Genomic DNA, 57671 nt, shown 5'->3' with positions numbered 1-57671 from the left:
GCTCACACATGCCAGCCCGAAACCACCACCGAGCACTGCGCCCTGTAAAACGGTGATCAGCACTTGTGGTGCATGCTGTGCTTCTTGCAGCAGGGCTCCAAAGGCGCGGCTCAACTCGCGGTAAGCGTCGGCCCCTTGGGCACGGGCATTGGCCATGTCCTTGATGTCGCCACCCGCACAGAAATGCCCACCGGCACCGCTGAGGACCAGGGCGCGAACCCCGCGGTCATCGCGCACTGCCGCCAATACCGCGCGCAGTTCGGCGACCATGTGCAGGCTCATCGCATTGCGGCTGTCCGGGCGATTGAGGGTGATGTGCAATACGCCGCCATGCCGCTCCAGCAGCAGTGTCTGGCAATCGGGCAGGGGGCTCATTTCTTTTTCCCCGGCAGAATGCCCATCAGTTTGCAGATGATCCCCAGCATGATTTCGTCGGCGCCACCGCCAATCGACACCAGCCGCACATCGCGATAGGCGCGGGCCACCGGGTTGTCCCACATGAAGCCCATGCCGCCCCAATATTGCAGGCAACTGTCGCTGACTTCACGACCGAGGCGCCCGGCCTTGAGCTTGGCCATCGAGGCCAGACGCGTGACGTCCTGACCCTTCACATATTGCTCGGTGGCCTGATAGACCAGCGCCCGCAGGCATTCGATTTCGGTCTGCAATTCGGCGAGGCGGAAGTGGATCACCTGATTGTCGATCAGCGCGTTGCCGAAGGTCTTGCGCTCCTTGCAGTACTCGATGGTGCTGTCGACGCAATATTCCAGACCCTTGATCATGTTGGCCGCGCCGAACAGACGTTCTTCCTGGAACTGCAGCATCTGCATCATGAACCCGGCGCCTTCGTGGCCGATGCGGTTGCGCTGCGGCACGCGCACGTTATCGAAAAACACCTGGGCGGTTTCCGAGCTGCGCATGCCGAGCTTGTCCAGGTGCGAACTGAGGCTGATGCCCGGGGTGTTCATCGGCACCATGATCAGCGACTTGTTGATATGCGGCTTGTCGTCCGAGGTGTTGGCCAGCAGGCAGATGAAATCGGCGCTGGGCGAGTTGGTGATCCACATCTTGCTGCCGTTGATCACGTAATCGTCGCCGTCCTTGCGCGCGCTGGTCTTGAGACCCGCGACATCGGAACCTGCACCGACTTCCGAAACACCGATGCAACCGACCTGCTCGCCGGTGATCGCGGGACGGAGGAATTCGTCGCGCAATTCATCGGAGCCGAAGCGGGCCAGCGCCGGAGTGCACATGTCGGTCTGCACGCCGATCGACATCGGAATGCCGCCGCAATGAATGGTGCCGAACTCTTCGGCGGCGACAATCGAATAGCTGTAGTCGAGGCCCATGCCGCCGAATTTTTCCGGTTTGGAAATCCCCAGCAGACCAAGGTCGCCGGCCTTGCGGAAAATCTCGTGGATCGGAAAGCGTCCGGCCTTTTCCCATTCATCGACGTGTGGATTGATCTCGTGTTCGACGAATTGGCGGACGGTGCGACGCAGTGCTTCGTGTTCCGGGGTGAAGATCATTTTTATTGTTCTCCTTGGGATCCGTGGCAGTCAGAAGCGGCTGACGCCGAAGCTGTTGGGTTGCAACATGCGGATGTCGGCTTCGTGGCAGATATCCAGCAGGTAACCGAGCAAGGTGCGCGTATCGCGCGGGTCTATCAGACCGTCGTCCCACAGGTTGGCGCTGCCGTAAAGCGCGGTGGACTGGCTGTCGAGTTTCTGCGCGGTGACCTGTTCGAGCATGTCGAGCATTTTCGGATCCGGCACCAGGCCTTCCTTGAGCTGTTTGGCCTCGGTGACAATGCGCAGCACCTTGCCGGCCTGCGCGCCGCCCATCACCGCGGTGCGGCTGTTGGGCCAGGCGAAGATGAAACGTGGATCGAGACCGCGCCCGCACATCGCATAGTTGCCGGCGCCGTAGGAACCACCGACGACAATCGTCAGTTTAGGCACTCGGGCATTGGCCACCGCTTGAATCAGTTTCGAACCGTGTTTGATCACGCCTTGCTGCTCGGACTCGGTGCCGACCATGAACCCGGTGGTGTTGTGGAAGAACAGCAGCGGCGTCTGGCTCTGATCGCACAGTTGAATGAACTGCGCGGCCTTGCTCGCCCCGGCGGGGGTGATCGGGCCGTTGTTGCCGATCAAGCCGCAGGCACGGCCCTGGATTTTCAACTGGCCACAGATGGTCTGCTGATCGAACTCGCCCTTGAATTCGAGAAACTCCGATTCATCGGCAATCCGCGCAACGATTTCGCGCACGTCGTAGGGCTTCTTCGGGTCTTCGGGAATCAGCCCGAGCAACTCGTCGATCGGGTATAGCGGCGCCTTGTATTGCGGCTCCGGCAGCCACGGCAATTGCTCGTTCCACGGCAGCATGCGCAAGATCTCGCGGACCAGGCGCACGCCATCGGCATCGTTCTCGGCCAGGTATTCGGCGGTGCCGGCAACCTGTGCGTGCATTTCGGCGCCACCCAGTTCTTCATCGGTGGCAACTTCTCCGGTCGCGGCTTTGAGCAGCGGCGGCCCGGCAAGAAACAGCTTGGCCTTGCCGCGCACCACCACCACGTAATCCGACAGCCCCGGTTGATAGGCGCCACCGGCCGTGGCCGAGCCATGCACTACGGTGATCTGCGGCAGACCCATGGCCGACATCCGCGCCTGATTGGCAAAACTGCGTGCTCCCTCGACGAAAATCTCCGCCGCATAGTTGAGGTTGGCGCCGCCGCTTTCGGCGAGGGTAATCACCGGCAGTTTGTTCTCTTGGGCGATCTGTTGCAGACGCAGGGATTTTTTCAGGCCGGTGGGGGAAATGGTGCCGCCCTTGATTGCGCTGTTATTGGCCACCACCAACGCACGCACGCCGGACACGTAACCGATGCCGGCAATCAAGCCTCCGCCGGCGGCGCTGCCGTCCTTGTCGTCGTGCAGCTTGTAGCCGGCCAGGCTCGCCAGTTCGAGGAACGGCGCGCCGGGGTCGAGTAGCAGATTCAGGCGTTCACGGGGCAGCAATTGCCCGCGCTGGTCGAATTTGCCCTTGGCGTCGGCAGCCTTGTTCAGCAGGTTCTGTTCCAGTTGCTGGACGTGCTCGATGGCCGCGAGCATCGCCGCGCGGTTACGGGCGAAAGCATCACTGTGCGGATCGAGTTGGGACTGGATCTGCGGCATGGCTTACTCCTTGTCCTTCAGCACGTCGGGCAGGTACGCCCGATGGAAACCATTGAACGACTCGCTGTGGCTCGCCTTGTGCAGCGGCCATGCACGGCTGCCGAGGCTGGCCGCACCATCGATTTTCAAGGTGCTGCCGCTGATGAACGCCGCCGCCGGACTGAGCAGGAAAACAATCGCCGCGCTGACCTCGGATTCGGTACCAATGCGCTTGAGCGGTACGTGTTCGCGCAAGGTCGGGATCACCGCTTTGAACGCGCCTTCATAGGTGTCCATGCCGCTGGACGCGATCCACCCCGGCGCCACTGCATTGACCCGCACCCCGGCGTAACCCCACTCGAACGCGGCGGTCTTGGTGAAGTTGTCCATCCCCGAGCGTGCCGCGCCGGAATGGCCCATGCCGGGCATACCGCCCCACATGTCGGCGAGCATGTTGACGATGCTGCCGCCGTGTTTGCTCATCGACTGGTTGAACACTTCCCGGGCCATCAGGAAGCCGCCGACCAGATTGGTGCGCAGCACGGTTTCGAAGCCTTTCTGATTGATCGCGGCCAGTGGCGACGGGTATTGGCCGCCGGCATTGTTGACCAGGCCGTGGATCGGCCCGTGTTCGGCGATCAGCTCAGTGACCAGTTGTTTTACCGCGTCTTCGTCACGGATGTCGCAAGCCTGCCAGTGCGCGCGGCCGCCGTCTTCGGTGATTTCGGCAGCGACTTTCTGCAGTTTTCCCGGCTTGCGCCCGACCAGCAGCACAGTGGCGCCGAGCGCTGCCAGTTCATGGGCGGTGCAACGGCCGATGCCACTGCCGCCACCGGTGACGATGAGGGTCTGGCCGCTGAACAGATCGGCTTTGAAAATCGATGCGTAAGCCATGAAGCCCAACCTCTAGTCGAGTTGTTCGGCGATGCTCTGCGGCACCGGGATCTGGATTTCCAGCAGTTGCTGGGCGAAGGCCTTGCCCTGTGGATCGATGCGCAGACTTGCCACACCACCGCCACCGAGGGCGTTTTCCAGCAGGAAATTCAGGCTGTGGGTGCCGGGCAGGTACCAGCGTTCGACCCGGCCATGGATCGGGTCGAGCAGGTGGCGCATCCAGTCGACGATGACCGCCGGCGTCAGCGCTTCGGCGATCCAAGGCAGGTATTCCGGCCGACGCGGCAGGACGCCGATGTTGCTGTGGTTGCCCTTGTCGCCGGAGCGCGCCACCGCCAGTTTTACCAACGGCACGCTGGCGTCGGCGCGGCCCTGGGGTTTGGGTGGCTGTTCGGGGGTTGGCAAAGCGTGGCTGTCGAGGGGTGTCTGCGCGGGCAGGGCGCAGGGATATTGCTCACCGGCCATGTCGATTTGCAGGGTGCAGGCGTTTTTGTCGATCAGGAACGAGAACAGCCGGATCAGCGGATAGACCGTCGGCCGTCCGCCGACGATGCCGGTCAGTCCCGGCGCCATGCCGGTCGCGGCCTGGGCGATTTCCCGGGAGAACAGGATCAGCGCCGGTTTCAGTGGATGGCGCACCGCGAGTTTGATCACCACCTCGCGGCTGTCACGGCGCTGACCGTGAGGGCCGTAAGTGGCTTCACTGCCGAGCAGTTCGATGTTGACTTCGCTGTAGGGCGGCCAGCCGCGCTGGCTGAACATTTCCGAGGTTTTGTCGATGATCGCCTGGCTCACGCGTTGCGCCTTGTCCACCGCATCGATGCCGGCGATCAGGCAACTGGCGGTGCAGCGAAAGCCGTCCGGGTAAGTGGCGCTGACCTTGTATTTATCGCTGGGTGGCAAGCCTTTGGCACCGTGCACATGCACGGTGTTTTTGCCCTGTTGCTGCAGTTTCACTTGAGTGAAATCGCAGACTACGTCTGGCAACAGATACGCCTGTGGATCACCGATTTCATAGAGCATCTGCTCGCCAACCGTCAATGGCGTCACTAACCCGCCGGAGCCCTCGGGTTTGCTGACGATGAACTGGCCGTCGGCGCTGACGTCGACGATGGGAAAACCGATGTGTTCGTAATCCGGCACATCGCGCCAGTCGGTAAAATTGCCCCCGGTACATTGTGCGCCGCACTCGATGATGTGCCCGGCCAGCGCCGCCTGAGCGAGTTTGTCGTAGTCGTGCCACGCCCAGCCGAACTCATGCATCAGCGCCGCGCTGACCACCGCGCTGTCGACTACGCGCCCGGTGATGACGATGTCGGCGCCCAGGCGCAGGGCTTCGACGATGCCTGGCGCGCCGAGGTAGGCGTTGGTCGATACGCACATCGGCGGCAGCGGCGCGCCGTTGAACATTTCGTGGATGCCTTGAGTGGCGAGTTGCTTGAATTGCGGCTGCAGGTCGTCGCCGAGCAGCACGGCGATTTTCAGACTGACCCCGGCCTTGTCGCAGGCGGCCTGCAGGGCGGCGGCACAGGCTTTCGGATTGATCCCGCCAGCGTTGCTGATCACGCGAATCTTCCGTTCGACCAGTTGCGGCAGCAGCGGCGCAAGCACCTCGACAAAATCCCCGGCGAACCCGGCCTGTGGGTCCTTCATGCGGGCGCCGGCCATGATCGACATCGTGATCTCGGCCAGGTAATCGAACACCAGATAATCCAGGCGCCCGCCTGCCACGAGCTGGGCGGCGGCGGTACTGGTGTCACCCCAGAATGCGCTGGCGCATCCGATGCGAACGGTCGTGGGCATGGTGATCTCCGACTCAGGAACCTGCGACAGAAGTGTCTGGAGGCTACCAAGCAAGCGCTTGGTTTGTAAACAGCTGAAATATCTTCTGCCCAAGCGCTTGCTTGGTTGCGGTCCGCGGCTTAAATTGCGCGCAACCCTGCGTGTTCAGGGGGCAACAGACTGATCGACTGTAGGAGAGAACGGGTGGACGAGCAAAAAGCCCTGAGGGTCATGCGCGAACTGGTGGACCAAGGCCAACTGACCGACCCTGACAGCGCTCGCGGCAAACTGCTGCAAGTGGCCGCCCACCTGTTCCGCAACAAAGGCTATGAACGCACCACCGTGCGCGATCTGGCCGGGGCGGTGGGGATTCAGTCCGGGAGCATTTTTCATCACTTCAAAAGCAAGGATGAAATCCTTCGTGCGGTGATGGAGGAGACCATCGTCTACAACACCGCGTTGATGCGCGCCGCGCTGGCCGAAGCCGCTAATGTACGCGAGCGGGTGCTGGCGCTGATTCGTTGCGAGTTGCAGTCGATCATGGGCGGCAGCGGCGAAGCGATGGCGGTGCTGGTCTACGAGTGGCGTTCGTTGTCCGAGGAGGGGCAGGCCCGGGTGCTGGCCCTGCGTGACGTCTATGAAGAGATCTGGTTGCAAGTGCTGGGCGAAGCCAAGGACGCCGGGTTTATCCGTGGCGATGTATTCATTACCCGTCGATTCCTCACCGGCGCACTGTCCTGGACCACCACCTGGTTCCGTGCCGGCGGTAGCCTGAGCCTTGATCAATTGGCCGATGAAGCGCTGATTCTGGTGCTCGAAGAGCGCCAGTCCACTTTCTAACAGGCCGGGAAACTGGCTAACTGGGCGAAACCGCCTAGCTTGAATGCATTGATTGCCATTTTTTCGGGGAGTGGGGTGTTTTGAAGTCTTCGCCAATTCGGACGACCGCAGGGCTTTTGCTCGTAGCGCTGGCGGTATTTTGGGTGCTACCCGCACAGGCAGCGCAACTGGTTCGGGTGGGCGCGGCGCATTTTCCGCCTTACACCGTGCGTCCGGAAAGTGGTGCCGACACTGGCCTGCTGCCGCAACTGGTCGAGGCGCTCAATGCACTGCAGGCGGACTATCAGTTCGTACTGGTACCGACTTCGATTCCTCGGCGTTTCGGTGATTTCAAGCAGGGCCGGATCGACATGGCGATCTTCGAGAACCCCGATTGGGGCTGGAAGGAGATTCCTCATACCGACGTCGATATGGGCCTGGAAGATGCCGAGATTTTCGTCGCGCAACGTGAAGACGGTCGCCAGCAGAACTATTTCGCCGACCTCAAGGGCAAGCGCCTGGCGCTGTACAGCGGTTATCACTATGAGTTCGCCAACTTCAACGCCGATCCCAAATACCTCGCCGATACCTTCAACGCGACGCTGACCTATTCCCACGACAGCAACCTGCTGATGGTGCTGCGCGGGCGCGCCGACATCGCTCTGGTTACGCGCTCGTACCTGTTCGATTATCTGCTGCGCAACGAGAAAGTGCGTGACGAATTGCTGGTGTCGCAACGCATCGATCAGGTCTACCACCATTACGCCATTCTGCGTCCGACGGCACCGATCACTGGCGAGGCGTTCGGCAAGTTGCTGCAGGGTTTGCGCAACAATGGCCAGATGCTGAAGATCTTCGATCCTTACAAGATTGCCGTGGTGCCGGTGGCTCATCCCTGACCGATTTTCATCCAGGCGGCTAAATTTCTCCTCTCGGCTCACGTCCCATCGTTGAACTGTCGACGATTATCGTGAGCCCGACCCATGTCCAATCTGAATGACCTGACTGCCCTGGCCCTGCCTTCGGGCAGCCACCTGGTAGCCGATGCCACTGAAAGCCGTCTGAGCCTGATCCTGGACGGGCAACCGCTGATTCGCCTGCGCCTCGATCGTCTGGCCAAAGGCCCGATCCAGCTCGACGAGCGTTACGCACTGCCCGTGGGGCAGGCGCTGTGGGCGGCCTGTTACTGGTTGTTCGCACGCGATCCGGACTGTCAGCAACTGCTCTGGCAACTCGATCAACCACCCACTGAAGCGTTGCTCAGCGGTTTGCTGGTCAGCACCGAAGTGGCTGGCGAATACCGCTGCGAACGCACCCTGTTCTGGCAGTTGCCGCAACCCTGGCTGGGCACGTCGCTGACCGGCAGCTACCCGCAACAAATGGTGATCAGTCACGGCAAGCGCCATCCGCTGCGCCCGGCAAAGCCGCGTGGCGAGGTCTATCGGCGTTTCGATGCGCGTCTCGGCGCGTGGATTTCCCTGCGTACGGTGGAGATCGAGCAGGATCTGGCGCGGTTCAATCGCTGGCAGAACAGCCCGCGAGTTGCCAGTTTCTGGCAGGAGGAGGGCAGTCTCGAGCAGCATCGCGAATACCTGAGCAAGCTCGATGCCGATCCGCACACGCTGACGCTGATCGGCTGTTTTGATGATCAACCGTTTGCCTATTTCGAGGCCTACTGGGCTAAGGAAGACCGTATCGCGCCGTTCTACGACGCCGACAATTACGACCGTGGTATTCACATGCTGGTGGGAGAGGAAAATCACCGTGGCCCGCACAAGGTTGCGAGCTGGCTGTCGGCGCTGGTGCATTACTTGTTTCTGGATGATCCGCGGACCCAGCGTGTGGTCGCTGAACCGCGTGCCGATAACGCGAAGATGATCGGCCACATGCAGAATCAGTGCTTTCACTGCGAGAAAGAGTTCGACTTTCCGCACAAGCGCGCGGCGTTGATGATTCTGGGGCGTGAGCGGTTTTTTGATCGGTGCAAGCTGGCGTAAAAGCAAAAGATCGCAGCCTTCGGCAGCTCCTACAGAGGAATACATCTCATGTAGGAGCTGCCGAAGGCTGCGATCTTTTTTCTGCGATGAGCCGGGCTTAACGACGACCCATCGAGGCCGCATCCCCACGGCTGCCCGACACCTTGCGGCAGTGCACCAGTGCATCGCGAATCATGAAGTTGACCAGGGTCGGCGAGACGCCGAGTTCCTTGGCGATGTCCTTTTGCGGCACGCCGTGCAGGCGGTACATCTCGAAGGCGTAACGGGTGCGGCTGGGCAGTTCGGTCAGCGCGTCGGCGATGTGCTCCAGCGTCGAGAAATTGATGTGCGAGGTTTCCGGCGAAGCGCCTTGAATGACCACATTCAACCCTTCCTCTTCGGGACCAGAGTATTTCTGTTCCAGCGCCTGTTTGCGGTAGTGATCGATGGCGAGGTTGCGCACGATCTGGAACAGGTAACTCAATTGCGCCTTGATCGATGAGGTGATCGGCGGCGCCGATTGCAAGCGGAAGAACGCATCCTGCACCACGTCTTCGGCGCGCGAACGGCAACCGGTAATGCGCGCTGCGATCTTGACCAGAATCAGTCGATTGTCGACGAAGGCCTGAAGTAGCGGTGAATCGCACCTGCTTGTGGATACTTGTTCCGTCATGGAAATCACCTTGCTGCCAATAGGTTAGTGGGACGCCGGGGGACGAGGCCGTCCTACACATCGAACGACAAATTATGTTGAATGATAATGATTGTCAATTGAGAAAGAGAACTAATGCTCCGTAAAGGTGCGAATCGAGAACTGCGACACACCGCCACACCCCGGCCCCCGTTGGCGATCCTGCCCGCTGACTAATTATTTGCAGACGCCATCCGTTCTCATTGGTGAATGGCTTCGGGGGTACAGCCCCGGCCAGACAGCATTCCGCAAGCCTTGCGCGGTCGGCACAGACCACGCCCTGCACGCCCTCGACCGGCGTGACGCAGCACCTCGATTCCACTAGCAAGCCGAATTCAGGCAGGAAACCTCATGACCGACGCGTTCGAACTCCCCAGCACTCTGGTCCAAGCCCTCCAGCGCCGTGCGGCACACACGCCGGAGCGCCTGGCCCTGCGCTTTCTCGCCGAAACCGAGGAGCAAGGCGTGGTGCTCAGTTACCGCGAACTGGATCAACGCGCGCGCACCATTGCTGCCGCATTGCAGGCCCAGGCTGAGTTCGGTGATCGCGCGGTGCTGCTGTTCCCCAGCGGCGCGGATTACGTCGCGGCGTTTTTCGGTTGCCTGTACGCCGGGGTGATCGCGGTGCCGGCCTATCCGCCGGAGTCCGCCCGTCGTCATCATCAGGAACGCCTGCTGTCGATCATTGCCGATGCCGAACCGCGTTTGCTGCTGACCAGCGCCGACCTGCGTGATGCCTTGCAACACATCGAAGGCGCGCCGCCGTTGCTGTGCGTCGATACGCTCGACAACACGCTGGCCGAGAACTGGGTTGAGCCGACCCTGCCGCAGGACCACATCGCCTTTCTGCAATACACCTCCGGTTCTACCGCGTTGCCCAAAGGCGTGCAGGTCAGCCACGGCAATCTGGTGGCCAACGAGCTGCTGATTCGCCACGGTTTCGGCATCGACGTGAACCCCGACGACGTGATCGTCAGCTGGCTGCCGCTGTACCACGACATGGGCCTGATCGGCGGATTACTGCAGCCGATTTTCAGCGGCGTGCCGTGCATCCTGATGTCGCCGGCGTACTTCCTCGGTCGCCCGTTGCGCTGGCTTGAAGCGATCAGCCAATACGGCGGCACCATCAGCGGCGGGCCGGATTTCGCCTATCGCTTGTGCAGCGAGCGGGTCAGCGAATCGGCGCTGGAACGACTCGACCTGAGCCGCTGGCGCGTGGCCTATTCCGGTTCCGAACCGATCCGTCTCGATACCCTCGAGCGCTTCGCCGAGAAGTTCACCCCGTGCGGCTTCAGCGAAGACAGCTTCATGGCGTCCTATGGTTTGGCCGAAGCGACCCTGTTCGTTGCCGGCACACCGCGTGGCACCGGTATTCCTGCGTTACGCGTGGACGATCAAGCGCTGGCGCAAAATCGTGCCGAGTCGGGCGACGGCAGCGCGATCATGAGTTGTGGCATCAGCCAGCCTGAGCACGCGGTGCTGATCGTCGATCCGGGCAGCCTGCAAGAACTCAATGACAATGCGGTCGGCGAAGTCTGGGCCGCCGGCCCGAGCATCGCCCACGGCTACTGGCGCAATCCCGAGGCCAGCGCCAAGACCTTTGTCCAGCACGCCGGGCAGACCTGGCTGCGCACTGGCGATCTGGGCTTCATCCGCGAGGGTGAACTGTTCATCACCGGGCGCCTGAAAGACATGCTGATCGTGCGCGGTCACAACCTCTATCCGCAGGACATCGAGCAAACCGTCGAGCGTGAAGTGGAAGTGGTGCGCAAAGGTCGCGTCGCGGCATTCGCGGTCAATCAGGACGGTGAAGAAGGCATTGGCATCGCGGCGGAAATCAGCCGCAGCGTGCAAAAAATCCTGCCGCCCGAAGCGCTGATCAAAGCCATTCGCCAAGCGGTGGCCGAGGCCTGTCAGGAAGCGCCGAGCGTGGTGGTGCTGCTCAACCCAGGCGCGCTGCCGAAGACGTCCAGCGGCAAGCTGCAACGCTCGGCGTGCCGCACACGTCTGGCCGATGGCAGCCTCGACAGCTACGCGATGTTCCCGTCCGCCGAGGTGCAAAATACCGAATCGACCCTGGCGGCTTCCGAGCTGGAAGCCCTGATCGGCAAGCTCTGGGCCGAGCAACTCAATCTCAAACAGGTCAACGCCGACGACCACTTCTTCCTGCTCGGCGGCAACTCGATTGCAGCAACTCAAGTGATCGCCAAGGTGCGCGAAGAACTGGGCCTGGAGCTGAACCTGCGTCTGCTGTTCGAGGCGCCGACCCTGTCCGCGTTCGCCGCCGCCGTGGCGCAACAGCAACAGGACGGCGGCAGCGCCCAAGGCGAAATCACCCCGTTGTCGCGCACTGAAGCACTGCCGCAATCGCTGGCGCAAAACCGTCTGTGGATCACCTGGCAACTCGATCCGCACAGCAGCGCCTACAACATTCCCGGCGCCCTGCGTCTGCGTGGCGAGCTGGATGAAGATGCGTTGCGCGCCAGCTTCCAGCAACTGATCGAACGCCACGAATCGCTGCGCACGCGCTTTTTCGAACGTGACGGTGTGGCGCTGCAACAGGTCGAGGCGGCGCCTGAATTCAATCTGCAACTGATTGACCTCAGCGACTTGCCAGTGCACGAGCGTGAAGCCCGCGCGCAACAGATCCGCGAAGACGAAGCACGCACACAATTCGATCTGGAAAAAGGCCCGCTGCTGTGGGTGACGCTGGTACGCCTCGACGACGAAGATCACCAGTTGCTGGTGACGTTGCACCACATCATCGCCGACGGCTGGTCGCTGAACGTGCTGATCGATGAATTCTCGCGCCTGTACGCCGCGACCTCCCAAGGTCAGCGCGCCGAACTCGCGCCGCTGCCCACCCACTACGCCGACTACGGCAGCTGGCAGCGCGAATGGCTGGCGCAAGGCGAGGGCGAGCGGCAACTGGCGTACTGGAAAGCCCAACTGGGCAACGACCATCCGGTGCTGGAACTGGCCACCGATCACCCGCGCTCGGCCAGACAATTGCACAGCGCCGCGCGCCACAGCGTGCGCCTCGGTGTCAGCCTCAGCGATGCGATCAAGCAGACTGCGCAGGCGCATCAATCGACGCCATTCATGCTGTTGCTCTCGGCGTTCCAGAGCCTGTTGCACCGCTACAGCGGTCAACGCGATATCCGCATCGGCATCCCCAATGCCAACCGTCCGCGCCTGGAAACCCAGGGCCTGATCGGCTTCTTCATCAACACCCAGGTACTGCGTGCCGAGGTTGATTCACGACTGTCGTTTGGCGAGTTGCTGGCGCAGACCCGCGAGGCTGCGCTGGGTGCGCAGGCCCATCAGGATCTGCCGTTCGAACAACTGCTCGAAGCGTTCCCGCAGGCTCGCGAACAGGGACTGTTTCAGGTCATGTTCAACCACCAGCAACGCGACCTGAGTGCGCTCAAGCGTCTGCCGGGTCTGCTCGCCGAAGAACTGCCGTGGCACAGCCGCGAAGCCAAGTTCGACCTGCAACTGCACAGCGAAGAGGATCGCAACGGGCGCCTGACCTTGTCCTTCGACTACGCCGATGAATTGTTTGAGGCGGCGACCATCGAGCGTCTGGCCGAACACTTCAGCAACCTGCTGCGCAGTGTGTGCGAACACCCGCAACAGGCGATCGGCGACCTGCAACTGCTGACGCCGTGCGAGCACGAACAGCAACAAGCATGGAGCATCGCCCCCTGCACCCCGGCGCAACACTGGCTGCCGGAACTGCTCGACGAACAGGCGCGGCAGACCCCGGAACGCACCGCTTTGGTGTGGGACGGTGGCAGTCTCGATTTCGCCGAATTGCACGCCCAGGCCAACCGTCTCGCGCACTACCTGCGCGACAAAGGTGTGGGTCCGGATGTGTGCGTGGCAATCGCTGCCGAGCGTTCGCCGCAACTGCTGATCGGCCTGCTGGCGATCATCAAGGCTGGTGGCGCTTATGTGCCGCTGGACCCGGATTACCCGGCCGAACGTCTGGCCTACATGCTCAGCGACAGCGGCGTCGAACTGTTGTTGACCCAGACTGCCTTGCTCGAACGTCTGCCGGCCAGTGACGGTGTCAGCGTGATCGCCATGGACGCGTTGCACCTGGAAAACTGGCCGAGTCAGGCACCGGGTCTGCACCTGCACGGTGACAACCTCGCCTACGTGATTTACACCTCCGGTTCCACCGGGCAACCGAAAGGCGTCGGCAACACCCACGCCGCATTGGCCGAACGGCTGCAGTGGATGCAGAACAGCTATCGCCTGAACGACAGCGACGTGCTGATGCAAAAGGCGCCGATCAGTTTCGACGTATCGGTGTGGGAATGCTTCTGGCCGCTGATCACTGGTGCGCGCCTGCTGATCGCCGCCCCCGGTGAACACCGCGAACCGCATCGTATCGCGCAGCTTGTTCAAGAATATGGCGTGACCACGCTGCACTTCGTACCGCCGCTGCTTTCGCTGTTCATCGACGAACCGCTGAGCGCCGAATGCACCAGCCTGCGTCGGCTGTTCTCCGGCGGTGAAGCGTTGCCGGCGGAACTGCGCAACCGCGTACTGGCGCAACTGCCGGCGGTGCAACTGCACAACCGTTACGGCCCGACCGAAACCGCGATCAACGTCACCCATTGGCACTGCACCAGCGCCGATGGCGAACGCTCGCCGATTGGCCGGCCGCTGGGCAACGTGATCTGTCGCGTGCTCGACGCCGAGCTCAATCCTGTGCCGGCCGGTGTACCGGGTGAACTGTGCATCAGCGGCATCGGTCTGGCCCGGGGTTACCTCGGTCGTCCGGCGCTGACGGCCGAGCGCTTTGTGGTCGACCCGTTGGGCGAGCAGGGTGCACGCCTGTACCGCACCGGTGACCGTGCACGCTGGACCTCGGACGGCGTGATCGAATACCTCGGGCGTCTCGATCAGCAGGTCAAACTGCGTGGTTTCCGCGTTGAACCGGAAGAAATCGAAGCGCGCCTGCTGGCGCAAAACGACGTCGCCCAGGCCGTGGTGCTGGTGCGCGAAACCGCGGCCGGCGCGCAATTGATCGGCTACTTCACCGCTGTCGACGCCAGCGAAGATCAGGACGCACAGATCGCCCGCCTGAAAACCGCGCTGGCCGCCGAGCTGCCGGAATACATGGTCCCGGCGCAACTGATGCGTCTGGACGCAATGCCCCTGAGCCCGAGCGGCAAACTTGACCGTCGCGCCTTGCCTGAGCCGCAGTGGCAAGTGCGTGAGCACGTCGAACCGGCCACCGAGCTGGAACAACAGATCGCCGCGATCTGGCGTGAAGTGCTGGGTCTGCCACGGATCGGTCTGCGCGACGATTTCTTCGCCCTTGGCGGGCACTCGTTGCTGGCCACACAAATCATCTCGCGCAGCCGTCAGGCCTGTGACGTCGAGTTGCCGCTGCGCGCCTTGTTCGAACACAGCGAACTCGGTGATTTCGCCGAACAGATCCGCCTGATCCAGGCCAGCGGCCAGACCAACCAACAGCCGCCGATTGCCAAAGTCGATCGCCGCCAAGCGGTGCCGTTGTCGTACTCGCAACAGCGCATGTGGTTTCTCTGGCAGATGGAGCCGGACAGCCCGGCGTACAACGTCGGCGGCATGGCGCGCCTGCGCGGCGTGTTGCACGTCGAGCATTTCGAGGCCGCGTTGCAGGCGTTGATCCTGCGCCACGAAACCTTGCGCACCACGTTCCCGGGCGTCGATGGCGTGGCCCGTCAGCAGGTGCATGCCGAGACCGGCGTGCGCATGGGCTGGAAAGATTTCTCGAAACTGCCGGCTGACCAGCGTGAGCAGCAGGTCCAGCAACTGGCCGATGACGAAGCGCATCTGCCGTTCGACCTGGAAAGCGGCCCGCTGCTGCGCGCCTGTCTGGTGAAGACCGCCGAGCATGAGCATTACTTTGTCCTGACCCTGCACCACATCGTCACCGAAGGCTGGGCAATGGACATTTTTGCTCGCGAGCTCAGCGCGCTGTACGAAGCCTTCGTCGATGACCGCGACTCGCCGCTGGAAGCGTTGCCGGTGCAGTACCTCGATTACAGCGTCTGGCAGCGGCAGTGGCTGGAGTCCGGTGAACGTCAGCGCCAACTCGACTACTGGACCGCACAACTCGGTCGCGAACATCCGCTGCTGGAACTGCCCGGCGACCGTCCGCGTCCGCCGGTGCAAAGCCATCAGGGTGAACTGTTCCGTTTTGATCTCAGCGATGATCTCGCCGCCCGCGTCCGAGCGTTCAATGCGCAAAACGGTCTGACCCTGTTCATGACCATGACCGCCGCGCTCGCCACCTTGCTCTACCGCTACAGCGGCCAGACCGACCTGCGCATCGGCGCGCCGGTGGCCAACCGGATCCGCCCGGAAAGCGAAGGGCTGATCGGCGCATTCCTCAACACTCAGGTGCTGCGTTGCCAGCTCGATGGGCAGATGTCGGTGGGTGAGTTGTTCGAGCAAGTGCGCCACACCGTGATCGAGGGCCAGTCGCATCAGGACCTGCCGTTCGATCATCTGGTCGAAGCGCTGCAACCGCCACGCAGTGCGGCGTACAACCCGCTGTTCCAGGTGATGTGCAACGTGCAGCGCTGGGAGTTCCAGCAGAGCCGGATGCTCGCCGGGATGACCGTCGAGTACCTGGCCAACGATGCGCGGGCGACCAAGTTCGACCTCAACCTGGAAGTCACCGACCTCGACCATCGCCTCGGTTGCTGCCTGACCTACAGCACCGACCTGTTCGACGAACCGACCATCGCACGCATGGCCCAGCATTGGCGCAACCTGCTGGAAGCGCTGATCGCCGATCCGCAACAGCGCTTGAGCCAGTTGCCGCTGCTCGACCGGACTGAACAACAGCAATTGCTCGACAGCCTCGGCGTTGAACCGGGCGAGCGTCGTCTCGATCAGTGCATCCATCATCTGTTCGCCGAGCAGGCGCTGGCGCGCAAAGATGCCCCGGCCCTGACCTTCGCCGGGCAGACCTTGAGCTACGCCGAACTCGACGCTCGCGCCAATCGCCTGGCCTGGGCCCTGCGCGAGCGTGGGGTCGGCCCGCAGGTGCGGGTCGGTCTGGCGCTGGAGCGCTCGCTGGAAATGGTCGTCGGCCTGCTGGCGATTCTCAAGGCCGGTGGCGCTTATGTGCCGCTGGACCCGGAATATCCGCTCGATCGCCTGCACTACATGATCGAAGACAGCCGCATCGGTCTGCTGCTCAGCGACCGGGCGATGTTCAACGCCCTTGGCGATTTGCCGTCGAGCGTGGCGCGCTGGTGCCTGGAAGATGACAGCGCGGCGCTGGCGGATTACCCGGCCAGCGAGCTGCCATTCATCAGCCTGCCGCAGCATCAGGCCTATCTGATTTACACCTCGGGTTCGACCGGCCAGCCGAAAGGCGTGGTGGTGTCCCACGGCGAAATCGCCATGCATTGCCAGGCGGTGATCGAGCGTTTCGGCATGCGTCCGGACGACTGCGAACTGCACTTCTATTCAATCAACTTCGACGCCGCCACTGAGCGCTTGCTGGTGCCGTTGCTCAGTGGCGCGCAGGTGGTGTTGCGGGCGCAAGGGCAGTGGGACGCGGAGGAGATCTGCGACTTGATCCGCACTCATCGGATCAATGTGCTCGGCTTCACCCCGAGCTACGGCAGTCAGCTGGCGCAATTCCTCGCCACACAGAATGAAACCCTGCCGGTGCGGATGATCATCACCGGCGGTGAAGCGCTGACCGGCGAACACCTGCAACGGATTCGCGCTGCGTTCAAGCCGAGCTTGTTCTTCAACGCCTATGGCCCGACCGAAACCGTGGTCATGCCCCTCGCCAGTCTGGCGCCAGAGGTCTTGGAAGAGGGCGTCGGCAGCGTGCCGATCGGCAGCGTGATAGGTGACCGCGTGGCGTACATTCTCGATGTCGATCTGGCGTTGGTGCCGCAAGGCGCGACCGGTGAATTGTTCGTCGGCGGCGCCGGTCTGGCGCAGGGTTATCACGACCGTCCAGGCATCAGCGCCGAGCGTTTCGTGGCTGACCCGTTTGCTGCCGATGGCGGGCGCATGTACCGCACCGGCGATCTGGTGCGCCAGCGTGCCGATGGGCTGGTGGAATATCTGGGGCGGATCGACCACCAGGTGAAAATCCGTGGTTTCCGCATTGAGCTGGGCGAAATCGAAACCCGTCTGCTCGATCACCACTCGATCCGCGAAGCGGTGGTGCTGGCGCTGGATGCGCCGAGCGGCAAACAACTGGTGGGCTACCTCGTCACCGATGTCGCCGAACAAAGTGAAACCCACCAGGCCGAACTGCGCGAAGCACTGAAGTCACACCTCAAGGCGCAACTGCCGGATTACATGGTGCCGACACACCTGATCCTGCTGGCGAGCATGCCGCTGACCGCCAACGGCAAACTCGACCGCCGCGCCTTGCCGGCGCCGGATCCCGAGCTGAACCGTCAGCACTACGTCGCCCCGAGCAATGAGTTGGAGCAGACCCTGGCGGTGGTCTGGTGCGAGGTGCTCAACGTCAAACAGGTCGGTCTCAACGACAACTTCTTTGAGCTCGGTGGCGACTCGATCCTGTCGATTCAGGTGGTCAGCCGGGCGCGGCAGCAAGGCATTCATTTCAGCCCGCGGGATCTGTTCCAGCATCAGACGGTGCAGACCCTCGCCGCAGTCGCCAGCCGCAGCGAGCAAGTCACTGCCGAGCAGGGACTGGTGCTCGGTGAGTCGGCCATGACGCCGATTCAGCACTGGTTCTTCGACACTGATATTCCTGAGCGTCAGCACTGGAACCAGGCGCTGCTGCTGGAGCCGAGCGTGGCACTGGAACCGCATCGTCTGGAACAGGCGCTGCTGGCGGTGATCGAGCAGCACGACGCCTTGCGTCTGCGTTTCACCCAGGTCAACGATCAGTGGCAGGCCACGCATCAACCGGTGTCCGCCGCCGAGGTGTTGTGGCAGGTGCGGGTGGCGGCGATGGACAAGTGCGCAGCGCTGTTTGCCGATGCCCAGCGCAGTCTCGATCTGCAAAATGGCCCGCTGCTGCGCGCCTTGCTGGTGGACGGGCCCGAAGGTCAGCAACGCCTGTTCGTGGCGATCCATCACCTGGTGGTCGACGGTGTGTCGTGGCGCGTGCTGCTTGACGATCTGCAAACCGTGTATCGCCAGCTCGACGCCGAACAGTCGGTACAACTGCCGGCGAAAACCAGTGCCTTCAAGGATTGGGCAGCACGTTTGCAGGCCTATGCCGGCAGCGAATCGTTGCGTGAAGAACTGAACTGGTGGCAAACCCAACTGGCCGGGCCGAACGCCGAGCTGCCGTGCGAAAACCCGCAGGGCGGACAGCAGAATCGTCACGCGCAAACCGTCAGCGTGCGCCTCTGTACCGAGCGTACCCAACAACTACTGCAACAGGCGCCGCGCGCCTACCGCACGCAAGTCAACGATCTGCTGCTGACCGCGCTGGCCCGCGTGCTGTGCCGCTGGAGCGGGCAGCCGTCGGCATTGATCCAACTGGAAGGCCACGGCCGCGAAACCCTGTTCGACGAGATCGACCTGACTCGCACCGTCGGTTGGTTCACCAGCGCCTATCCGTTGCGCCTGACCCCGCACAACATCGAAGAGGCCGCCGGGCAGGGCGCTTCGATCAAGGCGATCAAGGAGCAACTGCGCGCCGTGCCGCACAAAGGCCTCGGTTATGGCGTGCTGCTTTATCTGGCCGATGACCTCAGCCAGCGCAGCATGGCGGCGTTGCCGAACGCACCGGTGACCTTCAACTACCTCGGTCAGTTCGACCAGAGTTTCGCCAGCGATGCGCTGTTCCGTCCGCTGGATGAGCCGGTCGGTGCAGCCCACGATCCGCAGGCGCCGCTGCCCAACGAGCTGAGCATCGACAGTCAGGTGTATGGCGGTGAACTGTTGCTGCGCTGGACTTTCAGCGCCGAACGTTATGACGCGCAGACCATCAATGACCTGGCCGACGCTTACCTCGGCGAGCTGCAAAGCCTGATCGAACATTGCCTGCAGGACGAAGCCGGCGGCCTGACACCGTCGGACTTCCCGCTGGCGAAACTGACCCAGGCGCAACTCGATGCCCTGCCGGTGCCAGCCGCGCACATCGAAGATGTCTACCCGCTGACGCCGATGCAGGAAGGCATGTTGCTGCACACCTTGCTCGAACCGGGCACCGGTCTGTACTACATGCAGGATCGCTACCGCATCAACAGCGAGCTCGATCCCGAGCGTTTCGCCCAGGCCTGGCAAGCGGTGGTCGCCCGTCATGAAGCGTTGCGTGCATCGTTCTGCTGGAACGTCGGCGAAGACATGCTGCAAGTGATCCACACGCCGGGGCGCACGCCGATCGAGTACCTGGACTGGAGCGCCATCGCCGAGGACGAGCAAGAACCGAAGCTGCAAGCGCTGCTGAAAAGCGAGCGCGAGGCCGGGTTCGATCTGCTCAATCAGGCACCGTTCCACCTGCGCCTGATCAAGGTCGGCGCGGCACGCTACTGGTTCATGATGAGCAACCACCACATCCTGATCGATGCCTGGTGCCGTTCGCTGCTGATGAACGATTTCTTCGAGATCTACACCGCCCTCGGTGAGGGTCGCGAAGCGCAGTTGTCGCTGCCACCGCGTTACCGCGACTACATCGGCTGGCTGCAACGCCAGAGCCTGGCCGAGGCGCGCCAGTGGTGGCAGCAGAACCTGCGAGGGTTCGAGCGCACCACGCCGATCCCGAGCGACCGGCCGTTACTGCGTGAACATGCGGGTGAAAGCGGCGGCATGATCGTTGGTGACTGCTATACCCGTCTCAAGGTTGAAGATGGCATCCGGCTGCGCGAGCTGGCCCAGGCTCATCAACTGACCATCAACACCTTCGCTCAAGGGGCATGGGCTTTGGTATTGCGCCGCCTGAGCGGTGATCGCGACGTGCTGTTCGGCGTGACCGTGGCCGGGCGTCCGGTGGAAATGCCGGAGATGCAACGCACCGTCGGCCTGTTCATCAACAGCATCGCGCTGCGGGTGCAGATCCCGGCGGACGATCAGCGCGCCAGTGTGCGCCAGTGGTTGAGCGGGCTGCTCGACAGCAACATGCAACTGCGCGAGTACGAATACCTGCCGCTGGTGAACATTCAGGAACAGAGCGAACTGCCGAAAGGCCAGCCGCTGTTCGACAGCCTGTTCGTGTTCGAAAACGCCCCGGTGGAAGTCTCGGTGCTGGACCGTGCGCAGAGCCTCAACGCGACCTCGGATTCGGGCCGCACCCACACCAACTTCCCGCTGACGGCGGTGTGCTACCCGGGCGATGACCTCGGCCTGCACCTGTCTTACGACCAGCGTTACTTCGACGAGTCGACCATCGAACGCATGCTCGGCGAGTTCAAGCGTCTGTTGCTGGCGCTGGTCGATGGTTTCCATGGCGACATGGCCGACCTGCCGCTGGTGGGGTTTGATGAGCAGGAATTCCTGCTGCACGGCTGCAACCAGAGCGCCCACGATTATCCGCTGGAGCAGAGCTACGTGGCGCTGTTCGAAGCGCAGGTCGCGCAACATCCGCAACGCATTGCCGCCAGTTGCCTCGATCAGCAACTGAGCTATGCCGAGCTGAACCAGAACGCCAACCGCCTCGGCCATGCACTGGCCGCCGCCGGGGTGCGGTTGGATCAACCGGTAGCGTTGCTGGCCGAACGTAATCTCGATCTGCTGGGGATGATCATCGGCAGCTTCAAGGCCGGTGCCGGTTACCTGCCGCTGGATCCGGGCCTGCCGAGCCAGCGTCTGCAACGCATCATCGAACTGAGCCGCACGCCCGTGCTGGTGTGCAGCGACGCCTGCCGCGAACAGGCGCAGACTTTGCTCGATGAGTTCAGCTGCGCCAACCGTCCACGGCTGTTGGTCTGGGAAGACGTGCAGGCGCTGGCGACATCGCTTCAGAACCCGGGAATCTACAGTGGCCCGGACAACCTGGCCTACGTGATCTACACCTCGGGTTCGACCGGGTTGCCGAAAGGCGTGATGGTCGAGCAGCGCGGCATGCTCAACAACCAGTTGAGCAAGGTGCCATACCTGCAACTGACCGACGCCGACGTGATCGCGCAGACCGCTTCGCAAAGCTTCGACATTTCGGTCTGGCAGTTCCTCGCCGCGCCGCTGTTCGGGGCGCGGGTGGACATTGTGCCGAACACTATCGCTCACGATCCGCAGGGGTTGCTGATGCATGTGCAGGCGCAGGGCATCACCGTGCTGGAGAGCGTGCCGTCGCTGATTCAGGGCATGCTCGCCTCGGATCGCCTGAGCCTCGACGGTCTGCGCTGGATGCTGCCGACCGGTGAAGCGATGCCGCCGGAACTGGCGCACCAATGGCTGCTGCGTTATCCGGACATCGGTCTGGTCAACGCTTACGGCCCGGCGGAATGCTCCGATGACGTGGCGTTCTTCCGTGTGGACATGGCCTCGACTCGCGGCAGCTATTTGCCGATCGGTACGCCGACCGACAACAACTTGCTGTACCTGGTCGATGGCGCGCTTGAACTGGTGCCGCTGGGCGCGGTGGGTGAGTTGTGCGTGGCCGGGACCGGCGTCGGTCGCGGTTACGTCAGCGATCCGTTGCGCACCGCGCCGGTGTTTGTGCCTAACCCGTTCGGCGCGCCGGGCGAGCGTCTGTATCGCACCGGAGACCTCGCGCGGCGGCGCAGTGACGGGGTGCTGGAGTACGTCGGCCGGGTTGACCATCAGGTGAAGATTCGCGGTTACCGCATCGAACTGGGTGAAATCGAAGCGCGTCTGCACGAACAACCGGAAGTCCGCGATGCGGCGATCGGCGTGCAGGACGGCGTGAATGGCAAGCACTTGGTCGGCTATCTGGTCGCGGCGGATTCGGCGCTCAACCCGAGCGAACGTCTGGAGCGGATCAAGCAGCGCCTGCGCAGCGAATTGCCGGAGTACATGGTGCCGCTGCACTGGTTGTGGCTCGATCAGCTGCCGCACAACGCCAACGGCAAACTCGACCGCAAGGCCTTGCCGGCGCTCGAGATCGGCCAGTTGCAAAGCCAGGATTACCTGGCCCCGCGCAACGAGCTGGAGCAGACCCTGGCCGACATCTGGGGCGAAGTGCTCAAGGTCGACAAGGTCGGGGTGCGCGACAACTTCTTCGAGCTGGGCGGTCATTCATTGCTGGCCACGCAGATCGCCTCGCGCGTGCAGAAAACCCTGCAACGCGATGTGCCGCTGCGGGCGATGTTCGAGTGCAGCACGGTGCAGGCACTGGCCGAGTACATCGAGGGGCTGGCGGCTGGTGACATGACCGAGGACAAGGTGGATCGCTTGAATGATCTGATGGCGGAGCTGGAAGGCTTGTAATCTCCGGTGTCTGTACCGGCCCCTTCGCGAGCAGGCTCGCTCCCACATGGGTTTTGTGTCGATCACAGATCCCCTGTGGGAGCGAGCCTGCTCGCGATTGGGGCGGCACATTTTCAGACATTTACACGGTTGACGATCAACAACCGGCAGCTCAGTCTGCCGGTTCTCTTTTTCATCGCGGGGGTGGTCGATGCCTTTCTTCACGGTTGACGGACAAGCGCTGCACTACATTGATCAAGGCACCGGCCCGGCCGTGTTGCTGGCGGGCAGTTATCTGTGGGACACGGCCATGTGGGCGCCGCAGATCGCTGCACTGTCACCGCACTACCGGGTGATTGCGCTGGATTTGTGGGGCCATGGTGAGTCCGGGCGTTTACCCTCAGGCACCACGTCGCTGGATGACATCGCGCGGCAGGTCGAGGCCTTGCTCGATCATCTGGGTATCGACCGGGTCACGTTGATCGGACTGTCTGTCGGCGGTATGTGGGGCGTACGCCTGGCTTTGTCGGCACCGCAGCGGCTCAATGGCCTGGTGCTGATGGATACGTACGTTGGCGTGGAGCCGGAACCCACCCGCCAGTACTACTTTTCGCTGTTCAAGCAGATCGAGGAAAGCGGCGAGATCTCCGAACAGTTGCTCGACATCGTGGTACCGATCTTCTTCCGCCCGGGCATCGATCCGCAGTCGGCGCTGTATCAGGACTTCCGCGCGAAACTGGCGGCGTACACCGCGGATCGCCTGCGCGAAAGCATCGTGCCCATGGGGCGTATCACCTTCAGCCGTGAGGATCTGTTGCCGCGACTGGGTGAATTGAATGCCGCGACCACGCTGGTGCTGTGCGGCGATCAGGACAAACCGCGACCGCCGTCCGAAGCACAGGAAATGGCTGAATTGATCGGCTGCCCATGGGTGCTGGTGCCGGAGGCGGGGCATATATCCAGTCTGGAGAATGCAGAGTTTGTGAATGAGGTGTTGTTTACTTTTTTGGCTGAGCGCAAATCGCAGCGCGCCTGAGAAAAAGATCGCAGCGTGCCGCAGCTCCTACAGGGAAATGGGCTTTCTGTAGGAGCTGCCGCAGGCTGCGATCTTTTGGTCTGGCTTATTTCGGCCCGAGAATCTTCGCCAACTTGTCCGGCGAAGGCGCGCCTTGCTGCTGTTGCAGCTCACCCTTGTCATCCATATAGAAAATCGCCGGCGTCGCTTGCAGTTCCAGGTCTTCCATCAATTGCATGTTGGCGGCGAGTTTGGTCTGCACCGCTTTTGGAATGTCTTTCAAGGGCTTGAGGGTGCTGGCCTTGCCGGCTTTCTCATGGTCTTCCAGGGCTTTGGCCGGATCTTTCGCGGCCAGCAGGGCGGCGGATTTGGCCGGGCTGTCTTCGCGGATGATCCCGACCATGATGTGCCGCAGTTGCACCTTGCCGGCCTTGACCCATGGCCGCGCCTGTTCCCAGAACATGTTGCAGTACGGGCAGTTCGGATCGCTGAACAGGTACACGGTACGCGGCGCATCCTTGTTGCCGTCCTGAATCCAGTTGCTGGCTTCGAACTTGCCCCAGATTTCCTTGGCCATCGGCGCGTAGACCAGTTTTTGCAACGGTTCGCTGCTCAAGTCCTTGCCGTCGGCGTCGTACAGATTGCCGAGCAACACATGCTGGCCGTCCGGCGTCAGGTACAGCGCCATGCCACGGTTCTGGTACTGCGCCGCATAGCCGCGCAAGCCGTCCGGGGCGTCGAACTGGCCGACGATTTTTGCGCCCTTGGCTTCGATCTGCTTGATCGCGGCGGGCAATTCTTCGGCAGCCTGCACCGACGGCAGGTGCAGCAGGGCAGTGCCCAGGGTCAGCGTCAGCAGGTGGCGGAGGCGGGGCATGGCAGTTTCCTTGCAGAGGTGGCCGGTGCGGCGGTTGGATTCGGGGTGTCGAAGTTTTCCAGGGCGCGGGCCAGACTGGCGTTCGACAGTTCGCCCAGATGGCTGCTCAGCAAGCGGCCGTCAGGGCTATAGAACAGCGTAGTTGGCAGTGCCATGGAACCCACGGCCTGGCCGAGTCGGCCGCTGCGGTCGAACAGCACGTTGTTCAGGCTCAGGCCCTGGGTTTCAAGAAAAGTCGCAACGCTTTGCATGCTTTCGGCTTGATTGACGAACAGAAAGGTCAGGTCCGGGCGTTGTTGTTGCGCATTTTCCAGCACTGGCATCTCGCGCCGGCACGGCGGGCACCAGGTTGCCCACAGGTTGATCACCAGCGGGCCGCCCTGATAGTCGCTGAGCTGGATGGTCTCCCCGGCGGCGTTGCGCAGGGTGATGTCCGGCAGGCGCGTGCCTTGTTCGTAGATATTCAGTGACAGGGTCGCCAACAGCCAGAACAGAACGCCACTGGCCACGCCAAAGCCCAGTGGCCGACGCAGGCCCGGTCGGCGCCAGCCGCGATAGAGAGCGGTGAGCAGCAGCACGATCACCCCCGGCCAGGCGAGAAAACCGCCATCGCGCAGGTCGATGATCTGCCACGGATCGTTGCGATAGTGGCCCCAGTACAGGGCGACAAATGCCACGCGCGCCGCGAGCATGCCCAGCAGGAACAGGCTGAACAGCGCCGACTCGGGGTTATCGCCGCCACGCTTGGCCACCCGCCAGCCGACAAAGGTCGCCAGCGCCAGGGCACTGATCAACAACAGGTGGTTAAGCGCGATGGCAAAGGTGCCGAGGGTGAACGTCAGCATTTAATTGGCGTCTCGGGTGGTGGTCCAGCGTTGCAGGAACGTCTCGGCATCGACTTCGCCGGTAATGCGCTGGCTGCGCCGCTCTTCGCCGTCGGTGCCGATCCAGACAAAACTCGGTGGCCCCGGGACTTTGTAGCGGCCAAGCAGCTCGCGGCTGGCGGCATTGTCGGCAGTGACGTCGAGGCGCAGCAGGCGCACATCGCTCAGCGCCTGCATGACCTTGTCCTTGCCAAACACCTGTTTCTCCATGACCTTGCACGACACGCACCAGTCGGCGTAGTAATCGAGCAGCACCCATTGGCCCTGCGCCTTGGCGCTATCCAGTTCGCGCTGCAGGGCCGCTGGATCCTTGATCGTGGTGAACGCGTCATGCCCGCTCGGCGTGCTGTTGGCGACCCGACCGGCGCTGTACACCTGCAACGGTTGATACGGGTCGTCACTGCCGCCAGCGGCACCGATCAGCAACAGACTGCCCCACAGACCGAGCAGCAACGAACTGGCGCCGAACACCTGGGCGACGCGGCCGAAGCCTTCCGATTGCTTCCAGGCGCAGAACGCCGCGATCAGCAGCAGCGCGCCGCACAGGCCCAGCCACAGCGACGAGTCCAGCACCGGGCGCAACATCAGCAGCGCGGTCGCGAGGAACAGGAAACCGAAGATGCCCTTGAGCAGGTTCATCCACGCCCCGGGTTTGGGCAGGAAGCGGTTGCCGACGGTCACCAACAGCAACAGCGGTACACCGATGCCGATGCCCAGCGCGAACAGAATCAAGCCACCGTGCAGCGCATTGCCGCTCTGCGCGATGTACAGCAAGGCGCCGGCCAGCGGTGCGGTCATGCACGGGCCGACCAGCAGACCGGACAACGCGCCGAGCACTCCGGCGCCGATCAGGCTGCCGCCGTTACGGCTGCGCGAAGCGTGTTCGAGGCGATCACGCAAGGCCACCGGCAATTGCAATTCGAAGAAGCCGAACATCGGCAGGGCCAACACCACGAAAATCGTCGCAAAGGCACCCAGCAGCCACGGATTTTGCAGCCACGCCTGCAGGTTGGCGCCGAGCAACGAGGCGATCACACCCATCGCGGCATACACCAGCGCCATGCAGATCACATAGCTGCTGGCCAGGGCGAAACCACGACGCGGGGTGGCGCCGCTGCCGACAATCATGCCCGCCAGAATCGGCAGCATCGGCAATGAACACGGGGTAAACGCCAGCAGCAGGCCGAGGCCGAAGAACACCAGCAGGCTCCAGCCAAGCGCCCGTTGTTGCAGGCTGCTGGCCAAGGCTTGATCCGGCGCTTCAGCACTGGCCGTTGGCGTTGCTTTGCCGCCCAGGTCAATGACCCGGGTCTGCGGCGGATAACACAGGCCGGCATCGGCGCAGCCCTGATAGCTGACCTTGATCTGACCGCTGGCCGAGGCCGGGACTTTCACTTCCAGCCCTTGGCGATACACCGGTTGTTCACCGAAGAATTCGTCACTGTGCGACTCGCCCTCGGGCAACGACGGCTGCTGCTCTGCCGACAAACCGTCGAATTTCAGGCGTTTCTGGTACAGGTAATAGCCGTCGGTGATCTGCCAGAACAGCTGGGTTTCCCCGGATTCCAGGCGTTCGGAGGTCAGCACGAAGGCTTTGTCGACCGGCAGAAACTCCGGTTTGGTCTCGAATGGATTGTTCCCGGCCTGGGCCAGGCTGGAGATCAGCAGTGCAAACAAAAGAAAAAAATGACGCATGGAGGAGCCTTGTCCCTGTGCAAGTCTGGTGCACAGTGGCGGGTGGCGATTAACCGATGATTAACCGCCCCGCACGATGTCGGATGGGCGACCCGACGCCGATTCACTGGTGCCTGCGAGTGGCTCAGTCCTTCAGCAGTCCCGGCCAGGTTGAGTCGGAGATTGTATACGGGCCAAATACTTTTTTCGCGTTCTGTTCATAACGCAGGTAGCGGTTGTCGTTCAGGAAAACATAAAAGTAAGTGTCGAAGGTCGGGTAGTCATTGGTGACGGCTGTCATCATTTGGCTTTTATATTCTTCCAGCGATGCCCAGGGCGAACCTTTTAGAGGTAATACTTCAAGGGTCTTTGAGTATAGTTCGTAGATCAGATAGTTTCCGTCATTCAACAAGAACCAGTAACTCTCTCTTTGTGCAGTGCTTTCAGCCGACATGACGCCAACGATTTTGTCGTAGTAAGGCAATATTTTTTCCCACTTTGATTTGGCGATGGGGGTTTTCGAGAGTGCCTTGTCGGTTTGTTGGCTGTACTCACAAACGGAGGGTGTTGTTCCTTCGTCATAGAACAGCCAGAGCGTGTCGACGCCACCGTTCCAGTGGATGGTCGTCGTGGTAAAGCCAAAGCGCAAGTCTGCAGCAGTCTTGTCGAAGCCTTCCCATTTGCCATCCATCGGCTTGGGGAAGCCGGAAAGTACTTTGTTATCCTCGAAGTCGAAACGGGAATAACTGTTTTTCTCCGGGAAGAAGAAATAAATGCGGTCGGGGCCGGTGCGCCAGTCAACGGCTACGAAGTTTTTTGTAATGCTCATTCATGGTTCCTTTAATAGGTTGATTTATGTTTTTAAAGTTTTGATTAGTTGTATGTAACTTGCGAAAGCGAGGTTAGTTTTTAGTTGTGGGTTTGTATAGTTTGAAGGTGTTTGATTTCATGTCGGCTAGTTTGTTTTTATGTTGGTTGAGCCATGTTCTTGCGCAAGTTGTCTGTTGACAGTTTTGAGTCCGGACCTGGCGAACAAGCGAGTCGCTGCCGTGTTGGTTGTCGCCCTGCCATAATTGCGGCTTAATCCTGTTCTGTTCGACTTGCCTTTTATTTCAGGGAACCACCATGCACGTACTGGTTTGCGAAGACGATGAGTTGATCGCCAGTGGCATCGTCGCCGGCCTGACAGCCCAAGGCTTGACGGTCGAGCACGTCAACACCGCCTCAAAAGCACGGGCGATGCTCAAGGTCGCCGAATTCGACGTGATGGTGCTCGATCTTGGCCTGCCCGACGAAGATGGCCTCAAGTTGCTGCAACAACTGCGTCAGCAGGGCCTGGAAATTCCGGTGCTGATCCTGACTGCGCGCGATTCGGTGACCGACCGGGTCGACGGCCTGCAAGCCGGGGCTGACGATTACCTGCTCAAACCCTTCGATCTGCGTGAATTGTTCGCGCGCCTGCAAACCCTGCTGCGCCGGGTCGCCGGGCGTAGCGTGAACCTGATTGAGCACGGTGCGCTGACCTACGATCCAAGCAGCCGCGAAACCACTCTGGCCGGGCAACCGGTGGATTTGTCGCGCCGCGAGCAATCGCTGTTGCAGGCGCTGTTGCACAACCGTGGCCGGGTGTTGTCCACCGAGCAGTTGAAGGACAGCGTCTACGGCTTCAATGATGAACTGGAGAGCAACGCCCTCAACGTGCATATCCACCACCTGCGCAGCAAACTCGGCAAGGGCATCGTCGAAACCGTGCGCGGTCTGGGTTATCGCCTTGGGCCGGCCGATGGTGGAGAACAACAGAAGTGATGAGCCTGCGTCTGCGCCTGAGCCTGACCCTCGGCGCCGCGTTTGCCCTGATCTGGGCCCTCGCCGCTGCCTGGATGCTCAGCGACTTGCGCAATCAGATGATGTTTTCCCTTGATCAGCGGCTGGTGGCTTCGGCGCGCATGGTCGCCGGGCTGCTGGAGCAACTGCCGGCGCTGCCGAGCAAGGGCGAGGGCACTCATTTCAGCGCCGAACAATTGAACATTCCCGGCGGCATGGCCTGTCAGGTCAGTTCGTTGCGCGGGGAGATTCTCGCGCGTAGTCACAGCAGTCCCGAGCAAACCCTGGAAGCGGAAAAAATGGGCTTCCATGACCAGATGATCGATGGCGCGCCGTGGCGCAGTTTTACCCTCGCGCGAGGCGACGTGCGGATCACCACGGCCGATCGGCAGATCGAACGCGAAGCGCTGAACATGTCGATCCTGCTGGCGGCCTCGGTGCCGGTCGGCGTGGCGTTGCTCGGTTGTCTGTGCCTGTTGTGGCTGGGCATCGGCCAGGGCTTGGCGCCGCTCAATCGCCTGCGCGAAGCCTTGATGCGGCGTAACGCCGATTCGCTGGAACCGTTGCAGTTGCAGTCGTTTCCCAGCGAACTGAAACCGTTGCTCGATACCCAGAATCAGTTGTTCCAGCGCATCGGCAAGACCATCGAACGCGAGCGTCGCCTGACCGGTGATGCCGCGCATGAATTGCGCAGCCCGCTGACCGCGATCAAGACCCACCTGCAAGTGGCCCGCATGACCGAAGGCAGTGCCCGCGATCAGTCGCTGGCGCGGGCCGAGGAGGGCGCCGACCGCATGCACCGCACGCTGGAGCAACTGCTGTTGCTGGCGCGGGTCGAGGGCAGTCTGTCGTTCGATGATGGCGTGCAGTGCAGCGCCGAGCAGGTGGCGAAACTGGCGATGCAGGATGCAGCGGGCGGTGAGCGTCAGCGCATCAAACTGCACTTGCCCAAGCAGCTCTCCAGTGCGCCGGTGCAAATGCCGGCGGTGTTGTCGATTGCCGCGTTGCGCAATTTGCTCGACAACGCCCTGCGCCATACCCCCGCGGACGCTGAGGTCGAGCTGAGCCTGGAAACCGTCGGCCAGCGCGCCCGTTTTGTGGTGCGCGACCACGGCCCGGGGATTGCGGCGGAAGATCTGCAGCACCTGACCCAACGTTTCTGGCGCAACGGCCAGAGCACCGGCTGCGGCCTCGGCCTGGCGATTGTGCAAGCCATCGTCCAGCGTTGCGCGTGCACCCTGCATTTCGACAGTCGCGCGGATGGGTTGCGCGTTGAGCTGACCATGCCGCTACAGTCTCTCTGAAAACACTTCCCACCTGTAGGAGCTGCCGCAGGCTGCGATCTTTTGATTTTGATTTTTTCAAGATCAAAAGATCGCAGCCTGCGGCAGCTCCTACAGGGGATTTGTGTTGGTCTACATCAAATGTAACTTCTCTCCATTAGTGATTCACAGTTCTCGGCGCTAAGGTCGGGGCTGCTCTGACTCAATGGATTGAGGGAACGCGCCATGCAAGCACCGATCTGCATTCGTCCAGCGAAACCTGCCGACGCCGGCCTCATCAGTCGCATCATCGAGCGTTCGATTCGCGTCGGTTGTGCGCTGGAACACCGCAACGACCCGCAGCAGGTCAACCGCTGGATTGACCGGCAATCCGCCGACATCATCAGTGCGCGCCTTGCCGACTCGCATTGCTACCTGAATATCGCCCTGCTACAGGACAAACCGGTGGGGGTCGGCATGGCCACGGCCAGCGGTGACATCGGCTTTTGTCATGTGCAGCCGGAATGGTTTCGCCGTGGCGCAGGACGTGCGCTGATGAGCGACCTGGAGGGCTGGCTGCGGATTCGTGGCGTGCCGCAGGCGTGCATCGCCAGCACCCGCAGTGGCGCGGCTTTTTATCGACATCTGGGCTATTGCGATTCGGCGCCACCCGCCAGCGATCAGGGCTTGCACCGCGTGACGCTGTACAAGCCGTTGGCATTGCCTGGCTGACAACTCGATCAAGGGTCTAAATCCTCGCCCCGCTTAAGCGTTTCCAGAACAGGAAAACCTGCATGTGCGCCCCGCGACCGGAACGCGCACCTGTGCGGTGTGCTGTTTTGGTCATTATCCATAGCGTATTGAGGGGTCGAGAGATGTCAGTCGCCACCAGCCTTATCGAAGAGTCGTCGGGGCAGATCACCGCCGCGCCGGCCGAAACCCTGTACCAGTTCAACGAGTCGCCGCTGCTGGCCCGACAGAGCCAGCAGGAATCCAATGCCCGCAGCTACCCGCGACGCATTCCGCTGGCCCTCAAACGCGCCAGGGGCTTGTACGTCGAGGATGTCGAAGGCCGTACGTTCATTGACTGCCTGGCCGGTGCCGGCACGCTGGCCTTAGGGCACAACCATCCGGTGGTGATTGAGGCGATCCAGCAAGTGCTCGCCGATGAGCTGCCGCTGCACACCCTCGACCTGACCACACCAGTGAAGGATCAATTCGTCCAGGACCTGTTCGGCCTGCTGCCGCCGGCACTGGCGGGCGAGGCGAAAATCCAGTTCTGCGGGCCGACCGGCACCGATGCGGTGGAAGCCGCGCTGAAACTGGTGCGCACCGCCACCGGGCGCAGCACGGTGTTGTCGTTCTCCGGCGGTTATCACGGCATGAGCCAGGGCGCCTTGAGCCTGATGGGCAGCCTGGGACCGAAAAAACCGCTGGGCGCGTTGCTCAGCAACGGTGTGCAATTCATGCCGTTTCCGTACGACTACCGTTGTCCATTCGGTCTCGGCGGCGCAGCCGGGATCAAAGCCAACCTGAGTTATCTGGAAAACCTGCTCAACGATCCTGAAGCCGGCGTGCAGTTGCCAGCAGCCGTGATTGTCGAGGCGGTGCAGGGCGAAGGCGGGGTGATTCCGGCTGACGTCGAGTGGCTGCGCGGTTTGCGCCGGATTACCGAGAAGGCTGGCGTGGCGCTGATCGTCGATGAGATCCAGAGCGGTTTCGCCCGTACCGGCAAAATGTTTGCCTTCGAACACGCCGGTATCGTCCCCGACGTAGTGGTGTTGTCCAAAGCCATCGGCGGCAGCCTGCCATTGGCGGTGGTGGTCTATCGCGACTGGCTCGACACCTGGCAACCGGGTGCCCACGCCGGCACCTTCCGTGGCAATCAGATGGCGATGGCCGCCGGTTCCGCGGTCATGCGTTATCTGCTTGAGCACAAGGTCTGCGAACACGCCGCCGCCATGGGCGAGCGCCTGGGCGAACACCTGCGCATCCTGCAACGCGACTTTCCGCAACTGGGCGACATTCGCGGGCGTGGCTTGATGCTCGGCGTCGAGCTGGTTGACCCGAACGGCGCACCGGATGCGCTCGGTCATCCACCCGCGTTCGCGCGTCTGGCACCGCTGGTGCAGCGCGAATGCCTCAAGCGCGGACTGATTCTCGAATTGGGCGGCCGGCATGGCGCGGTGGTGCGTTTCCTGCCGCCGCTGGTGATCACCGCCGCCGAAATCGACCGTGTCGCCGAGATCTTTGGCCGGGCCTTGGCCGCTGCCACTGCCGCTGAGTAAATTTTTCGCAGCGCCGAACGTTCTTTCTACATAACCGGCTGCACCCGGCTGCAGCCCACCCTTACAACGATGGAGAACCAGCATGACTTCAGTATTCGACCGCGAGGACATCCTTTTTCAGGTGGTGGTCAACCACGAAGAGCAATACTCGATCTGGCCGGATTACAAAGCCGTGCCGCAAGGCTGGCGCACCGTGGGCAAGAGCGGCCTGAAGAAGGAATGCCTGGCCTACATCGAAGAGGTCTGGACCGACATGCGTCCGCTGAGCCTGCGCCAGAAGATGGAAGGGCAGACGGCTGCTCAGTAATCTGACAGGCAAAAACAAACCCGCTGGACTGGTGACAGTCAGCGGGTTTTTTCATGGCCTGCAAAAGATCGCAGCCTTCGGCAGCTCCTACCTGGGGATACTGTAGGAGCTGCCGAAGGCTGCGATCTTTTGATCTTAGGCCGAAGGCCCGCCGCTCAACCCCTTGAGCAACAAATCCACATTCCCCTCCAGCTCCGCCACCGGATCCGCTGCATCGGTACTCAACACCAGCAGCTGACTCCCCGACGCAGCAATCGCCGCCTTCACCGCTTCCGATGGCTGGCGATGATGCAGCACCAGCGCCACATCGTTGTCCTTGAGCGTCGCCGTGAGTTGCCTCAACTCTTGCGGCGTCCACTCGCTATCCGGCCGTGGATCCTCGCCAACCAGCTCCAGATTCAGGCTGCCGATCAGGTAACCGAAGTGATCGCTGAGGCTCAGCACACTGAGGTTGTCAGCCTCGGCCAGGCGCGCTTCGCTGTCGGCGCTGAGCTTGAGCAGGCGCTGTTTCAATGCCGCCAGATTGGCCTCGATCTTCGGTTTGGCCGACGGCGCCAGGCGCACCAGATCCGCGGCGATCACGTCGGCCATGCGCCCCATGTTGTTGCTCGCCAGCCATGGCTGACTGTTCAAGCCATCGACCTTCAGCCCCGGCTGCACAGCGATCCCCGGCAGGGCGCCGTCCACCGGACGTGCTGCGTCGACCTCGACAATGCGAATGTTGCTGCGCCGTGCGATCGGGTACAGCGGATCATCCGCCCACAACGAGCGCACGCCGATCACCGCGTCGGCATCGCCTGCCAGTTTGCCCAGCGCCGGTGCGCCGCGACCGGTGAAGTACGCAGTCTGACGGCTGCCCGGCAGATTCGCCGGAGCTGCGCGCTCCAGGTTGACGTCAGTGCCCTTGAGCAGCACTTCGCCCAAACCGTAAGTGATGGGCAACGAGGCCAGTACGCGTAGCGGTTGAGGGTTTTCAGCCGCCAGCAACGGGCTGCCGACCACGCCGCACAGGGCCATGGCCAGGGTCAGTTTTCGCAGTGAGAAAGCCATTTATCCAAGGTTCCCTTTCAGACTCGGAACAACCCCGCGCGCGATGGCGGCGAGGGCGAAGGCGATGCCGGCGACCAGAATGATCGCGGCGCCGGACGGGATCGGCAGATCGAAGACGATCGGCGCGAGAATTCCGCACAGGGTGCTGACGGTGGCAATCAGCACCGAGCACCAGAAGAAGCCCTTGAGCGACTGGCTGAGCAAACGTGCTGCCGCCGCCGGAATGACCAGCAATGCGCCGACCAGAATCGCGCCGATGACCTTCACCGCCGCGACGGTGATCAGCGTCACCAGAATCACGAACAGGTAATCCAGAGTCTTCACCGCGACGCCGCGCACCGCCGCCAGTTGCGGGTTGAAACTGGCCAGCATGATCCGGTTGTACAAAGGCAGTGCCAACGCCATGACCAGCAAGCCGACGATGGCCAGCACCAGCAGGTCATTGCCATTGACGGTGAGCACCGAACCGAACAGCACGTTCTCCAGAATGTGCACGTTGATCTTGCCGGCCAGAATCAACAGCAGGCTCGCGCCGAGGGCCAGCGACACCGAGAGAAACACGCCGATCAGGGTGTCTGGCGCCAGACCGGTGCGGTTGCGCAGGTAATTGAGCAGGATGCCGAACAACAGGCAGTAACCGAACAGGCTGCCGTACGGCCCGGTGTAGGGTTCGCCGAGCAGAATGCCGATGGCCACGCCGGTCAGCGCCGCATGGCCGACCGCTTCGGAGAAAAACGCAAAGCGCTTGACCACCACCAGCGTGCCGAGGCCGCCGAGCACCGGACCGATCAACAGGCCGGCAAGCAGCGCGTTGACCACAAAACCGTAGGCCAGCGCTTCCGGCAGGTAACCGGACGACGCCCAGCCCTGAACCATCAAACGAAAGGCTTCGTAACTCATCAGACCGCGCTCCGAGGATGGGTGGAAAACAGACTGAGCAGACGTTCCGGGGTCAGCGCCTGTTGCGGCGTGGCGTCGAACAGCACGCGGCGGTTGAGACCGGTGACCCGATCGGCCAGACGCTTGACCGCTTCCAGATCGTGCTCGATCCACAGCACGGTGATGCCGGCGGCGCGCCAGTCGCCGAGCAGGCGTTCGAAGACCTGAATCCCGGCTTCGTCGAGCGCTGACATTGGCTCATCCAGCACCAGCAATTGCGGGGCCGGGATCAAACCTTGAGCGAGCAACACACGCTGGCGTTCGCCACCGGACAGCGCGCCCATGCGCCGCTTGCGTTTGTCCTGCATGCCGACCCGTTCCAGCGCCTCGCCGATGGTGTTGGCGTAGTGCTTGCTCAAACCGAGAAAAGCCGGCCGGCGCTGACACATCGCGGCCATGAAATCGTCGACGGTCATCGGCAGGCCACGATCGAACTCCAGCGCCTGCGGCACGTAACCGATGGTGCCGGGTTGACCGGGCCAGTGCAGGCTCAGTTGACCCTGATGCGGCATCTGCCCGAGCAGGGTCTTGATCAGCGAACTCTTGCCGCCGCCGTTGGGGCCGACCAGGGCGTGAACGTGGCCGGGTTGGACCTGGAAGCTGACGTTGTCGAGGATCGTCGTGCGCCCGAGCGTCAGAGAGACTTGCGCAAAATCCAGAGTCGGCCCCAATCCTTGTGGGAGCGAGCCTGCTCGCGAATGCAGTGTGTCATTCGATAAAGATGTTGGCTGACCCGGCGCCTTCGCGAGCAGGCTCGCTCCCACAGGGGATGGTGGGGTGTCAGAGAGGGATTCTTTTGCTGTCATGCCCCGGACTCCTGAATCGCTCGCACCACGGTGTCGAGGTTGCCGGTCATTTCCTTTTCGTACTTGTCGGCGCTGTATTCGCCGTAGGAAATGTGCGACAGCGGGTACAGCTTCACCCCGGACTCACGCTGGATGGTTTCGACGTAGGTCGAAGGGAAATCCATCTCCGAGAAAATCACCTTCACGTCGAGTTCGCGTAGTTGGTCGATGGTCTTTTTCAACTGGCTCGGGCTCGGTTCGATGCCGTGGGCCGGTTCGACCACGGCCGTCACTTCCAGACCGAATTCGCGCAGCAGATAGTCATAGGCCGCATGCACTGTGGCCACGCGCAGTTCGGCGTTCGGTGCCTCGGTCAGTTTGGCCAGGGCGTCGGCGCGCATCTGCCGCAGGCGTTTGCCATAGGCGCGGGCGTTTTGGGTATAGGTCTTGGCGTTGTCCGGATCGAGCTTGCCCAGCTCGCGGGCAATATTGTTGACCTGAGCAATCGAGGCGCTGATCGACAGGAAGGTGTGCGGGTTGACCACTTTGCCAGCGCCGCGCGCCGCGGTACCGGTGGCGGCCAGCAGCGGCACGTTTTCGTTGGCTTCGATGGTCTTGATGTTCGGCGTTTCGCTGGCGGCGATCATGCGGTCGGCGAAGTCGTCATGACCGACCCCGTTGAGCACGATCACATCCAACCCGCTGATGCGCTTGATGTCTTCGGCGCGTGGCTCGTAGGCGTGCGGGTTGAAACCGGCGGGAATCAGCGGCACCACCTCGGCCTTGTCGCCGACGATGTTCGCCACATAGCTGTAATACGGGTGCAGGGTGATACCGATGCGCAGGCGTTTGCCCGGATCGGCGCTGGCCAGCGGGCTCAGCAGGCACGCGCACAGGCTTAACAGCAGGGTGCGCAGGAGGGGACGGCGAGGCAGGGAAATAAGCATGGGCAAGCGGTCTTCTCTCGGGTGAAGGCGAAGGTTCAGTGGCGATGCTCGCGGGTCACGCCGGCATCGAACTGCGCGACGATCTGTTTCCAGCCTGCGGCGGACAGCGCGGCGTCGGTCAGGTCGGCGGGCGTCTGCAGCTCGGCGGCGCGGTTGAGCCAGATGTCCGGCGCGGCAGTGGCGTCGGCGCTCAGCCGCATCAAGAATGAACCGGCGACGGCGGGCGCGTGGCTGTGGCCGAAATAGGCGGTGTCCGCCAGCAATTGCCAGGCATGCCCGCCACGGCTGGCCGAACTGGCGTCCTGGGCGAACGGGGCGAAACCTTCTTCGGCCAGGGTCGGTGGCGTCGGCAGGCTTTGCTGTTCTGCACGCAGCAGGCGGATTTCGTCGAGGGTCACTCGCAGGTCGGCGTAGATGCCTTGCTCGGCGGCACTCAGGTCGCGCCGTGCATCGAGTTGATGGCTGGCAACCGGTTCCGGTTCATGGGACACCCCGCGCCATGCCACCACCGAGCCGGCGACGGCAAGGATCAGCAAACACAACAGCAGAACGTTAAGGGTTTCATGCCCGGCACCGGCCGGGCGGACGACTTGCGTGGTGGGCGCGCTCATGGGGCCTCGATGTCGGCTTGGTCGATTTCCACGACGTGGCCGGGGCCGGCGTCGAACAGCACGTAAAACTCGGCTGCCGGTTTCTTGAACGTCACGGTCGAGTCGGCGCCGAGCTTGCCCGGCAGCAGAATGGTTTCGTCGTAACCGATCACATCGAGGGTCACCCCCGGCGCGCCGCTGCCGTCGGAGAAGCCGCCGGTGCATTTGATCTGCTCGGCATCGACGGCTTTGCATTCGCACATCGGGTTATGGGCCAGGGCGCCGGCGCTGAAACCTGCGCAGAGCATCAGCAACGCGGCGCGCAACCGCAGGCGGGAAGGGCGTTGAACGCGGTTCATGGTTTGGCTCCTTGTTGGTTCAGCCAGGCGAGGGTGGCGGGTGAAGCCTGGCTCAGGGGAATCGAGGCCTGATGCAGGCTGCCGTCCCAGCCTTCCATGGTGATCCACAGTTCGGCATCGGCTTTGGTCTTTTCCGCCACCGGCAATTGCGCGCCCATGCGATACGGCGTGCCGAAGAAAATCACCCCGGCGGCGCGCAGGCTGCGCGGTTTGCCGATGCGCAGGTAGGTGGCCTTGACCTGTTCGACACAGGCGTCGCAGAGGGCGGCATTGAAGTCCTTCATGTAGCCGGCGGGGCCACTCAGGCGCGGCGCTTCGTTACGCAGTTCGGCCAGGCGCAGGCTCCACGGGCCGACCTGGATCTCGCCGACCTCATGCTCACCAAGGCCGACGTCACCGCGAAACAGCGCGGCATCGGCGAAGTACTTGGGCATGAACCCCAGCGGAATCAGCAGCAACAAGGCGTTCAGGTGAAAGCGCCATTTGTGCCAGAAGCGGCGCAGGGCGGACGGTGGGGCAGTGCGGTTGGACGGGCTCACAGGCTGACCTCCGCCGGTTCACGGCTGACGCGGGGGCTGCGGGCCTTTTTATTCTCGCGCTTGAGGGCGTTGGCGGTGGCCAGCGCGGTGCGCTTGGTCCAGATCAACAGGCCGCTGAGGACCATCATGCTCAGCAGCAGACCGAAGAAGAACCAGATCAGTTTGATCCACAGACCGCCGAAATCACCGGTGTGCAGCGGGCGCATCGACTCGGTGACGAACTCCAGCGAGGAACGGTCCGTCAGCAGTCGCGTGGCGGCCATGTCACCGTTGTACGGGTTGAGCGTGGCGGTCTGGAACATCAGCGGATACCAGCCGCGACCGCCAACGCTCAGGTGACTGTAGGCATTGCCCGGCAGGCTGACGAAGCTGACTTCCAGACCGGGGATGTGCTGTTCGGCGATCTGTACTGCGCGATCGAGGCTGATTCGTGGGGGAGGACTGGCGTCGTTCGACATCGGTACGCTTTCCCGGGACATGGCGGGAATGATCGGCTCGCTGCTGATGGACACCTGGTTGTCGGCCAGAATGGCCTGAATCAGAAACCAGGTGCCGGTGATCGAGATCACCGCGATGAACCAGATTGACCAGATGCCGCTCAGTCGATGGAAATCGCCCCAGAAGATCCGCGCGCCGTGGCGAAATCGCAGGGTGGGCTTGAAGAAGCCTTTCCAGAATCGTTTGTAGACCACCAACCCGGTGACCAGCGAGGCCAGCATCGGCAGGCCGAGGAATGACACCAGGTACCAGCCCCAACTGAAACCGTTGGTGAACGGCACCAGCCACCAGCCGTGCAGGGCGCGGGTGAACGCCTTGAAGTTGAAGTCCGGCGCCGGGCCTTGAATCACCCCCGTGTACGGGTTGACGTAGACCGTCTGGGTACGGCCGTCGGGGTAGCTGACCTCGACATCGAGGGCGAAGTGCGACTCGTCTGGACGGCTGATGCTTTCCACCAGCGTCTGCGGTTCGGCCTGTTTGATCGCGGCCAGCACCTGATCGTAACTGAGCCGCGGCGCATCGTCCGACGGTTGGCTGGCGCGCATCTGCGGGTTGGCCAGCCAGACGATTTCCTGGCTGACCACCGCCAGCGTGCCGGTGACACAGACGATCAGGACAAAAAACCAGATCGGCAGCGCGAGCCAGCTATGCACCAGGAACCACAGTTTGGAACGGGATTTCTTCGACATGATTGCGCGTCTTGATTTCGATGAAAGGGCACGCGGCTACGGGCTTCGCAGCGCGGGTGTCCGCAAAAAGGCGCGGTCGTGGCGGTTGCCTGTGCGAACGGCCTGCATCTCTATAGGACGGATGAGCCGGACAAATCCCGAAAGGTGATATGAAAGTAAATGTTTCGCACTTCGCAGGGGGCGACGACATCCCCCTGTAGGAGCTGCGGCACGCTGCGATCTTTTGATCTTGATCTTTAAACAACAGATCAAAAGATCGCAGCCTCGTTGCACTCGACAGCTCCTACAGGATTTTTGCGGGCAGGCGATCAAACACGATTCATGAATGGCGCTCTCACTGTCGGGCAATTGATGGCCGGTTCGCGCTCCTTATGATGGAAATCACTCGATTCCCCTAGTGAGCCCCCTGATGAGCCCCAGAACCCTCTATGACAAACACATCGATTCGCACACCGTGTGCCGCCTCGACGATCAGGGCCATGTGCTGTTGTATATCGATCGCCAGGTGATCAACGAATACACCAGCCCGCAGGCGTTCAGCGGTCTGCGCGCCGCCGGGCGCAAGGTCTGGCGGCCGGGTACGGCGTTGGCGGTGGTCGATCACGTCAACCCGACCACCCCCAAACGGGTGGCGGCGATGCCTGATGCCGGCGGTGCGCGGCAGGTGTCGTATCTGGCGGAGAACTGCCGGGACTTCGGCATCGAACTGCTGGACATTCTCGATAAACGTCAGGGCATCGAGCATGTGATCGCCCCGGAGCAGGGCTTCATTCTGCCGGGCATGGTCATCGCCGCCGGCGACAGCCACACCACCACGTACGGCGCGCTGGGGGCGTTCGGATTTGGCATTGGCACCTCGGAAATCGAGCACCTGCTGGCCTCGCAGACGCTGGTCTACAAACGCCTGAAAAGCCTGCGCGTGACGGTGGATGGCGAACTGGCGCCGGGGCTGACGTCGAAGGACGTGATCATGGCGCTGATCGGCCGCATCGGTGCGTCGGGTGCCACGGGTTATGCCATCGAATTCTGCGGTTCGACCATCGATGCCCTCAGCGTCGAAGCGCGGATGACCATTTGCAACATGGCGGTCGAAGCCGGCGCACGTGGTGTGTTCATGGCGCCGGATGAAAAAGTCTTTGCTTATCTCAACGGCAAACCCCGCGCACCACAAGGCGTACTGTGGGCGCGGGGCGTGGAGAAATGGCGTGAATTGCGCAGCGATCCCGGCGCCGTGTTCGACCGCGAAATCCACCTTGACGCCAGTCTGCTGGAACCGATGGTCACCTGGGGCACCAGCCCGGATCAGGCGGCGCCGATCGGCGCGCAGGTGCCGGACCCGCAAAGCATCGACGATCCGATCCTGCGTCAGGACATGCGCCGCGCCCTGCATTACATGGGCCTGGAGGCGGGGATGGCGCTGCGCGATATCGTCATCAGCCACGCTTTTATCGGCTCCTGCACCAACGCGCGGATCGAGGATCTGCGTGACGCCGCCAGCGTGGTGCGCGGTCGGCGGGTGGCCGGGCATGTGCGGGCGATGATCGTGCCCGGTTCCAGCGCAGTGCGGGCCCAGGCCGAGGCTGAGGGGCTGGCGCAGATCTTCATCGACGCCGGTTTCGAATGGCGTCAGTCCGGCTGCTCGATGTGCCTGGCGATGAACGATGACGTGCTCGCGCCCGGCGACCGTTGCGCCTCCAGCACCAATCGCAATTTCGAAGGCCGCCAGGGCGCGGGGGCGCGCACGCACCTGATGAGCCCGGCGATGGTCGCCGCTGCGGCGATCAACGGCCACCTGACCGACATCCGCCACTTCGGAGAACGCCCATGAGCCTGCAACCCTTCACGCAAGTCAGCGGCCGGGCCGCGCCGCTGCTCGCGGCCAACGTCGATACCGACGTGATCATGCCCAAGCAGTTTCTCAAGGGTATCGATCGTCAGGGGCTGGATCGTGGGCTGTTTTTCGATCTGCGCTTTCTCGCCGACGGCACGCCCAACCCGGAATTCGTGTTGAACCAGCCGGCCTGGCAGGGCGCTAGTTTTCTGGTGGTCGGGGCGAATTTCGGCTGCGGTTCCAGCCGCGAACACGCGGTGTGGGGGCTGCAGCAAATGGGCATTCGCGCGCTGATCGGCAGCCGTTTCGCCGGAATCTTCTACGACAACTGCCAGCGCAACGGGGTGTTGCTGATCACGCTGGATGAGGCGCAGGTGCAGCGCATTGGCCGGTTGGTGAGTCAGCCTGAAACGGCACAGATCAGTGTGGATCTGGAGGCGCAGCAGATTCGTCTGGCGGACGGTGAAGTCATCAATTTCCAGATTGATGGCTTGCGCAAGACCGCACTGTTGCTGGGGCTGGATGCGATTGGCAGTACCTTGCAGCGGCGAGCGCAGATCGAGGCGTTCGAGCGCGAACACCTGGCCGCCAACCCATGGCTGGCCTGACACCCCTTTGACCCTGTGGGAGCTGGCTTGCCAGCGATGAGGCCGGCACATCCACCATTTATATTGGCTGAGCTGACGCCTTCGCTGGCAAGCCAGCTCCCACAGGATTTTGTGGTGTCTGGGCTAGAGAGAAAGATCCTTGAAATGCCCCTGCAAAAACTCCACGCACGCCCGCAGCTTTCCGGAGTTGGCCAGCCGCGTCGGGTACACCGCCCAGACGTTGGCGCTCTGGCTGTAATCGGCCAGCACCGGCAGCAGTCGGCCCTGTTCCAGCAACGGTTTCACATCCCACAATGAGCGTAGTAACACCCCGCGTCCGTCGAGCGCCCATTGCAGGACGATCTCGCCGTTGTTGGAAGACAGCGGCCCACTGACCCGCACGCTTTCCTGCGTGCCGTCACGATCCAGATGCCAGACGCCGAAGGCGTTGTCGCGTTCCTTGATCACCAGGCAGTCATGCTGTTGCAGATCGTCCAGAGTCTGCGGTGTACCTCGGCGTTCAAGGTAGTCGGGCGCAGCGCACAGCACCCGGCGGTTGCTCACCAGTTGCCGGCCGATGTGCTGGCCGGGCAGGTCGTCGCCGACGCGGATTTCCAGGTCGAAGCCCTCGTTGACGATGTCCACTGCACGGTCGAACAAGTCCAGGCGAATCTGCAGCTGCGGGTGCAGCTCGGCCAGCCGTGAAACCGCAGGCGCCACATAATTACGGCCAAAACCGAAACTGCTACAGATGTGCAAGCGCCCGCGCGGGCTGTCGTGGGCGTCGGCGAGGTCGTCGCGCAGTTGCTGGAAGTCATCGAGAATACGCAAAGCCCAGCGCTGCACCCGCTCGCCGTCCTCGGTCAGCGACACGCGGCGACTGGTGCGGTGCAGCAGGCGGGTGCCGAGGGTCGATTCGAGAATCTGGATGCGTTTGCTGACGTAGGCCGGGCTCAGGCCCAGCTCATCGGCGGCGGCTGCGAAGCCGTTCTTGCGGATCACGGTCAGCAGCACCCGCAAGTCTTCGGGCAGGGGCACGGGGTCTTGGTTCTGGGACATGGCGGAACGGGCACTGGCGGCACAAGCCGCCAGCATAGCATCGGTGGGGAACGCTCGATTCAGCGCAGGAAATCCAGGGCTTCGGCGAGCAACAGTTCCGGCACTTCTTCGGCCAGATAATGCCCGGCGGGCAGCGCCTTGCCGCTGACGTCGGTTGCCACGTGCTGCCATTCCTTGAGCGGGTCGAAGCAGTGCCCGACCGTGCCTTGCGCGCCCCACAGCACCCGCAGCGGCAGGTCAAGATGATGGCCGGCAGCGATGTCGGCCCGGTCATGTTCCAGGTCGATGCTGGCGCTGGCGCGGTAGTCCTCGCAAATGCCGCGGGCGCTGCCGGGACGTTGCAGACACCGCAGGTATTCGCTGAACGCTGGCCCGGTAAACGGCGTGAGCCCGGCGCTGCGGCTGCCCATGACGCTGCGCAGATAGCCTTCGGGATCGGCTTCGATCAGGGTTTCCGGCAACGGCGCCGGGCGGATCAGGAAGAACCAGTGCCAATAGGCGCGGGCAAAGGCCTCGTTGGTCTGCGTGTACATCGCCAGGGTCGGGGCGATGTCCAGCAACATCATCCGTTGCACCGCAGCGCGGTGGTCGAGGGCCAGGCGATGGGCGACCCGCGCGCCACGGTCGTGGGCCAGCACCGAAAACTGTTCGAAGCCCAGCGCCTGCATCAACTCGAGGTTGTCCCTGGCCATTTCGCGTTTTGAGTAATGACGATGCTGTTCATCGGCAGCCGGCCGGGCGCTGTCGCCGTACCCGCGCAGGTCGGCGGCGACCACGGTGAAATGCTCCGCCAACTGCTCGGCAATCTTGTGCCAGATCACATGGGTCTGCGGGTGTCCGTGCAACAGCAACAGGCCCGGGCCGCTGCCGCCGAGGCGGTAGGCGATATCGACGCCGTTGACGTGGCGCTGGTCTTTGCGGAATCCGGCAAACATCGGGCTGATCCTTGTTCAGGTGCGGGTGGGATGCATCCTGAAAGTGTTCGGCATCCGGGGCAAGGGTTGAAGCGTGGTGTGGTGGTTCATGAAGTGTGGTTGGTGTGCTCAATGTCGGCCTCTTCGCGAGCAGGCTCGCTCCCACAGGGATCTCTGGTGTGAACACAATCCTGGTCACACAGTACACATTGTGGGAGCGAGCCTGCTCGCGAAGAAGCCAGTTCTGACGCTGAGTTTCTCAACCTTGGCTGAACATCTCCATCGCCCGCTGCTTGATCTGCTCCTCGGTCAGATCCTCCTTGCGTGTCGCCAGAAACCACAGGTGCCCATAGGGATCCTTCAGCGTTCCGCTGCGATCACCGTAAAACTGATCCTTGACCTCGGACACCGCTTGCGCCCCGGCCTCCAGTGCCCGCTGAAAGGATTTGTCGACATCGGTGACATACAGATGCAAACCGACCGACACGGCATGGTCCGGGCCGCTCAAGGGCCCTTGATCGCACGGTGTGCCGAGCATGATCGCGCTGTCGCCAATGCGCAGTTCGGCGTGGCCGATGCGGCCGTCCGGCATGTCCAGGCGCATGACCTGCGTGGCGCCGAAGGCTTTTTTATAGAATTCGATGGCATCGGCAGCCTTGAGAATGCCGAGGTACGGGGTAATGCTGTGATACCCCTCGGGAATGGGTTTGACGCTCATGACGTTCTCCCTGTTCTTTGTTTTACGAGGTAGGGCTCCACCGGATTTGTGGAAGATTCACTATAGAACTGTCTGCGCGGGCAGAAATTTTCCCCGACGAGCCGTCAGCCGAGAAAGTGTGCCCCCGGCCCTTTCTCACCGAGCACATCGCCCTGATTGCGCAACGGGCAAGCTTCCATCGACAGACAGCCGCAGCCGATGCAGCCGGTAAGCCGGTCACGCAACAGGGTCAGCTGATTAATCCGTTCATCCAGCTCGCGGCGCCATTGTTCGGAGAGGATTTTCCAGTCCGCTGCGGTTGGTGCGCGGTCGTCGGGGAGTCTCTTCAGCGCCTCGCCAATCTCCGCCAGCGGAATACCCAGGCGTTGCGCGACCTTGATCAACGCCACCCGGCGCAAGACCGCCCGTGGATAACGGCGCTGATTGCCGGCATTGCGCTGGCTCTTGATCAGGCCTTTGGCTTCATAAAAGTGCAGGGCAGTGACCGCGACACCGCTGCGCGCGGCGACTTCGCCGACGGTGAGCTGTTTGTGCAGGTTTTCCGGGGTGATCATTTTGCGAAGGGCTCTTGACCTTGACTTAACTAGAGGTTTTACCCTGCAGGCCTTCGAGTCGCAAGACTCGGCTTAATGAGTGGGGACTTCTCATGCAAACCTCAGCGAAAAATCGCAGTTTTACCCAATTGATCGAATTCGAGATCGAGCCGCGTCAGCAGCCGGCATTGGTTTGTGCGCTGTCGCAGCAGAGCGAACATCTGGCGCAGCGCTACGCAGGCTTTGTCAGCGCCAGCGTCCAGGTCAGCGACGACGGTCGGCGGGTGCTGAGCTTGCTGCAATGGCAAAGCCGCGAAGCCGGGGAGGCGGCGTTCTGTCGCTATGAAAGCGGCGAGCAGGATTTCTGGCAGCTGATCCGCGCCCATCAGGCGAAGACCGTGACCTTCAATTCATTTCAGGTGTTGAGCAGCATCGCCCGCAGTCATGACGATGCGCTGCACTGCAATCTGGTCGGCTAGATCGACAACTGGATCAGGCGTTCACCGTGCAGATTCTCCGTGAGCCGCCGCTTGTTCACCGCCAGTTCGCCGATCTTGATCAGTCGTGTGCGGGTGACATTGCGGCTCAGACCAAGCAGCGCGGCGGTGTGCACCTGGTTGTAATGGCAGAAGCGATAGGCAGCGCGCAGCAGGGCGTCTTCGACCTTTTCGTGGAGGGCGCCGGCCTGTTGCTCGAAGAGCTTTTGAAAGGCCCGTTCCAGCAACGCTTCCGGTGAATCGTCGGCGCTCGACTGCTGATCGTCCGCGCGCTCGATGCGCAAGTTGGACAGGCGCAGATCATCGCGCTCGATCACACCGTTGCGGCAGATCAACAGGGTGTGATGGATGACGTTTTCCAGTTCGCGGATGTTCCCCGGCCAACTGTAGCTGCGCAGTTTCTGTTCGGCACCGGGGCTGATGTTGACCCGTCCGTAACCCAGGCGCTGGCTGTAGGCCTCGATGAAATGCCGGGTCAGCGGCAGGATATCGCCGGGCCGTTCGCGCAGCGGACTGAGTTCCAGATTGACCACGTTCAAACGGTAGAACAGGTCTTCGCGGAAGTTGCCGGCATTGATCGCTTTCTCCAGTTGCACGTTGGTCGCGGCCAGCACCCGCACATCGATCGGAATGCTTTTGCGCGAGCCGAGGCGCACCACTTCGCGTTCCTGCAACACGCGCAGCAACTTGACCTGAATCGCCATTGGCAAATCGCCGATTTCGTCGAGGAACAAGGTGCCGCCATCCGCCTCTTCGAACCAGCCGGCCTTGGCGCTGAGCGCGCCGGTGAAGGCGCCTTTTTCATGGCCGAACAGCTCGGCTTCCACCAGTGATTCGGAGAAGGCGCCGCAGTTGACTGCGACAAACGGCCGATGCCGGCGGTGGCTCAGATTGTGGATATGACGCGCCACCAGTTCCTTGCCGGTACCGGTCTCGCCGATGATCAGCACGCTGGCTTCGCTCGGCGCGACTTGTTGCAGATGCGCCAGCAAGGCCTGGGATTTCGGGTCTTCAAAGACCTGCGCGGTGGCACGGATCGACGTCGCCAGAGCGGGTGAGGGCGGAAGGGTCAGCAGTTGCATGGGACTCGCTCCATTAAAGGCAAGATCAGGAATAGAACGTCGGCACTGGCAGCGCCTGGTTCAGCGCCCAGTCGCCCAGCTCGTGGAGTTTGTAATCGAGCGGGTCGTGCAGAGTCTGCGTGCGCAGGTTGCGCCAATGCCGATCGAGACGCAGCGAGGCGTGGGTTGAACGCGCGCCGGTGACTTCGAACAAACGGCAGCAGATATCCAGCCCCTGACGACTGGCGGCGACCTTGGCGGTGGCAATCGCCGTGGCCAGATGTCCACGTTCTTCTGCGGTCAGGTTCGGGCCTTTGGCCCAGGCCTCGTCGAGCAGCGCGGCGGCCCGCTCGACCAGCAGACGAATGCCTTCCAGCGCCACCCAGAACTCGCCGTAATGCGCGAGCACGTACGGGTCTTCACGCACATTGCGGGCGGCGGATTTGTGCCAGAGCCGGGTTTCGCTCAGGGTGTATTGCCGGGCTTCCTCAAAGGCACCTTCGGCGATCCCGAGGAACATGTGAGTGAAGGTCAGTTGCGCGATCAGCGGACGCAGGCAGGCGAATGGCGTGCTCAACGGGCCGGGATCAAGCAGCAGTTCGGATTCTTCGACCCGCACCCGTTCGAACGTGGCGCTGCCGCTGTCGGTCTGGCGCTGGCCGATGTTGTTCCAGTCGTCATGCAAAGTGATGCCGCTGCGACCGCTGGGGATCGCCGCGATCAGCAACTTGCCGCCGGCACTTTCGTCGACGGCGGAAGCGATCAACATCTGCGAATCGCTGGCGCCGGAGCAGAAGCTTTTCTTCCCGGAAAACTCGCGCCAGCCGCCGAAATCCTTGACCACAGTGCGGGTGTCGAGCGGGTTGAGGGCGTTACCCCAGAACCAGTTCTGCCGCGCGGTCTGTTCGAACCACGGCTGCCATTGTTCGGGCCGCGAGAACAGGCGCACGGTGGCGAGCATCAGGTGATGAAAACCGAAGACGTGGGCGATGGAACTGTCGACCTTGGCGAACTCGCGCACGATCTGCAGGGTTTCGCTCCAGCGCGCGCCGAGGCCGCCGTAGCGAGTGGGAATGCTCAGAGCCAGCAGGCCGCTGTCGCGCAGAGCATCGCGTTCGGCCTTCGGTGTACCGCCGCGCTCGTCACGCTCGACGGCAGTGAGGGCGAATTCGGCGGCCAGTTGACGGGCGGTCTGCAGCGGGGAGAGCAGGGTGCTTTGTGGTTTGGCGGTCACACCAAATCTCCTATGTTTTACAACTGTCCTGTAGGAGCTGCCGAAGGCTGCGATCTGTTGATCTTGCTTGTAAAAAACAAAGTCAAAAGATCGCAGCCTGCGGCAGCTCCTACAGAGTTTGTGTTGGGTCAGGACTTGGTGGGCAACACATCGTTGGCAATCATTTCGCCAAACGGCCCGGTGAGGTTGGTGACGCCGCGTCCGGCCAGGCTCGCGTAAGGTTCCGGCAGCAGCGGGAACACCCGTTCGGCAAAGCGGTAAGCCTCTTCCAGATGCGGATAACCGGAGAAGATGAAGCTCTCGATACCGAGGTCGGCGTACTCCTTGATCCGCGCGGCCACTTGCTGCGGATCGCCCACCAGCGCGGTACCGGCACCGCCGCGTACCAGACCGACACCGGCCCACAGGTTGGGGGCGATTTCCAGGTTGTCGCGACGCCCGTCGTGCAACGCCGCCATGCGCCGCTGGCCTTCGGAGTCGAAGCGCGAGAAGGATTTCTGCGCGGCCTCGATGGTCTCGTCGCTGATGTGCTCGATCAGTTTGTCCGCCGCTTTCCATGCTTCTTCAGCGGTCTCGCGGACGATCACGTGCAGGCGAATGCCGAACTTCACCTTGCGCCCATGGCGAGCGGCGCGTTCACGCACATCGGCAAGTTTTTCGGCGACGGCGGCGGGCGGTTCGCCCCAGGTCAGGTACACGTCGACTTGCTCGGCAGCGAGATCATGCGCGGCGTCGGACGAGCCACCGAAATACAGCGGTGGATAGGGTTTCTGCACGGGCGGATAAAGGGCCTTGGCGTTCTGTACTTTCAGGTGTTTGCCTTCGAAATCCACCGATTCGCCTTGCAACACCCGGCGCCAGATCTTGAGGAATTCGTCGGTGACTTCGTAGCGTTCGCTGTGGCTGAGGAAGCTGCCGTCGCCACGGTTTTCGTCGGGGTCGCCGCCGGTCACCACGTTGATCAGCAGGCGGCCGTTGGACAGTCGATCGAGCGTCGCCGCCATGCGCGCCGAAACGGTGGGCGAAATGATTCCCGGGCGAATCGCTACCAGATAACGCAGGCGCTCGGTCAACGGCACCAGCGCCGAAGCGATCACCCACGAGTCTTCGCAGGAGCGCCCGGTGGGAATCAGCACGCCGTGGTAGCCGAGGCTGTCGGCGGCTTGCGCCACTTGTTTCAGATAATTCAGGGTGACCTGGCGCGCGCCTTGGGTGGTGCCCAGGTAATGCCCGTCGCCGTGGGTCGGCAGGAACCAGAAAACATCCATGAACGGCTCCTTAAGCGATTTTCAGTAACGGTTTGATTTGCGTGCCGAACAGCGGCGCGGCGCGTTCGGCGGCCAGGCGGATCCGCGCTTTCAGCGGTTCGCTGGTGATCTGGTAGTCGGCGAAATCGGCCTCGGTGGCGTACACGCCAATGGGCAGGGTCACCGCCTGGAAGAAACTGAACAGCGGCCGCAACTGATGATCGAGCACCAACGCATGACGCTCGCTGCCGCCGGTGGCGGCGAGCAGCACCGGGGTGTCGATCAGCGCGTTGAGGTCGATCAGGTCGAACAGGTGCTTGAGCAGTCCCGGGTAGGAACCGCGATACACCGGCGCGGCGACGATCAGCAGATCGGCCTGTTCGATGGCTTGCAGTTCGGCTTCGACTTCGACGCTCAGTTCCTGACGCGACAGGGCACCACCCAACGGCCGGGCGATGTCACCGAGTTCGATCAGATGACTCTCGACCGGCAAGTGCCCGGCCAGTTCGGCCAACAGCGCTTGGGTCAGTACCAGCGTGCGCGATGGACGCCAGGTGCCGCCGGAGAGGGCGACGACTTTCAGGGGACGCGACATGATCAGTTCCTTTTTATCAACAGTTGCTCAGCGAGCAGTGAGTCATTGCCAAGGCTTGAGCAAGCGCTGTACCAATTCCTTAAAGGCCCGGTTTACTTGGGCCTGAGCGCTCTGGCGTGAGTCGGTTGTGCGGATATCAGGCGGGTTTGTTGATCTGCTGTTGCCTGAGCAACAGTTGCTGGAGCAACAGTTGTTCGCCGTGTGCAGGGATTTATAGCGACTGCTGTTTATTCCGTAAAAGAACGTTAATCGATATTTATAGATCGTTAAGAGATATGTCGCCGATCAAGCTGAAATCCTGATAGCCACTATTGAGCGCGTTGATTTTTGCCCGGGCGGGCGCGGGCGTAGCCTTTGTCCATCGACTACCACCGCTCGCCAGGACGCTCCCCATGAATCGTTTACTGACTGTTTCGCTGCTGCTCGCTGTCTCCGTACTCGCCGGTTGCGCGACCCACGTTTCCCCCGAACAACGGCCGTACACCGCCGAAGAAACCCGCGAACTGGCAATGGAAGCGCTGAACCGCAGCGGCTTGTCCTTCGACGAATATCACGCGAAGAAAGCCGCACTGCTGGGCGAATCGCAATTCGACAAGAAAGCTGAAATGAGCGCCGGACGTGCGATACAGCTGCACGGTCGTCCAAGTTGATCGAAAACTGTACTGCTCGTATTTTCGCCTAACTGTCCGTGGGTTTGCGGGCTGCCGTGCGATAGGGTCAACACCTGAATGACCCCCGACGGATTGCCCTCCATGACCCTCTCGCTTGATCTGCTGTTGGGCTTTGCCCTGTTTGCCCTTGTCACCTCGATTACACCGGGGCCGAACAACACCATGTTGCTGGCGTCGGGGGTGAACTTCGGCTTCAACCGCACCATTCCTCACATGCTCGGCATCACCTGCGGTTTCTTCGTATTGGTGGTCGCGGTGGGCTTTGGCCTGGGCGCGGTATTCCAGACATACCCGATTCTGTACACGGTGCTGCGCTATGTCGGCGCCGCGTATCTGTTGTATCTGGCGTGGAAAATCGCCCACTCGGGGCCGGTGGGCGAGGGCGTCGAAGGCGAGGCCAGGCCGATCAGCTATCTCGGCGCGGCGGCGTTCCAGTGGGTCAATCCCAAGGCCTGGATCATGGCCATCGGCGCCATCAGCACCTACACGCCGATGCAGGGTTATTTCACCAACGTGGTGGTGATTGCCGCCGTGTTTGCCATCATCAACCTGCCCAGTGTCGGCGTCTGGGCGGCGTGTGGCACGCTGTTGCGCAACGTGCTGAAGGACCCGCGCTGGTTGCGCGTGTTCAACTGGGGCATGGCGGCGCTGTTGGTGATTTCGCTGTACCCGTTACTTCTCGAAAGCTTTCACTGACGCATTGCTTCAACCGCCGGCCCGATGCCTGTTAAGCTCGGCTTCAGGAGCGTTCCTACGCACTTTTAAATGAAGTTGTTCTTCTTTAACGGCATCCGATCAGGTATTGATGACGCTCTCGAACCAACGCGCAGCTCACGAGGCTGCGTTGTGCCGTTTGCAGACACGAGCCTCCTGATCCCGGAACACGCTCTGCGAGTCTTTTATGAATAAACGTCCGCTGTATTTCGATTACGCCGCCACCACCCCGGTGGACGAGCGAGTCATCCAGGTGATGATCGACTGTCTGGGTTTTCACGGTAACTTCGGCAACCCGGCGTCCAGCTCCCACGCTTTCGGCCAGCAGGCCCGGCAAACGGTCGAGCAGGCCCGCCGACAAGTCGCCGAACTGGTGGGCGCCGAAGCCGCGCAGATCGTCTGGACCTCCGGCGCCACCGAATCCAACAACCTCGCCCTCAAGGGCGTGGCGCAGGCGCGCGGCGTTGCCGGTGGCCACATCATTACCAGTCAGATCGAACACAAAGCCATTCTCGACACCGCCCGGCAATTGCAGGACGGCGGCGTTGCGGTGACCTATCTGGTGCCGGACGCCGATGGCCTGATCACCCCGCAGGCGATCAGTGAAGCCATGCGCGACGACACCTTTCTGGTGTCGCTGATGCTGGTCAACAACGAACTCGGCACCCTCAACGATATCCCGGCCATTGGTGAAGTCGTGCGCGGCCGTGGCGCGTTGTTCCACGTCGATGCCGCGCAGGGTGCGGGCAAAGTGGCGATCGATCTGCAGCAATGGCCGGTGGACTTGATGTCGTTTTCGGCGCACAAACTCTACGGCCCCAAGGGGATCGGCGCGTTGTATGTCGGCCCGCGCGCGCAGCAGCGTTTGCAGGCGCAGATTCATGGCGGCGGCCACGAAGGCGGGCTGCGTTCCGGGACGCTGGCCACTCATCAGATCGCCGGCATGGGCGCGGCATTCGCCTTGGCCGCTGCGGCGTTCGATGCGGAGAAAACATCCATCGTGGCGCTGCGTGAGCGCTTGCTCGAACAATTATCGAGCCTGCCTGGCGTGCGCCTCAACGGCAGCGATAGCCAGCGCATCCCGCATACCCTGAGCCTGACGTTCAGCGAAGGTGAATTCAACAGTGCGGCCTTGAGCCAGTCGATCGCCTTTTCCGCGACCTCGGCCTGTAACTCGGCGAGCAACACGCCCTCTCACGTGCTGTTGGCCCTGGGACACGATACCCGGCTGGCCGGTCGCACCATTCGCCTGAGCCTCGGCCGTTTCACCACCGCCGACGATGTCGATCAGGCGGCAGAACTGATCAAAGGCGCCTGCGCCAGTGCCCCGGCATTCTGGGCGACAGGGCTTTAACAAGCCGGTTTTCACGGCTACGAACAATAACGATGAAGTGATTGGCAGGAGACATGATGAGTACCCAGACTTTGACCGAAGGAACGGTTCCCCAGCGCCTGGCGCACACCCGTGAACTGATGCGCCGCGAAGGCATTCATGCGTTGCTGGTGCCATCGGCGGACCCGCACCTCTCGGAATACCTGCCGGGTTACTGGCAAGGGCGACAATGGCTGTCGGGCTTTCATGGCTCGGTCGGCACGTTGATCGTGACTGCTGATTTCGCCGGGGTCTGGGCTGACAGTCGCTATTGGGAGCAGGCGACCAAGGAGCTGAAGGGCAGCGGCATCGAACTGGTCAAGCTGCAACCGGGTCAGCCGAGCCCGCTGGACTGGCTGGCCGAGCAGACACCTGAAGGTGGCGTGGTCGCGGTCGACGGTGCGGTGATGGCCGTTGCCTCGGCACGCACGTTGAGCAGCAAGCTTGAAGCCCGCGGCGCGCGTTTGCGTACCGACATCGACTTGCTGAATGAAGTCTGGGCGGACCGCCCGAGCCTGCCGAACGCGCCGATCTATCAACATCTGCCACCGCAAGCGACGGTCAGCCGTGGCGAAAAACTCGCCAAACTGCGTGAGACCTTGCGGGAACGTGGCGCTGACTGGCACTTCATCGCCACCCTCGACGACATTGCCTGGCTGTTCAACTTGCGCGGTGGCGATGTCTCGTTCAATCCGGTGTTTGTGTCGTTCGCGTTGATCAATCAACAGCAAGCGACCCTGTTTGTGGCCTTGAGCAAAGTCGATGCCGAGTTGCGTGCAGTGCTGGAGCAGGATGGTGTGACTCTGCGCGATTACCAAGAAGTCGCCGACGCCTTGCGCGCTGTACCAGGCGGCGCCAGCCTGTTGGTGGATCCGGCGCGGGTGACCAGCGGTTTGCTGGATAACCTGGACAAAGGCGTGAAACTGGTCGAAGGCCTGAACCCGACCACGCTCGCCAAATCGCAAAAGAGTGAGGCTGATGCGCAGCACATCCGCAAGGCCATGGAGCAGGACGGCGCGGCGTTGTGCGAATTTTTCGCCTGGCTGGAATCGGCCTTGGGTCGTGAACGCATCACCGAACTGACCATCGACGAGAAACTCACTGCTGCCCGTGAGCGTCGTCCGGATTACGTGTCGCTGAGCTTCAACACGATTGCCGCGTTTAACGCCAATGGCGCGATGCCGCATTATCACGCCACCGAAGAAGAACACGCGGTGATCGAGGGTGACGGCTTGCTGCTGATCGACTCGGGCGGCCAGTACCTGGGCGGCACTACCGACATCACCCGAATGGTGCCAGTGGGGACGCCGACGGCTGAACAGAAGCGTGACTGCACTCGGGTACTCAAAGGCGTGATTGCTCTTTCGCGGGCGCAGTTCCCGAAAGGCATTCTGTCGCCGTTGCTCGACGCCATCGCCCGCGCACCGATCTGGGCGGAAAGCGTGGATTACGGTCACGGCACCGGTCATGGGGTCGGCTATTTCCTCAACGTGCATGAAGGCCCGCAGGTGATCGCCTATCAGGCAGCACCGGCACCGCAAACGGCGATGCAGGCGGGGATGATCACCTCGATCGAACCGGGCACTTATCGTCCGGGCCGTTGGGGCGTGCGCATCGAGAACCTGGCGATGAACCGCGAGGCGGGGAACAGCGAGTTCGGCGAGTTCCTCAAGTTTGAAACCTTGACCCTGTGTCCGATCGACACGCGCTGCCTGGAGCCGTCCTTGCTGACCCAGGAAGAAAAGCAGTGGTTCAACGCCTACCACGCTGAAGTGCGTGAGCGTCTGAGTCCGTTGCTGGAGGACGCTGCGCTGGAGTGGCTGAACACGCGCACTGCGGCGATCTGAATGGCTGAAACCCGGGCGCTGTCGGCAGTGCCCGGGTGTTGTTTCTAATCTTGACGCAGGGCTTCGTCGACGAAGTCGAGGCGGTCCTGTCCAAAGAACATCTGATTGCCGATAAACATGCTCGGCGCGCCAAATACACCGCGTTTAATGGCTGTTTCGGTGTTGTCCTTCAGGGCTGCCTTTACCGTCTCGTCGTTGGTCAGGGCCAGAACTTCATTGGGGTCGAAGCCGTGCTCGCTCAATACCGCAGCGACAGTTGCCGGCTCATCAAGCGGGCGTCCCTCCACCCACAATGCCTTGAACAGACAATCAATAAATGCGTGAAAGCGTTCTGGTTGGCGCAGTTGGATGCCGGTGACGGCACGCATCAGCATCAGTGTGTTGATCGGAAAATGCGGATTGAATTTCAGCGGCACGCCGTAACGTTTGGCGTAGCGATCCAGATCCTGAAACATGTAGCGGCCCTTCGCCGGAATCATTGCCGGCGATGCGTTGCCGGTCGCCTTGAACACGCCGCCCAGCAGCATCGGGATGTAGATCAGCTGGCTCTCGGTCTCGGCACAGATCTTCGGCAACTGGGTATAGGCCAGGTAAGTGGCAGGGCTGCCGAGGTCGAAATAGAACTCCACGGTTTTCGTCATCTTCGCTGCTCTCTGATTATTGTTATGGAGGAGGCGGGGCTTACCAGCGTTCGTTCCACGGGCGCAGATCCAGCTCGAAGGTCCAGGCATCCCGTGGCTGACTGTGCAGATACCAATAGTTTTCGGCGATGTGTTCGGGATTGAGAATACCGTCCTGATCCTTGGTCGCGTACTTCTCTGGGAAACTGTTGCGAATGAAATCAGTGTCGATGGCGCCATCTACCACCACGTGCGCGACGTGGATGTTCATCGGGCCCAACTCGCGCGCCATGCTTTGCGCCAGTGCACGGATACCGTGTTTGGCGCCGGCAAACGCGGCAAATCCGGAAGCACCACGCAGCCCGGCGGTGGCGCCTGTGAACAGAATGGTGCCGCGCTGGCGCGTGACCATGCGCTTGGCCACTTCGCGGGCATTGAGAAAACCCGAGAAACAGGCCATTTCCCAAATCTTGAAATACTTGCGCGCAGTTTCTTCGAGAATGCTGCAAGGCACGTTGGCGCCGATGTTGAAGACAAACGCCTCGATCGGACCCAGGCGGGTTTCGATCTCTTCAATCAACGCCATGACGTCTTCTTCCTTGCGTGCATCGCAGGCAAAACCATGTGCTTCTCCACCCTCGGCCAGAATCGCGTCGACCAGCGGCTGCAATTTGTCGGCACTGCGCCGGGTGACGCAAGCGACAAATCCCTCCCTGGCAAAGCGCTTGGCAATCGCTCCGCCGGTGGCATCGCCGGCACCAACGACTAATACGACCTTCTTGTTGTTATTCATGGGTGAACCCCTTTAGTAAACGATCGTTAAGTGAACGAACGTTATGCTAGGATCCGGACAACGTCAAGGCAGTCGATCAAGAGGGTAAGCACATGCGGTATTCCGCCGGTCACAAGCTGGAAACCCGAGAAAAACTGCTGAACAGCAGTGCGCTTTCAGCCAAGCGTTCGGGCTTTTCCACAGTCGGTGTCGATGGTTTGATGAAGGCTATCGGCTTGAGTGGCGCGGCGTTTTATAGCCACTTCTCGTCGAAAAACGAGCTGTTCACCGCAATCGTCGAGCGCGAACTGTGTCAGAGCCTGGAGCGGCTGGGAGGGCAGGGAGCGCAGGACCGTGAGCGGCTGGAGCGCTGTCTCAAGCAGTACCTGAGCATGGCTCACGTAGAGCAGCCTGAATCGGGCTGTGCACTGCCGACACTGGGCGCGGAAATTGCCCGTTCAGATGATCAGGTTCGCGAGCAGGCAGAGTTGTGGATTTGTCGGCTGCAAGCCAGTTGGGCGCAGATCCTGGAAAGCGACAGCCTGGCATGGGCGATTCTGTCGCAATGCGTCGGAGCGCTGGTGGTGGCGCGGATGCTGGTGACGCCGGAGATTCAACAGACGGTATTGCAGTCCAGTCATGAGGAAATCGGGCGTCAACTGGCTGCTCGACAAGGCGAGTAGCCAGAATGATTCACTTGCAGATGACGATCATGCTGCGGCTGGTATAGCCAGCCGGATTGAGACCGAACGGGTAATCGCCTGGCTCTTCCACGGCGTCCCCGGATTTGGCGATGACCTTGTAGCCTTTAGGGGCGCAGGAATTGGCGGCGCTGGTGTAGCACTTGTCCCAAGAGGACGACAGCCCGGAACAGTTGATGTGCAGCCCTTTTTTACCGTGCTTCACCTGGGTCTTGGAGGTCGCTGCGCACCCCGCTACTGCCAATACAGCGATCAGTATCAAAATTCGTTTCATTACCGTCCTTATGGTAGCCACGAGTCTGTCGCTCGGGTCTGCCTGTATTCGCCTGCGCTTTAAGCGGTTTGATATCCCTGTCCGAAAAATCCATGTCTGGCACTGAGTTAAGGGGGCTAAACATGGCCTAAATGAACGCCAATTGCCAGACCTTCGTCAAATCCTGTCTCAATCTGCCGCAACGGCGGGCTTGGCGGTGCTGCCCATGGTCATGGTTGCCCCGACGGAGGCCAGAATAATGCAGAGGATCGCCATCCATTGTGACAGCGTGAGGTACTCCTGCAGAAAAAGGAGCCCCGACAATGCGCCGAAGGCCGGTTCGATGCTCATCAAGGTACCGAAGGTGCGGGCAGGCATGCGGGTGAGGGCGACCATCTCAAGGGTATAGGGCAAAGCCGTTGAGAGGATGGCGACGCCAATGGCGATCGGGATCAGCGACGGGGTCAGTAACGCGGTGCCGGCATGCACGATGCCAATCGGCGCGACAAACAGTGCGGCGATCATCACGCCCAGGGCCGCAGTCGTCACGCCGTTGTCGGCACCGGCTTTTTGGCCGAACAAAATATACAGCGCCCAGCACACGCCGGCGCCCAAGGCATAACCGGCGCCGACTAGATCAATTCCTGCGGATGTTGCTCCGGTCGGGATCAACAACAGCAGGCCGACCGCCGCCAAGGCAATCCATAGAAAGTCGATAGCGCGGCGAGAGGCGTAAATGGCGACGGCCAGCGGACCCGTGAACTCAAGCGCGACTGCAATGCCAAGCGGCACTGTGCGCAATGACATATAGAAGAGGAAGTTCATGCCACCCAGCGCCATTCCGTAAACGATCACTGTCCGCAGCGACTGTGCTGTCAGCCTTGCGCGCCAAGGGCGCAGCAACAACAGCATGATTACGCTGGCGAAGACCAGGCGCAGAGTAGTCGTCCCTTGAGCCCCGACCACCGGGAACATGCTCTTGGCTAAAGAGGCGCCAGACTGGATGGATGCCATGGCTATTAATAGGAGGCCAACCGGGAACAGCGTTGAGGCCAGAGAGCGAGGTTGGTCAGTCATTGCAAGGCATCGTCCGAAGGTGAGAGCAGGGTATTGTTTTAGATGTTGGGCAATATACTGCGCATTCGGAGGCATTGCGTCTATATATAGCTGGCTTTTTCGGTGCATTGAAAGAAACTGAAATTAACGGTTGACGGCAGATTCTGAGTCTCTATAATTCGCCCCACTTCCGGCGCAGTCGAAACGGAAAACTCA

At 61.9% G+C, this 57671-nt stretch carries 48 protein-coding genes (1 of these 48 running past the window's edge); 18 read left to right on the top strand and 30 right to left on the bottom strand.

The window, feature by feature from the left end:
• The 5 genes in view from ACM6HV_RS23120 to ACM6HV_RS23100 are tightly spaced (at most 30 nt apart) and all read right to left on the bottom strand, a layout consistent with a single transcriptional unit that may run on beyond the window.
• Positions 1–375: the start of an enoyl-CoA hydratase/isomerase family protein gene (locus tag ACM6HV_RS23120; RefSeq protein WP_414905382.1), read on the bottom strand. 423 nt of this gene lie to the left of the window's left edge; 375 of the gene's 798 nt are visible here — the first part of the coding sequence; it begins with the start codon at positions 373–375; its stop codon lies beyond the left edge, outside the window.
• Entirely contained in the window at positions 372–1529 is a 1158-nt protein-coding gene (gene atuD / locus ACM6HV_RS23115; protein ID WP_027613409.1) for a citronellyl-CoA dehydrogenase, read from the bottom strand. The genes ACM6HV_RS23120 and atuD overlap by 4 nt, the downstream gene beginning before the upstream one ends.
• Before the next feature lie 30 nt (positions 1530–1559).
• Complete coding sequence (gene atuC / locus ACM6HV_RS23110; RefSeq protein ID WP_414905381.1) at positions 1560–3176, bottom strand: geranyl-CoA carboxylase subunit beta; 1617 nt, start codon at positions 3174–3176, stop codon at positions 1560–1562.
• 3 nt (positions 3177–3179) lie between these two features.
• Positions 3180–4049: an SDR family oxidoreductase gene (locus ACM6HV_RS23105; RefSeq protein ID WP_414905380.1), complete on the bottom strand. Its 870-nt coding sequence runs from the start codon at positions 4047–4049 to the stop codon at positions 3180–3182.
• Positions 4050–4061: 12 nt separating this feature from the next.
• Positions 4062–5852: an acyclic terpene utilization AtuA family protein gene (locus tag ACM6HV_RS23100; RefSeq protein ID WP_414905379.1), complete on the bottom strand. Its 1791-nt coding sequence runs from the start codon at positions 5850–5852 to the stop codon at positions 4062–4064.
• Between the two features lie 183 nt (positions 5853–6035).
• On the opposite strand from ACM6HV_RS23100, the gene ACM6HV_RS23095 reads away from it, so the two are divergent.
• The 3 genes from ACM6HV_RS23095 to ACM6HV_RS23085 all read left to right on the top strand — a co-directional run bounded on the left by ACM6HV_RS23095 (position 6036) and on the right by ACM6HV_RS23085 (position 8647).
• Entirely contained in the window at positions 6036–6671 is a 636-nt protein-coding gene (locus ACM6HV_RS23095; protein WP_145594058.1) for a TetR/AcrR family transcriptional regulator, read from the top strand.
• Between the two features lie 80 nt (positions 6672–6751).
• Positions 6752–7549 (top strand): substrate-binding periplasmic protein, encoded by a 798-nt coding sequence (locus ACM6HV_RS23090; RefSeq protein WP_041069688.1) that lies wholly within the window; start codon positions 6752–6754, stop codon positions 7547–7549.
• Between the two features lie 84 nt (positions 7550–7633).
• The gene (locus ACM6HV_RS23085; RefSeq protein WP_414905378.1) at positions 7634–8647 is read left to right on the top strand and encodes a GNAT family N-acetyltransferase; all 1014 of its coding nucleotides are present in this window, start codon (positions 7634–7636) and stop codon (positions 8645–8647) included.
• A 97-nt stretch (positions 8648–8744) separates the two neighbouring features.
• On the opposite strand, the gene ACM6HV_RS23080 is transcribed toward ACM6HV_RS23085, so the two are convergent.
• Positions 8745–9299, bottom strand: coding sequence for an RNA polymerase factor sigma-70 (locus ACM6HV_RS23080; RefSeq protein ID WP_027613402.1), 555 nt, complete (start codon positions 9297–9299; stop codon positions 8745–8747).
• 369 nt (positions 9300–9668) lie between these two features.
• On the opposite strand from ACM6HV_RS23080, the gene ACM6HV_RS23075 reads away from it, so the two are divergent.
• Together ACM6HV_RS23075 and ACM6HV_RS23070 are read left to right on the top strand one after the other, a co-directional pair.
• A complete protein-coding gene (locus tag ACM6HV_RS23075; protein ID WP_414905377.1) occupies positions 9669–22667 on the top strand; it encodes a non-ribosomal peptide synthetase in 12999 nt (4332 codons plus the stop codon).
• A gap of 190 nt (positions 22668–22857) precedes the next feature.
• Complete coding sequence (locus ACM6HV_RS23070; protein WP_414905376.1) at positions 22858–23682, top strand: alpha/beta fold hydrolase; 825 nt, start codon at positions 22858–22860, stop codon at positions 23680–23682.
• Positions 23683–23767: 85 nt separating this feature from the next.
• On the opposite strand, the gene dsbG is transcribed toward ACM6HV_RS23070, so the two are convergent.
• The 4 genes from dsbG to ACM6HV_RS23050 all read right to left on the bottom strand — a co-directional run bounded on the left by dsbG (position 23768) and on the right by ACM6HV_RS23050 (position 27925).
• Positions 23768–24538, bottom strand: a complete 771-nt coding sequence (gene dsbG / locus ACM6HV_RS23065; protein ID WP_095668687.1) for a thiol:disulfide interchange protein DsbG — start codon at positions 24536–24538, stop codon at positions 23768–23770.
• Entirely contained in the window at positions 24514–25383 is an 870-nt protein-coding gene (locus ACM6HV_RS23060; RefSeq protein ID WP_414905375.1) for a prolipoprotein diacylglyceryl transferase family protein, read from the bottom strand. Before ACM6HV_RS23060 ends, dsbG begins: the two co-directional genes overlap by 25 nt.
• A complete protein-coding gene (dsbD, locus tag ACM6HV_RS23055; protein WP_414905374.1) occupies positions 25384–27117 on the bottom strand; it encodes a protein-disulfide reductase DsbD in 1734 nt (577 codons plus the stop codon).
• A gap of 124 nt (positions 27118–27241) precedes the next feature.
• Positions 27242–27925, bottom strand: a complete 684-nt coding sequence (locus tag ACM6HV_RS23050) for a hypothetical protein (RefSeq protein WP_145594047.1) — start codon at positions 27923–27925, stop codon at positions 27242–27244.
• A 296-nt stretch (positions 27926–28221) separates the two neighbouring features.
• Between ACM6HV_RS23050 and ACM6HV_RS23045 the strand changes: the two genes are divergently transcribed.
• From ACM6HV_RS23045 to ACM6HV_RS23025, 5 genes are all read left to right on the top strand, one after another.
• Entirely contained in the window at positions 28222–28902 is a 681-nt protein-coding gene (locus ACM6HV_RS23045; protein WP_007969056.1) for a response regulator, read from the top strand.
• Positions 28902–30224 (top strand): ATP-binding protein, encoded by a 1323-nt coding sequence (locus ACM6HV_RS23040; protein WP_145594046.1) that lies wholly within the window; start codon positions 28902–28904, stop codon positions 30222–30224. The genes ACM6HV_RS23045 and ACM6HV_RS23040 overlap by 1 nt, the downstream gene beginning before the upstream one ends.
• 204 nt (positions 30225–30428) lie before the next feature.
• A complete protein-coding gene (locus tag ACM6HV_RS23035) occupies positions 30429–30914 on the top strand; it encodes a GNAT family N-acetyltransferase (RefSeq protein ID WP_414905373.1) in 486 nt (161 codons plus the stop codon).
• Positions 30915–31057: 143 nt separating this feature from the next.
• The gene (locus ACM6HV_RS23030; protein WP_414905372.1) at positions 31058–32470 is read left to right on the top strand and encodes an aspartate aminotransferase family protein; all 1413 of its coding nucleotides are present in this window, start codon (positions 31058–31060) and stop codon (positions 32468–32470) included.
• An 82-nt stretch (positions 32471–32552) separates the two neighbouring features.
• Positions 32553–32777, top strand: coding sequence for an MbtH family protein (locus ACM6HV_RS23025; protein WP_047295362.1), 225 nt, complete (start codon positions 32553–32555; stop codon positions 32775–32777).
• 135 nt (positions 32778–32912) lie between these two features.
• Here ACM6HV_RS23025 and ACM6HV_RS23020 read toward each other — a convergent pair whose 3' ends face one another.
• Genes ACM6HV_RS23020 through ACM6HV_RS22985 form a run of 8 tightly spaced genes read right to left on the bottom strand, consistent with a single transcriptional unit; the run spans position 32913 to position 39173 of the window.
• Positions 32913–33827: a metal ABC transporter substrate-binding protein gene (locus ACM6HV_RS23020; RefSeq protein ID WP_414905371.1), complete on the bottom strand. Its 915-nt coding sequence runs from the start codon at positions 33825–33827 to the stop codon at positions 32913–32915.
• Positions 33828–34727, bottom strand: a complete 900-nt coding sequence (locus ACM6HV_RS23015; RefSeq protein ID WP_198759972.1) for a metal ABC transporter permease — start codon at positions 34725–34727, stop codon at positions 33828–33830.
• A complete protein-coding gene (locus ACM6HV_RS23010) occupies positions 34727–35572 on the bottom strand; it encodes a metal ABC transporter ATP-binding protein (protein ID WP_145594038.1) in 846 nt (281 codons plus the stop codon). The genes ACM6HV_RS23015 and ACM6HV_RS23010 overlap by 1 nt, the downstream gene beginning before the upstream one ends.
• Positions 35569–36498, bottom strand: a complete 930-nt coding sequence (locus ACM6HV_RS23005; RefSeq protein ID WP_145594036.1) for a metal ABC transporter substrate-binding protein — start codon at positions 36496–36498, stop codon at positions 35569–35571. Before ACM6HV_RS23005 ends, ACM6HV_RS23010 begins: the two co-directional genes overlap by 4 nt.
• A gap of 35 nt (positions 36499–36533) precedes the next feature.
• The gene (locus ACM6HV_RS23000) at positions 36534–37109 is read right to left on the bottom strand and encodes a DUF6162 family protein (protein WP_414905370.1); all 576 of its coding nucleotides are present in this window, start codon (positions 37107–37109) and stop codon (positions 36534–36536) included.
• A complete protein-coding gene (locus ACM6HV_RS22995; RefSeq protein ID WP_007965473.1) occupies positions 37106–37447 on the bottom strand; it encodes a hypothetical protein in 342 nt (113 codons plus the stop codon). Before ACM6HV_RS22995 ends, ACM6HV_RS23000 begins: the two co-directional genes overlap by 4 nt.
• Positions 37444–37986, bottom strand: coding sequence for a thiamine pyrophosphate-binding protein (locus tag ACM6HV_RS22990; protein WP_145594030.1), 543 nt, complete (start codon positions 37984–37986; stop codon positions 37444–37446). Before ACM6HV_RS22990 ends, ACM6HV_RS22995 begins: the two co-directional genes overlap by 4 nt.
• The gene (locus tag ACM6HV_RS22985) at positions 37983–39173 is read right to left on the bottom strand and encodes a PepSY-associated TM helix domain-containing protein (RefSeq protein ID WP_145594026.1); all 1191 of its coding nucleotides are present in this window, start codon (positions 39171–39173) and stop codon (positions 37983–37985) included. Before ACM6HV_RS22985 ends, ACM6HV_RS22990 begins: the two co-directional genes overlap by 4 nt.
• Positions 39174–39582: 409 nt before the next feature.
• Here ACM6HV_RS22985 and leuC point away from each other — a divergent pair, with 409 nt between their 5' ends.
• Together leuC and leuD are read left to right on the top strand one after the other, a co-directional pair.
• The gene (gene leuC, locus ACM6HV_RS22980) at positions 39583–41001 is read left to right on the top strand and encodes a 3-isopropylmalate dehydratase large subunit (RefSeq protein ID WP_414905369.1); all 1419 of its coding nucleotides are present in this window, start codon (positions 39583–39585) and stop codon (positions 40999–41001) included.
• A complete protein-coding gene (leuD, locus tag ACM6HV_RS22975) occupies positions 40998–41612 on the top strand; it encodes a 3-isopropylmalate dehydratase small subunit (RefSeq protein WP_414905368.1) in 615 nt (204 codons plus the stop codon). Before leuC ends, leuD begins: the two co-directional genes overlap by 4 nt.
• Before the next feature lie 123 nt (positions 41613–41735).
• Here the strand turns inward: leuD and ACM6HV_RS22970 are convergent, their stop codons facing one another.
• From ACM6HV_RS22970 to soxR, 4 genes are all read right to left on the bottom strand, one after another.
• Positions 41736–42686, bottom strand: a complete 951-nt coding sequence (locus ACM6HV_RS22970; protein WP_414905367.1) for a LysR substrate-binding domain-containing protein — start codon at positions 42684–42686, stop codon at positions 41736–41738.
• 23 nt (positions 42687–42709) lie between these two features.
• The gene (locus tag ACM6HV_RS22965; protein WP_414905366.1) at positions 42710–43585 is read right to left on the bottom strand and encodes an alpha/beta fold hydrolase; all 876 of its coding nucleotides are present in this window, start codon (positions 43583–43585) and stop codon (positions 42710–42712) included.
• A 238-nt stretch (positions 43586–43823) separates the two neighbouring features.
• Complete coding sequence (locus ACM6HV_RS22960; protein ID WP_145594014.1) at positions 43824–44282, bottom strand: VOC family protein; 459 nt, start codon at positions 44280–44282, stop codon at positions 43824–43826.
• Positions 44283–44386: 104 nt separating this feature from the next.
• Positions 44387–44836, bottom strand: a complete 450-nt coding sequence (soxR, locus tag ACM6HV_RS22955) for a redox-sensitive transcriptional activator SoxR (protein WP_047295338.1) — start codon at positions 44834–44836, stop codon at positions 44387–44389.
• Positions 44837–44928: 92 nt separating this feature from the next.
• On the opposite strand from soxR, the gene ACM6HV_RS22950 reads away from it, so the two are divergent.
• Positions 44929–45294 (top strand): antibiotic biosynthesis monooxygenase, encoded by a 366-nt coding sequence (locus ACM6HV_RS22950; RefSeq protein ID WP_041069765.1) that lies wholly within the window; start codon positions 44929–44931, stop codon positions 45292–45294.
• Here ACM6HV_RS22950 and ACM6HV_RS22945 read toward each other — a convergent pair.
• From ACM6HV_RS22945 to msuE, 4 genes are all read right to left on the bottom strand, one after another.
• A complete protein-coding gene (locus ACM6HV_RS22945) occupies positions 45291–46394 on the bottom strand; it encodes a sigma-54 interaction domain-containing protein (RefSeq protein ID WP_414905365.1) in 1104 nt (367 codons plus the stop codon). The genes ACM6HV_RS22950 and ACM6HV_RS22945 overlap by 4 nt on opposite strands.
• A gap of 25 nt (positions 46395–46419) precedes the next feature.
• Positions 46420–47607, bottom strand: a complete 1188-nt coding sequence (locus tag ACM6HV_RS22940; RefSeq protein ID WP_414905364.1) for an acyl-CoA dehydrogenase family protein — start codon at positions 47605–47607, stop codon at positions 46420–46422.
• Between the two features lie 128 nt (positions 47608–47735).
• Positions 47736–48875 (bottom strand): FMNH2-dependent alkanesulfonate monooxygenase, encoded by a 1140-nt coding sequence (gene ssuD / locus ACM6HV_RS22935; RefSeq protein WP_414905363.1) that lies wholly within the window; start codon positions 48873–48875, stop codon positions 47736–47738.
• A 10-nt stretch (positions 48876–48885) separates the two neighbouring features.
• Entirely contained in the window at positions 48886–49449 is a 564-nt protein-coding gene (gene msuE, locus ACM6HV_RS22930; RefSeq protein ID WP_414905362.1) for an FMN reductase, read from the bottom strand.
• 392 nt (positions 49450–49841) lie between these two features.
• Between msuE and ACM6HV_RS22925 the strand changes: the two genes are divergently transcribed.
• The 4 genes from ACM6HV_RS22925 to ACM6HV_RS22910 all read left to right on the top strand — a co-directional run bounded on the left by ACM6HV_RS22925 (position 49842) and on the right by ACM6HV_RS22910 (position 54053).
• A complete protein-coding gene (locus ACM6HV_RS22925; protein ID WP_041069780.1) occupies positions 49842–50099 on the top strand; it encodes a hypothetical protein in 258 nt (85 codons plus the stop codon).
• 102 nt (positions 50100–50201) lie between these two features.
• Entirely contained in the window at positions 50202–50816 is a 615-nt protein-coding gene (locus ACM6HV_RS22920) for a LysE family translocator (RefSeq protein ID WP_041069783.1), read from the top strand.
• Positions 50817–51021: 205 nt separating this feature from the next.
• Positions 51022–52188, top strand: a complete 1167-nt coding sequence (locus ACM6HV_RS22915; protein ID WP_414905361.1) for an aminotransferase class V-fold PLP-dependent enzyme — start codon at positions 51022–51024, stop codon at positions 52186–52188.
• Between the two features lie 56 nt (positions 52189–52244).
• Positions 52245–54053, top strand: a complete 1809-nt coding sequence (locus ACM6HV_RS22910) for an aminopeptidase P family protein (protein WP_414905360.1) — start codon at positions 52245–52247, stop codon at positions 54051–54053.
• Positions 54054–54097: 44 nt separating this feature from the next.
• Here ACM6HV_RS22910 and ACM6HV_RS22905 read toward each other — a convergent pair whose 3' ends face one another.
• A complete protein-coding gene (locus ACM6HV_RS22905) occupies positions 54098–54694 on the bottom strand; it encodes a 2-hydroxychromene-2-carboxylate isomerase (RefSeq protein WP_414905359.1) in 597 nt (198 codons plus the stop codon).
• Positions 54695–54734: 40 nt separating this feature from the next.
• Positions 54735–55466: an SDR family oxidoreductase gene (locus tag ACM6HV_RS22900; protein WP_414905358.1), complete on the bottom strand. Its 732-nt coding sequence runs from the start codon at positions 55464–55466 to the stop codon at positions 54735–54737.
• 92 nt (positions 55467–55558) lie between these two features.
• Here ACM6HV_RS22900 and ACM6HV_RS22895 point away from each other — a divergent pair, with 92 nt between their 5' ends.
• On the top strand, positions 55559–56128 hold the full coding sequence (locus ACM6HV_RS22895) for a TetR/AcrR family transcriptional regulator (RefSeq protein WP_414905357.1): 570 nt from the start codon (positions 55559–55561) through the stop codon (positions 56126–56128).
• A gap of 10 nt (positions 56129–56138) precedes the next feature.
• Here the strand turns inward: ACM6HV_RS22895 and ACM6HV_RS22890 are convergent, their stop codons facing one another.
• Together ACM6HV_RS22890 and rhtA are read right to left on the bottom strand one after the other, a co-directional pair.
• The gene (locus ACM6HV_RS22890; RefSeq protein ID WP_041069802.1) at positions 56139–56420 is read right to left on the bottom strand and encodes a hypothetical protein; all 282 of its coding nucleotides are present in this window, start codon (positions 56418–56420) and stop codon (positions 56139–56141) included.
• Between the two features lie 168 nt (positions 56421–56588).
• A complete protein-coding gene (gene rhtA, locus ACM6HV_RS22885; RefSeq protein ID WP_041069804.1) occupies positions 56589–57476 on the bottom strand; it encodes a threonine/homoserine exporter RhtA in 888 nt (295 codons plus the stop codon).
• Positions 57477–57671 lie beyond the last annotated feature (195 nt).

The sequence above is a fragment of the Pseudomonas sp. IT-P260 genome (assembly GCF_949768395.1).
GTDB classification, from domain to species: domain Bacteria; phylum Pseudomonadota; class Gammaproteobacteria; order Pseudomonadales; family Pseudomonadaceae; genus Aquipseudomonas; species Aquipseudomonas parakoreensis.
This window is presented reverse-complemented; position numbering and strand designations above follow the sequence as displayed.

Coding starts and splice junctions, on each gene's coding strand:
- ssuD (WP_414905363.1), bottom strand. CDS start 48,875: ATGGATGTTTTCTGGTTCCTGCCGACCCACGGCGACGGGCATTACCTG.
- ACM6HV_RS22915 (WP_414905361.1), top strand. CDS start 51,022: ATGAATAAACGTCCGCTGTATTTCGATTACGCCGCCACCACCCCGGTG.
- ACM6HV_RS23030 (WP_414905372.1), top strand. CDS start 31,058: ATGTCAGTCGCCACCAGCCTTATCGAAGAGTCGTCGGGGCAGATCACC.
- ACM6HV_RS23020 (WP_414905371.1), bottom strand. CDS start 33,827: ATGGCTTTCTCACTGCGAAAACTGACCCTGGCCATGGCCCTGTGCGGC.
- soxR (WP_047295338.1), bottom strand. CDS start 44,836: ATGATCACCCCGGAAAACCTGCACAAACAGCTCACCGTCGGCGAAGTC.
- ACM6HV_RS22900 (WP_414905358.1), bottom strand. CDS start 55,466: ATGAATAACAACAAGAAGGTCGTATTAGTCGTTGGTGCCGGCGATGCC.
- atuD (WP_027613409.1), bottom strand. CDS start 1,529: ATGATCTTCACCCCGGAACACGAAGCACTGCGTCGCACCGTCCGCCAA.
- ACM6HV_RS23080 (WP_027613402.1), bottom strand. CDS start 9,299: ATGACGGAACAAGTATCCACAAGCAGGTGCGATTCACCGCTACTTCAG.
- ACM6HV_RS22960 (WP_145594014.1), bottom strand. CDS start 44,282: ATGAGCGTCAAACCCATTCCCGAGGGGTATCACAGCATTACCCCGTAC.
- ACM6HV_RS22965 (WP_414905366.1), bottom strand. CDS start 43,585: ATGTTTGCCGGATTCCGCAAAGACCAGCGCCACGTCAACGGCGTCGAT.
- msuE (WP_414905362.1), bottom strand. CDS start 49,449: ATGTCGCGTCCCCTGAAAGTCGTCGCCCTCTCCGGCGGCACCTGGCGT.
- ACM6HV_RS23050 (WP_145594047.1), bottom strand. CDS start 27,925: ATGAGCATTACAAAAAACTTCGTAGCCGTTGACTGGCGCACCGGCCCC.
- ACM6HV_RS23100 (WP_414905379.1), bottom strand. CDS start 5,852: ATGCCCACGACCGTTCGCATCGGATGCGCCAGCGCATTCTGGGGTGAC.
- ACM6HV_RS23010 (WP_145594038.1), bottom strand. CDS start 35,572: ATGACAGCAAAAGAATCCCTCTCTGACACCCCACCATCCCCTGTGGGA.
- ACM6HV_RS23005 (WP_145594036.1), bottom strand. CDS start 36,498: ATGCTTATTTCCCTGCCTCGCCGTCCCCTCCTGCGCACCCTGCTGTTA.
- ACM6HV_RS22910 (WP_414905360.1), top strand. CDS start 52,245: ATGAGTACCCAGACTTTGACCGAAGGAACGGTTCCCCAGCGCCTGGCG.
- ACM6HV_RS23025 (WP_047295362.1), top strand. CDS start 32,553: ATGACTTCAGTATTCGACCGCGAGGACATCCTTTTTCAGGTGGTGGTC.
- ACM6HV_RS22890 (WP_041069802.1), bottom strand. CDS start 56,420: ATGAAACGAATTTTGATACTGATCGCTGTATTGGCAGTAGCGGGGTGC.
- ACM6HV_RS23045 (WP_007969056.1), top strand. CDS start 28,222: ATGCACGTACTGGTTTGCGAAGACGATGAGTTGATCGCCAGTGGCATC.
- dsbG (WP_095668687.1), bottom strand. CDS start 24,538: ATGCCCCGCCTCCGCCACCTGCTGACGCTGACCCTGGGCACTGCCCTG.
- ACM6HV_RS22895 (WP_414905357.1), top strand. CDS start 55,559: ATGCGGTATTCCGCCGGTCACAAGCTGGAAACCCGAGAAAAACTGCTG.
- ACM6HV_RS23035 (WP_414905373.1), top strand. CDS start 30,429: ATGCAAGCACCGATCTGCATTCGTCCAGCGAAACCTGCCGACGCCGGC.
- ACM6HV_RS23070 (WP_414905376.1), top strand. CDS start 22,858: ATGCCTTTCTTCACGGTTGACGGACAAGCGCTGCACTACATTGATCAA.
- ACM6HV_RS22970 (WP_414905367.1), bottom strand. CDS start 42,686: ATGCTGGCGGCTTGTGCCGCCAGTGCCCGTTCCGCCATGTCCCAGAAC.
- leuD (WP_414905368.1), top strand. CDS start 40,998: ATGAGCCTGCAACCCTTCACGCAAGTCAGCGGCCGGGCCGCGCCGCTG.
- ACM6HV_RS22985 (WP_145594026.1), bottom strand. CDS start 39,173: ATGTCGAAGAAATCCCGTTCCAAACTGTGGTTCCTGGTGCATAGCTGG.
- rhtA (WP_041069804.1), bottom strand. CDS start 57,476: ATGACTGACCAACCTCGCTCTCTGGCCTCAACGCTGTTCCCGGTTGGC.
- leuC (WP_414905369.1), top strand. CDS start 39,583: ATGAGCCCCAGAACCCTCTATGACAAACACATCGATTCGCACACCGTG.
- ACM6HV_RS22945 (WP_414905365.1), bottom strand. CDS start 46,394: ATGCAACTGCTGACCCTTCCGCCCTCACCCGCTCTGGCGACGTCGATC.
- ACM6HV_RS23075 (WP_414905377.1), top strand. CDS start 9,669: ATGACCGACGCGTTCGAACTCCCCAGCACTCTGGTCCAAGCCCTCCAG.
- ACM6HV_RS23015 (WP_198759972.1), bottom strand. CDS start 34,727: ATGAGTTACGAAGCCTTTCGTTTGATGGTTCAGGGCTGGGCGTCGTCC.
- ACM6HV_RS23040 (WP_145594046.1), top strand. CDS start 28,902: ATGAGCCTGCGTCTGCGCCTGAGCCTGACCCTCGGCGCCGCGTTTGCC.
- ACM6HV_RS22950 (WP_041069765.1), top strand. CDS start 44,929: ATGCAAACCTCAGCGAAAAATCGCAGTTTTACCCAATTGATCGAATTC.
- ACM6HV_RS22995 (WP_007965473.1), bottom strand. CDS start 37,447: ATGAACCGCGTTCAACGCCCTTCCCGCCTGCGGTTGCGCGCCGCGTTG.
- dsbD (WP_414905374.1), bottom strand. CDS start 27,117: ATGCGTCATTTTTTTCTTTTGTTTGCACTGCTGATCTCCAGCCTGGCC.
- ACM6HV_RS23085 (WP_414905378.1), top strand. CDS start 7,634: ATGTCCAATCTGAATGACCTGACTGCCCTGGCCCTGCCTTCGGGCAGC.
- ACM6HV_RS22920 (WP_041069783.1), top strand. CDS start 50,202: ATGACCCTCTCGCTTGATCTGCTGTTGGGCTTTGCCCTGTTTGCCCTT.
- ACM6HV_RS22925 (WP_041069780.1), top strand. CDS start 49,842: ATGAATCGTTTACTGACTGTTTCGCTGCTGCTCGCTGTCTCCGTACTC.
- ACM6HV_RS22905 (WP_414905359.1), bottom strand. CDS start 54,694: ATGACGAAAACCGTGGAGTTCTATTTCGACCTCGGCAGCCCTGCCACT.
- ACM6HV_RS23105 (WP_414905380.1), bottom strand. CDS start 4,049: ATGGCTTACGCATCGATTTTCAAAGCCGATCTGTTCAGCGGCCAGACC.
- ACM6HV_RS23060 (WP_414905375.1), bottom strand. CDS start 25,383: ATGCTGACGTTCACCCTCGGCACCTTTGCCATCGCGCTTAACCACCTG.
- ACM6HV_RS23000 (WP_414905370.1), bottom strand. CDS start 37,109: ATGAGCGCGCCCACCACGCAAGTCGTCCGCCCGGCCGGTGCCGGGCAT.
- atuC (WP_414905381.1), bottom strand. CDS start 3,176: ATGCCGCAGATCCAGTCCCAACTCGATCCGCACAGTGATGCTTTCGCC.